Origin of the sequence: Halorhodospira sp. 9621 (genome assembly GCF_022228055.1) — a bacterium.
Lineage (GTDB): Bacteria > Pseudomonadota > Gammaproteobacteria > Nitrococcales > Halorhodospiraceae > Halorhodospira > Halorhodospira halophila_A.
This window is the reverse complement of the sequence record NZ_JAJNRD010000022.1, coordinates 1-41,020: the sequence shown is the minus strand read 5'-3', so window position 1 is coordinate 41,020 and position 41,020 is coordinate 1. Positions and strand designations below refer to the sequence as shown.

Sequence of the window (41,020 nt, the reverse complement as noted above, 5' to 3'; positions counted from 1 at the left end):
GCCAGGCCCGAAGGCCCGATGCGCCCCTACCAGGGGATGGGCTGCCCGTCCCAGGCGAAGAACCCGCCGCTGTCCGAGGCATCGAGGCCATCGATCACCGCCAGCAGCTGGCGCACCGTGCGCTGTGGCGGGAACAGCTGATCGGTCGGCACCCAGGCCTGGAACGGCGCCGAGAGATCCGTGTCCGTCGTCCCCGGGTGCAGCGCCACGCAGCTGACCTGAGGTGCCCGGCGCTCGAACTCCACCGCCAGGGTGCGGATGAACTGGTTCAGCGCCGCCTTCGAGCCCCGGTAGGCGTACCAGCCCCCCTTGCGGTTGTCACCGATCGAGCCCACCCGCGCCGAGATCGCCGCGAAGACCGCCGGATCGCCGTGCTCAAGCCGGGGCAGGAAGTGACGCGCGACCAGCAGCGGGCCGGCGGCGTTGACCTGAAACAGCGCGGAGAGCGCCTCTGGCGTGACCGCCTCCAGCCGCTTCTCCGGCCGGATCCGCCGGGCCCGGTCGTGCAGCAGCCCAGCGGCGTTGACCACCAGATGCAGCCGGCCTTGCGCCGCCGCCACCTCCGCCGCCGCGTCCTGGATGGTCGACTCCTCGGTCACGTCTAGGGTCAGCAGCCGCAGCCGTTGCGGATGGGCCTCGGCCAGCGCCTGCAATGCCTGCGCCCGCGCCGGATCCCGGCAGGAGGCCCAGACCCGCGCGATCCGATCCTGCGCCAGGCACTGCTCGACAAATTGCAGCCCGATGCCGCGGCTGGCCCCCTGGATCAGGACCTCACCGCCTTGCGGGATCCAGTTCAGTGCCATGGGTGTCCTCCTCGGGGCGTTCGTCGCCGCGGTTAGAGCCCGGCGTCGGCGGCCAGGGCCTGGGCGCGGTCGGTGCGCTCCCAGGTGAAGGCCTCGCCGTCGCGGCCAAAGTGCCCGTGGGCGGCGGTCATCTGATAGACCGGGCGCAGCAGCCCGAGGTCGCGGATGATGGCGTAGGGGCGTAGATCGAAGTGGCGGCGGACCAGTTCGGTCAGCCGGGCCCGCGGCAGCACCCCGGTCCCGAAGGTCTCCACCGAGATCGAGACCGGCTCCGCGACCCCGATGGCGTAGGCGACCTGCACCTCGCAGCGGCGGGCGAGACCGGCGGCGACCAGGTTCTTGGCCACGTACCGGCAGGCGTAGGCCGCCGAGCGGTCGACCTTGGACGGATCCTTGCCCGAGAAGCAGCCGCCACCGACGCGGGCGATGCCGCCGTAGGTGTCCACTACCACCTTGCGCCCAGTGAGCCCGGCATCGCCCAGCGGCCCGCCGACGACGAAGCGGCCGGTGGGGTTGATGTAGAAGCGGGTCCGCTCATCCAGCCAGCTCGCTGGCAGGGTGGGGCGCAGGATCTCCTCGATGACCGCCTCGCGCACCGTTTCCAGCTTCGCCGCCTCGCTGTGCTGGGTGGAGAGCACCACCGCGTCGATGGCCACCGGCTCGCCGTCGGCGTAGCGGCAGGTGACCTGACACTTGGCGTCGGGGCGTAGCCACGGCAGGCTGCCGGCGCGGCGGAGCCGGGCGTGACGCTCCATGAGCCGGTGGGCGTGATGGATGGGGGCGGGCATCAGGGCCGGGGTCTCGTCGCAGGCGTAGCCGAACATCAGCCCCTGATCACCGGCTCCCTGGCTCTGCGGGTCGTCGCGGTCGACCCCCCGGGCGATGTCCGGCGACTGCTGGCCCAGGGCGTGGAGAACCGCGCAGGTGTCGGCATCGAAGCCGAGCTGCGAGCCGCTGTAGCCGAGGTCGCGGACGGTCTCGCGAACGACCCGTTCGAAGTCGATGGACGCCGAGGTGGTGAGCTCGCCGAAGAGCAGCACCATGCCGGTCTTGATCGCCGTCTCGCAGGCCACCCGGGCGTGGGGGTCGGTGGCGAGGGCGGCGTCGACCACGGCGTCGGAGATTCGGTCGGCCATCTTGTCCGGATGGGCCTCCGAGACCGACTCCGAGGTGAAGAGGTAGTGATCATCCATGGCAAGCCCCTGACAAATCAGCTATCGCGCCAGCTAATTACCGGCATCCTCAATCTTGATGGCCTGTATCCCCGCAGCGCGGATGGATCGGTTACACTGCCGCGGTCGCCGTTTCGACGCAACGGACGCGGTGCAGGACGGCGGGGGCGCCGGCGAGTACCGCAGCAGATTCAAGATGAAGCGTAATTGAGGGAGGAGGATCCATGACCATCAACGTAGCGATCAACGGTTACGGGCGTATCGGCCGCAATGTCCTGCGCGCGCTCTACGAGAGCGGCCGCACCGACGAGATCCGCATCGTCGCCATCAACGACCTCGGCGACGCCGAGACCAACGCCCATCTGACCCGCTACGACACGGCCCACGGCCGCTTCCCCGGCGATGTGCAGGTGGAAGGCGGTGACCTGGTGGTCAACGGCGACCGCATCAAGGTCTGCGCCGAGCGCAACCCCGCCGACCTGCCGTGGAAGGACCTCGGGGTCGATGTCGTCATGGAGTGCACCGGGCTGTTCACCACCAAGGAGGCTGCCGGTGCCCACATCCAGGCTGGTGCCAAGAAGGTGGTGATCTCTGCTCCCGGCGGCAAGGACGTGGACGGCACCTTCGTCTACGGCGTCAACCATCAGCAGATGACCCCGGAGCTCGAGGTGGTCTCCAACGCCTCCTGCACCACCAACTGCCTGGCGCCCATGGTCAAGGCCATCCAGGACAAGATCGGGGTCGAGGCCGGCCTGATGACCACGGTTCACGCCTACACCAACGACCAGGTGCTGACCGACGTCTTCCACAAGGATCTGCGCCGCGCCCGCAGCGCCACCCATTCGCAGATCCCGACCAAGACCGGTGCCGCCGCGGCGGTGGGTCTGGTGTTGCCCGAGCTCAACGGCAAGCTCGACGGCTTCGCCATCCGCGTGCCGACGATCAACGTCTCGCTGGTGGATCTGACCTTCACCGCCTCCCGCGACACCAGCGTCGAGGAGGTCAATCAGGTGGTGAAGGCGGCCTCCCAGGGTGAGCTCGCCGGCGTGCTCGCCTACAACGAAGACCCGCTGGTCTCCATCGACTTCAACCACAACCCGTCGTCGAGCATCTTCGATGCCACCCTCACCCGCGCCATGGGCGGTCGCCTGATCAAGGCCTGCGCCTGGTACGACAACGAGTGGGGCTTCTCCAACCGCATGCTCGACACCACGGTGGCGCTGATGCGCGCCTGACCAGCTGCGGCATTCGCTGTAGCCACCGCCCCATCCGGCATCGCCGGGTGGGGCGGTTTTGGTTTTGCGATTCAGAAGCGGTTTTGGCGGCGGGCGCCGGGCGGGGGTGGCCCGCCGGGTGGCTAGGTGCTGCGGGCGCTTTCCACGAGCTGGTGGAGTTCGTCGGCGTCGAGCAGGCGCACGTGGCCGCCACGCTCCTCGAAGACCCGCTCGCGCTTCCAGCGCGCCATCACCCGGCTGACCGTCTCTACCCGCAGGCCGAGCAGGTCGCCTAGCTCGCTGCGCGACAGCGGCAGCGGCAGCCACTCGGCCTGGCAGCCGTGCTTGGTCTGCCAATGGAGCAGGAACGAGGCCACGCGCTCCTCGGCCTTGCGCGCACCCAGATCCAGGGCCAAGGTCTCGACCTCGTTGAGGGCGCGTCGCCACCGGTTGAGCAGGGCGTTGGTGAAGGTCGGATCGGCGGTGCGCAGCTGCTCCAGCAGGGTGTTGGGCAGCCGGCACAGGGAGACCGGGGTGAGCGCGATGGCGCTGTGGTGGTGGGCGTCGCCGAACAGCCCCTCGGCACCGAAGAAGTCGCCGCCGACCAGCAGGCGCACGATCTGCTCGCGCCCGCCGGGCTGGTTGCGCACCAGCTTGATGATGCCCTCGCGCAGGGTAAAGGCCGAGTCGGCGCTGCCGCCTTCCTGGTAGAGCACCGTCCCCGCCGGTTCGCGGAACTCCTGGGCCTGATCCTGAAGCTGCGCGACAGTCTGCGGGTCGATCTCGCCGAACAGCGCGACGGAGCGGATGGCGCAGTTCTCGCAGTCGCTTGGCTCCATGGGGATCCACTCCGCGGGGTTGATGCCCTGACGGGGTGACTCTACCACATTCGCGACGTCTGTATTGTGCATGATCAATTCTGCCCCGTGGGTCGGTCCATGGCCGCGGCTCCGCGGACGGCGCCTAGCGGGTGAGCAGGCGCTCGGCCTCGCGGTACTTATCCGCGGTTCTGCGGATCACGTCGTCGCTCAGGTGGGGCGCCGGCGGGCGCTTGTCCCAGCCCAGCGCCTCGAGGTGATCGCGGATGTACTGCTTGTCGAAGGCCGGGGGCGCAGTGCCGGGTTGCCAGGCGTCGGCCGGCCAGAAGCGCGACGAGTCCGGGGTCAGCAGCTCGTCGATGATCACCGGCTCGCCCTCCGGTGTGACGCCGAACTCCAGCTTGGTATCGGCGATGATCAGCCCGCGGGCTTCCGCGTGCTCGGTGGCCAACGCGAAGATCTCCAGGGCGATGGTGCGGATCCGTTCGGCCAGATCGGCGCCGATGAGCTCGACGGTCTGAGCGAACGAGATCGGCTCGTCGTGGTCGCCGACAGCGGCCTTGGTGGTCGGCGTGAAGATTGGTTCGGGCAGTCGGTCCGACTGGCGCAGGCCGCCGGGCAGGGCGACCCCGGAGACGGTGCCGTCCTGCTGGTAGGACTGCCACCCGGAGCCAGCCAGGTAGCCGCGGACGATGGCCTCCACGGGCAGTGCCTGCAGGCGGCGGACCACCACGCCGCGCTCGCGGACCTGATCGGCCTCTTCCGGGGCCACCACCGACTCCGGTGGGGTATCGAGCAGGTGGTTGGCGGCCAAGTGCCCAGTCTTGCGGAACCAGAAGTTCGAGACCCGGGTCAGCACCGCCCCCTTGTCGGGGATCGGGTCCGGAAGGATGACATCGAAGGCCGAGAGCCGATCGGTGGCCACGATCAGCAGCCGTTGGTCGTCCACGGCGTAGATGTCACGGACCTTGCCGCTGTGCAGCAGCGGCAAGCTCTGGATGCGGGTCTGGGAAACGGGCGTACTTGTTGTCATGCACCCTACCCTACCCGAGGGCCTGGAATGCTGCCAGCGCCTCCTTGCGGCTGGTGGCCAGATCGACCAGCGGCTCGGGGTAGTTGTGCCCGAGGCGCAGGCCGCAGCGCGCCCGGGTGTCGGCGGGCGCCGCCCAGGGTTGGTGGATATGGCTCTTGGGCAGGCCGGCGACCTCGGGGACCCACTGCCGGACATACTCGCCATCCGGGTCGAAGCGCTCGCCCTGGCGGACCGGGTTGAAGACGCGGAAATAGGGGGCGGCGTCGGCACCGCAGCCGCTGACCCACTGCCAGCCCATGCTGTTGCTGGCCAGATCCCAGTCCACCAGCGTATCGCGGAAGTGCGCCTCGCCGTGCTGCCAGGGCAGGCGCAGGTTCTTGACCAGGAAGGAGCCGACCACCATGCGCACCCGGTTATGCATCCAGCCGGTGGCCCAGAGCTCGCGCATGCCGGCATCCACCAGGGGTACGCCGGTCGCACCCCGGCGCCAGGCGTCGAGCAGGGCGCCGTCCGGATCCTCGCGCCAGGCGAAGCGGCCGAACCGCTTGTCGATGGGTGTGTCGTGCAGCTGCGGCTGCTGCCAGAGGAGGTGGTAGGCGAACTCCCGCCAGCCCAGTTCGGCAAGGAAGGTGTCCAGGGCCTCGGCCGCCGCCGGCTGCGCCTGCCGCGCGTCGTGTACGGCGTGCCAGAGCGTGCGGATGCTGACCTCGCCGAAGTGCAGGTGCGGCGACAGCCGCGAGGTCCCTGGTCGCGCCGGGTAGTCGCGCTGCTCGGCGTAAGCGGTTGCTGCCGTTTCCAGGAACCGCTCCAGGCGCTGCGTGGCGCCGACGGTACCGGGCTGCCAGGAGGCAGCCAGTTTTTCGTCCCAGCGGATACGCGGCAGCAACCCCAGTGCCTCCAGCGGCTGTGGTTCCGGGATGGCCTCCGGCAAACCGGGCAGTGCCGGGGGCGAAGTCGGACGTGGTGGATCCAGCTGCGCGCGGACACTGCGCCAGAAGGGGGTGAAGGCTCGGTACGGGGTGCCGCTGCGGTTGCGCACAGCGCTCGGGTCGGTGAGCAGGCCGTCGGGGAGGACCTCCAGGCGGGCCCCGATCCCGGCCAGCGCCTCGGCGACGGCAGCCTCCTGCTGTCGGGCCCACGGCTCGGCGATGGCCGTGCAGTAGACCACCGTGGCGTCGCTGATCTGCGCCCAGTGGCACAGCCGCTCGGCGCTCGATCCGCTGTCCAGGCAAAGCCGGCTGCCGGCGGCGGCCAGCTCGGCGTCCAGGGCGGCGAGGCTGTGGTGCAGCCACCACAGGCTGGCTGCGCCGGCGGCGGGTCGGGCTTCCTCCGGGGCGTGGATGTAGACCGGGGCGATGCGCTCCGCAGCCTGTGCGGCGCGGGCCAGGGCCGGCTGATCGGCCAGGCGCAGGTCCCGGCGCAGCCAGACAAGGGCGGTGCTCACGGCTCAGTCTCCCTGTTGCGGTGGGTGGCAGAGGCGGTCGATGACCTGGTGGGGCTCGCCGGCCAGGGCCCGCACCCCGGCCGGCAGGCCATCGGGCTGCTCAGCGGCCGGGCCGGTGACCGCCGTCTGGCCCGGCCAGCCGCCGGCCAGGTTGGCTACTGCCTCGTCCCAGGCTGCCGCCGGATGGGCGCCGCCGTAGAGCAGCAGGTGGTCCGCCGCAGCGCGGCGGGCCCCGGCATCGATGGCCGCCGCCGGCACCGCCTCGCCGAGCAGTACCGGGTGGTGGCCCCGGTTCAGGGCGGTCAGCGCCAGGATGCACAGGGCCACGCCGGTGACGCCGGTGGCGGGTCCCGGCTGCGCCGGTGCGGCCAGCAGCAGGCGCTGCCCCTGGCCCTGCGCCGGCGCCCGATTGGCCAGGTGCCCCAGGCGCCCGCGCAGGTAAGCGGCCAGCAGGTGCCCCTCGGCCACCGCCTCGGCATCGCCGGCCAGGCGCTCGCTGAGCACCGGCAGCAGAACGTGGCTCGCCGCCCGGTCCACCGGGTAGAGGCTGAGCAGCTCGCTCAGGGCGCCGTCCAGAGCGGCGGGCTCGAAACGCGCCAGGGCCCGGGCCAGGTGGCTGCGCCAGGCCGGCCAAGGCTCCTCACCGGCGGCGATCTCCTCGCCGCTCTCCTCGGCGGCGAGCGCTTCGCGGGCCCGGCTGATCAGCACCCCGCGGTCGAGGAGCTGGAGGATCCGCCGGATCCGCGCGATATCGCCCTCCGAGTAGAGGCGGTGGCCCTTGGCGGTGCGGTGTGGACGGATGAGTCCGTAGCGACGCTCCCACGCCCGCAGGGTGACCGGGTTGACGCCGGTGAACTCCGCGACGGTGCGGATCGGATAGACCGGCGTCTCGTCAGGCATGCGGGCGCCGGACCAGGAAACGCTGCAGATCGATGCGCCCGCAACGGAAGCCGCCCTCGCAGTAGCCGAGGTAATAGCGCCACATGCGCCGGAAGCGCTCGTCAAAGCCCTGTGCCCGGACCTGGTCGCTACAGGCGAGGAAACGCTCATGCCACGCCAGCAGCGTGTCGGCGTAATCACCGGCGTGGCTGGTCACCCGCTCGCAGTGCAGCCCGGCGGCGCCGAGGCCCTCGCGGACGTGGTGCTCGGTGGGCAGCATGCCGCCGGGGAAGATGTAGCGCTGGATGAAGTCCGGGCCACCGGTGTAGACCGGCCAGGATGCCTCGTCGATGGTAATGATCTGCAGCAGAGCCCGCCCGCCGGGGCGCAGGCAGCGGTAGACGGTGTCGAAGAAGGCGGGCCAGTGCTCCTGGCCGACGGCCTCGAACATCTCGATGGAGACGATGTGGTCGAACTGCCCGGACACCTCGCGGTAGTCCTGCAGGCGCAGATCGGCCCGGTCGTTCAGGTCCGCCTCGGCCAGCGCCGACTGCGCCCAGGCCAGCTGCTCGCGGGAGAGCGTCAGCCCGGTCACCGCCAACCCGGCACCGGCTGCCTCCCGGGCGAAACCGCCCCAGCCGCAGCCGATCTCCAGCACCCGCTCACCGGGCTGCGCGCCCAGCTCATCGAGGGTGCGCCGGTACTTGTTGCGCTGTGCGTCGGCCAGTGGCTGTTCGGGCTCGGCGAAGAGTGCCGAGGAGTAGGTCATGGTCTCGTCCAGCCACAGGCGGTAGAAGTCGTTGCCCAGGTCGTAGTGGTAGGCGATGTTGCGCCGGCTGCCGCGCAGGGTGTTGGCGCGCAGTCGGTGCAGCAGCCCGAGCAGGGCGCGGGTGTACCAGCGCCCTGCCGGCGTGGCGTTGTAGGCGTGTTCATTGCTGGCCATCACCTGGATCAGCGGCGCCAGCGCCGGGGTGTCCCACTCGCCGGCCATGAAGCTCTCGGCGAAGCCGATGTCGCCGCGGTGCAGGACGCGCGCGACCAGTCGGGCCGGCCGGTGCAGGGTCATCTCGGCAGCTGGGCCATCGATCTCGCCGCCGAACATCAGCGAGCGGCCGTCGGGCAGGTGCAGGCGCAAGGTGCCGGTGCGAAAGCGCGCCAGCCAACGGATCAGCGGCCGCGCTGCCAGCGGCACACCGGGTTGTGTGCGGGCAGATCCGGTTTGGCTGATCTGCGTCATCCAACGAGCTCCTTGGGTGATTCGGGTTTGCTGTGGAATCGGCCACCGCGCAGGTAGATCTTCAGCGCCTGCCAGTGGATGCCGACCAGGGCGCGGATCCCCGGCGGCGGCAGCCGGCCGAGGATGCGCAGCAGCTGACCGTCGGTCAGCGAACGGCGCTCACCGGTCTGCACCGCCGACAGGCGGCGCCCCTCCTCGCCATGGTAGCCGATGGCCACCGCCAGCGACTCGGTCAGCGCCGAGAAGCGGAAGCGGTACTCGCCGTCGACGGGCAGGAACGGCGAGACGTGAAAGACCTTGGTGGCCTGGCTGCGAATGGGGAAAGGCATGGGCGCCCCGTCCTGGTGGAGCAGGTAGCCGTAGACCTCGCCGAAGGTGTTGTGCACCTCGCAGAGCACGGCGCGCGGGCGCTCGTCCCGGTCGAGGCAGAACCACACCGACAGCGGATTGAAGGCGTGGTTGAGCACTCGGGGCACGGTCAGCAGCAGGACGCGGCCGTCCGCCGTGTCCAGGCCGCGCTCGGCCAGCACCGAATCGATCCACGGGCGCAGCGGCGTACCGTCCCGCGGGCCGTAGTCCCGATCGTGAAGGCTGATCGGCCCGCTGCGGTTGTAGGCGAATAGCCGGCACCGCGCATCCAGCGCCGGGAGGTCGTCAACGTCGAAGAGGAACGCGGCGTAGCGGTAGCGGAAATGGTACTGCGGCGCGATGCTGCGCCGGTGGGTGACCCCACCGACGTAGAGCGCAGGGGCTTCGATCATGCCGCCTCCCCCGCCGGCTGTCCGGCGGCCGCGGTGGCGCTGGCCGGGGCGGCCTGCGCCTCGCCGCCCCACGGCGGCGGGCAGCCGAGCTGCTCGGCGACGCGCACCGCCGAGCGCAGACCGTCCTCGTGGAAGCCGAAGCCGGTCCACGCGCCGCAGAACCACAGCCGGTCGCGGCCCTGGATCGCCGGCAGCGCGTCCTGGGCGGCGGCGGCGTCCCCGTCGAGGACCGGGTGCGTGAAGGCCAGCCGCCGCTGCACGTAGGCGTCGTCGATGGCGTCCACTGGGTTGAGGCTGACGAAGATGTTCTGCTCGCTGGGCACCTGCTGCAGGCGGTTCAGCCAGTAGGTGACCGAGACCGGGCGCCGGGATTGCTCGTCGGCGGCGCTGATGTGGTTCCAGCTGGCCCAGATGCGGCGGCGTTGCGGCATGGCCGAGGGGTCGGTGTGCAGCAGCGCCAGGTTGTCCTGGAAGCGGCATTGGCCGAGCAGCCGGGCCTCCTCGTCGGTGGGGGCGTCGAGCATGGCCAGCGTCTGGTCGGCGTGGGCGGCCAGGACTACCTCGTCGAACTCGCCCAGTTCGCCGTCGTCACCGCTCAGCCGCACGCCTCCTGCGTCTAGGCGCTGGACCCGACGCACCGGCGTGCTGGTGTGCACCGCGTGGAGGGCCGGCAGGAGCTGGTCGATATAGCGCCGCGCGCCACCGGGGACGGTGTGCCACTGCGGGCGGTCGGCCAGATCGAGCAGTCCGTGGTTGCGGAAGAAGGCCAGGAAGCGCCGGGCCGGGAAGGCGCGCAGGGTGCTCGGCGAGGCGGACCAGATCGCCGCGGCCATGGGCATCAGGTAGTGGCGGCGGAACCCGGGGCCGTACCCGCCGGCGTCCAGGTACTCGCCCAGTGGCAGGTGGTCGTCCAGGCTGCCGGCCAGATCGCGCTTGGCGCGGCGATTGAAGCGCAGGATGTCGTAGACCATGCGCAGGAAGCCCGGGCGGACCAGGTTGCGCCGTTGGGCGAAAAGCCCGCGCAGGCTCTCGCCGTTATACTCCAGGTCGTCGTCGCGGTCGGCGCAGGCAAAGGACATGTCCGAGGCCTGGGCCTCAATGCCCAGGTGGTCGAACAGGGCGCACAGGTGGGGGTAGTTGCGCGGGTTGAAGACCATGAACCCGGTGTCCACCGGGTGGTGGCCGTCGCTCAGGCGGGCGTCGATGGTGCAGGTGTGGCCACCGACGTAGTCCTCGGCCTCGAAGAGCGTGACCCGATGCCGGCCCGCCAGCAGCCAGGCGGCTCCGGCGCCGGCGATCCCTCCGCCGACGACTGCGACATGCTTGTCCGGCACGATGATTCCCCTTCTTGTTGGCAGCGTCCGTGTCCCCTAAGGGTCACCCGATCGACGAGCATTGTAAAACGCGGCCGGGGATGCAAGCGGGCTGCCCTCGACGCAGCCGCTCGGGTATCCTTGGCCCGCGCTGGAAGGTGAGGTGGATGCAGCAGCCGTACCGCATAGTTCGCCGCTGGTCGGGGCGGATCCTCGCCACCCTCGGCGGCTGGCTCATCGCCGGCTGGAGCGGGGCGGTGGCGGGCTTGGCCGTGGGGGCCCTGATCGATCTGTGGGTGCGCCTGACCCAGGTCGTGGGGCTGGTCTGGAGCGGCTGCGGCCTGGGCCGCACGCAGCGTCTTTTCCTCGGCGCTACGGCCCTGACCATGGGTCATCTGGCCAAGAGCGACGGCCGCGTCAGCGAGCAGGAGATCGCCGCCGCCCGCCGGGTGCTGGGAGAGCTGCCGCTGGACGAGCGTGGCCGCCGGCGGGCGATCACCATCTTCAACCGCGGCAAGGCGCCCGACGCCCCGCTGCGTCCTGTGCTTGGCCTGCTGCGGGTGGTTGGCCGCAACCGTCCCCAGGAGCTGGCCCGCTTTCTGGAGTTCCAGCTGCGCGTGGCGCTGGCTGATGGCGCCCTGGATGCGCCGCGGGAAAGACTGCTGCGCCGCATCTGGCACCAGGTGGGGGTGTCCCGGGCCGACCTCGACGCCCGACTGGCCGAGCTGCGCCGCGGCACGGTCCGCCGCGGCGTGCGCCCGACCCTGGACCACGCCTACCGGCTGCTTGGGCTCAGTCGCGGGGCGAGTAGTGACGAGGTGCGCAGGGCCTACCGGCGCGCGATCAGTCAGAGCCACCCCGACCGACTGATTGCCCGGGGCGTCTCGGAGGAGGAGCTGGAGGCCGCCGGCGAGCGGACCCGCCAGATCCGGGCCGCCTACGAGGCCATCCGTGAGGCCCGCGGCGGCTCCTGACTGCTACCTTCCCGGAAGAGGCCTTGTCACGTTGCCCCGGTGGCCAGCCGGTTGCCGGGCGCCGTTGTCAGGAGGGAGGATGCAGGCACGATTCGCGGATCTCATTGTAGAGACGCGGGTGGGGGACATTGCCGCCCAGGATGATTGCGATGCCGTGGTCAATGCCGCCAATGCCCAGCTGATGCCCGGCGGCGGGGTCGCCGGCGCGTTGCATCGCGCCGCCGGCCCGGAGCTGGCCGAAGCGTGCCGGCCGCTGGCGCCCATCCAGCCGGGGCAGGCGGTGATCACCTCCGGCTTCGCCCTGCCGAACCGGCACGTCATCCACTGCCTCGGGCCGGTCTACGGCGTCGACGAGCCCGGCGAGCAGCTGCTCGCCGCCTGCTACCGCAACGCGCTGCGCCGCGCCGAGGAGCACTGGCTGACCAGCCTGGCCATGCCGGCGTTGTCCACTGGTGCCTTCGGGTTTCCCATGGAGCGCGCCGCCCGCGTCGCCGTGGGCACCCTGCGCAGCACGGCGGCGCAGCTCCGGCACGTACGGCGCGCCTGCTTCGTCCTCGCCGACGAGTCAGCGCGCAGCATCCACGACCAAGTGATTCAAGAGCTGGCGGAGGAACAAGGTGGCTAACGTCCTGGAAACGCAGCGGGTGATCGATACCTGGAACCGGGAGGCCCTGCCGGCCCTGGAGCAGTTCGTGCGCATCCCGGCCCGATCGCCGCACTTCGACCCGGAGTGGGCGGCCAACGGCCACTTGGACCGGGCGCTGGAGCTGGCGGAGGCCTTCTGTCAGCGCCACCTGCCCGGTGCAGAGGTGGGCATCGAGCGGCTCGAGGGGCGGACCCCGCTGCTGTTCGTCGATCTGCCCGGAAGCGACGATTCGGCGGGCACTGCGTTGCTTTACGGTCACCTGGACAAACAGCCGGAGAATACGGGCTGGTCTGATGGCCTCGGTCCCTGGGAGCCGGTGGTGCGCGAGGGCCGGCTCTACGGGCGCGGTGCGGTGGACGACGGCTACGCCGTCTTCTCGGCGGTGGTGGCCATCGCCGAGTTGCAGGCGGCGGGGCTGCGCCATCCCCGCTGCGTGCTGGTCATCGAGGCGTGCGAGGAGAGCGGCAGTTTCGACCTGCCGGCCTACCTCGATGCCCTGGCACCGCGCATCGGCCAGCCGGATCTCATCGTCTGCCCCGACGCCGGGTGCGGGACCTACGACCGACTGTGGAATACCACCTCGCTGCGCGGCATGATCACCGGTACCCTGCGCGTGGATGTGCTCCGTGAGGGGGTGCACTCCGGCGACGCCGGCGGCGTGGTGCCGTCGAGTTTCCGCATCCTGCGCCAGCTCCTCAGCCGCCTTGAGGATCCCGAGACCGGCCGCGTACTGCCGCAGCTCTGCGGCGTCACCATCCCCGGTCTGCGCCGGCAGCAGGCCGAGCACGCCGGCGCCGTGCTCGGCGACCTGACTCGCGACCGCTACCCCTTCCTGCGCGGGGTCGAGGCGCAGTCCGAAGACCCCGCCGAGCGCATCCTCGATCGCACCTGGCGCGCCGCGCTGGAGGTGGTCGGTGCCGAGGGGCTGCCCCCGGTGGAGGCCGCCGGCAACGTGCTGCGCCCGTTCACCGCCACCAAGCTGGCGCTCCGCCTGCCGCCCACCGTCGATGCGGAGGCCGTGGCCGAGGGGCTGGAGACGCTGTTCTGCGAGGATCCGCCGGCCCGGGCGCGGGTGCGCTTCGAGCCCGATGCGGTGGCTTCCGGCTGGGCCGCGCCGGAGCCTGAGCCATGGCTCTCCGGCGCCCTGGAGGAGGCCTCGCAGGGCCACTTCGGAGCGGCACCGGTGCACATGGGCGAGGGCGGGACCATCCCGCTGCTCAACTGGCTGGAGCGGCGTTTCCCCGCGGCGCAGTACCTGGTCACCGGCGTGGCCGGGCCCGGCTCCAACGCCCACGGCCCGGACGAGTTCCTGCACCTCGACGCGGCTCGCCGGCTGACTGCCTGCCTGGGCGAGGTGCTGCATGCCCTCGCCGGTCGGCCGCGCTGAAGCTCAGATCGTCCGCGTAAAGGCGAGGATGGCCAGGATCAGCAGCACCGCCGCGAGGATGAACGCGGTGTTGCTGATCACCTCGGTGCGCTCGCGCACGGCGATGCCGGCGACGATCAGCACCGCCATCCCGAGCAGCATCAAAAGGCCGGGCATGATCAGCCCAGCCCCTGGCGTTCCAGCAGATCGGGCTGCACCACCTCGATCCAGTAGCCGTCCGGATCGCGAATGAAGGCGATGCCCTGCATCCGGCCCTCCTGAGGGCGCTTGACGAAGTCTACCTGCAGCGCCTCGAAGCGCTCGCAGGCGCTGTAGACGTCGGGGACGGTGATGGCGATATGGCCGAAGCCCTTGGGCTCGGTGTTGCCGTCGTGGAAGGCCACCTCCGGGTCGCTCTCGTCGCCCCAGTTGTGGGTCAGCTCCAGCACCCCCTCGCGGCCGAAGTTCCAGGTGGTGCGCGGACCATCCTCGCTGGGGACCTCGGCAGCCTGGCGGTCGTCCAGGAAGGCGAGGAAGTAGAGCGTAAAGCGCATCTCCTCGAAGTCCAGGCGGCGCACCAGGCGCATACCCAGTACCCGGGTGTAGAAGTCCAGGGAGCGCTGCGGATCCTTGATGCGCAGCATGGTGTGGTTGAGCTTGAAACCGTCGGTCTCCGGCTCTGGCTGCTCGCATAGGCCGGCGGCGGCGTCGAAGTGGCGGCTCATCGTCGGCTACTCCCAGAGGGTTCGGGTGTCACGTCAACTATACAACCCGCGGCGGTAGTCGCGCAGCTGCCGCGTGACGCCCACGGCCAGCGTGATCAGCGTCAGGGGCACCACGAAACCGAGCATCACGGCGCTGAAGGGGCCCAGGGCCTGGTGCTGCGCCGCGGCCAGGAACAGGAAGGCGCAGTAGGCGGCGTAATACCCAAGGAACAGCGCCCCCTCCCAGCGGGCGACGGTGTGCCCGGTGAAGAAAACGGGCAGGCAGGCGAAGGCGACGGCGAGCATCACCGGCAGGTCGAAGGCGAGGGCGGCGGCGTTCACCGTCACCCCGCCAGGCGCGGCCAGAGCGGCCAGGCCGAGGACGGCCAGGAGGTTGAAGATATTGCTGCCGACCAGGTTGCCGACCGCCATCTGGCGGTCGCCGAGCCGGTAGGCGCTGACCGTGGTGGCGATCTCCGGCAGTGACGTGCCCACTGCCACCAGGGTCAGGCCGATGACCAGATCGCTGATCCCCAGTGCCGCGGCCAGCGCCGCCGCCGCGTCCACCAGCAGGAAGGCGCCCACGGCCAGCAACGGGATGCCTATCACCAGTCGCAGCAGGGCCCCGGGGAGGCGTGCTGGAGCGCTCGGTTCGGCCTCGGCCGCGATTTGGCCCCGGTCCCGGGCCAGGGTCAGGGCCAGATAGCCGGCCAACCCGGTGAGCAGGATCACGCCGTCCAAACCGGCCAGCGTCCCGTCCCGGGCGAGGAGCAAGGTGAGCAGCGAGGCGGCCAGCATCACTGGCACGTGGATGCGGATCAGCCGCCGCGCGACGACGATCGGCGCGATCAGCGCCGCCAGTCCGAGCACCAGCAGGATGTTGGCGATGTTGCTGCCGACGACGTTGCCCAGTGCCAGATCGGCGGCGTGGTCGGTGAAGGCGGCCCGCAGGGTGATGGCCAGTTCCGGGGCGCTGGTGCCGAAGGCGACCACGGTCAGTCCGATGACCAGCGGAGCGAGGCCCAGCCGCCGGGCCAACTGGCTGGCGCCGCGGACGAGCAGCTCGGCACCGGCAATGACGCCGGCCAGCCCGGCGGCGAAGAGCAGTAGATCGGTCATGTCGGCCCGTTACGCAGGTGCCCCGGAGGGATCAGAGCTGGGTCGGTTCCGGCGCCAGGACTACGCCCGCCAGAACGGCTGCATAGTGACAGCTGGCGGCGGCGAGGACCATCCCGTGCCAGGCGACGTGGTGGTAGGGCAGGCGGTGCCAGAGGTAGAGCAGTACCCCGGCGCTGTACAGGACGCCGCCGAGTACCAGCAGGATTAGCCCGGCCGTGGACAGTGCCGCCACCAGCGGATCGAGGACGACCACCACCGACCAGCCTAGGGTCAGGCACAGGACCACCGAGAACGCCCGGCCCGGCGGCCGGGGCAGCAGGAGCTTGGCGCCGATGCCGATCAGCGCGACCGCCCACACGAAGGCCAGCAGCGCCCAGCCGTGGGGTGGCTCGAGGGCGTTGACGGTGAACGGGGTGTAGGTCGCGGCGATCATAAAGAAGATCGTCGCGTGATCCAGGCGGCGCAGCCGTTCGGCGCGCGTCGAGTGGTGGTCGGTGAGGTCGTGGTTGCACAGCGCCGAGGCTAGAAACAGGGCGACCAGCGCCAGCCCGTAGAGGGTGACGCTGCCGATCAGGGTCGGGTCGCCACGCTGGATGGCCAGGGTGACCAGAACGGCCGCTCCGGCCAGGGCGGCGGCGATGGCCACCCAGTGCAGGATTCGGTCGGCGGCCTGTTCGGCGCGGCTGTAGGTTCGGGCGCTGAGGCTCATACCCCACAGTATAGGAAGATCGCTGCGGCGGGCTCCAAGGGTCGATCCGCTACAGTGGACGGCGCGTGGAGGCGGGGTGGGAAACGCGCGCGACCTGGCCGGTACGCCCAGCCCGATGCCCCGGTCGGCGGAGGCGCCCCCCGGCTTGCCGGATCGGCGAACGCGCCCCGCCTATCGGCGGGGTTCCCTGTGTTGCTCACCCCGGCGGGGCCGCTCGCTAAACTCGCGGCGCTGGCGCGCCGCTCAGACAGAACCTCGCTGATCAGCGCGAACCGGCAAAGCTTCGCGCTGATCCCCCGCCGGGGCTGTGCTGCTCGGCGCGTCCGCAATGATCCGGCAAGCCGGGGGCGCCTCCGCCGACCGGGGCTTCGGCGGGCGCGTGGCTGGAGGGGCCGGGCCCAAGGGCGCGTTCCCCGCCGAGCCTCCATCCGCGGCGCTATCGCCCTGATGCATAAGGCGACCGGCGCGCGATTCGGACCCGGGAGGAATTTCGGTTATACTGGCGGATTGTGCAATGCCGGATCCCAAGCCGAGCAAGGAGTCGATATGTTCTCCCGAGACATGACCATCGCGGGTTACGACCCGGAGCTGGCAGCCGCTATCGAGGACGAGCGCCAGCGCCAAGAGGATCACATCGAGCTGATCGCCTCCGAGAACTACGCCAGTCCCCGCGTGATGGAAGCGCAGGGCAGCGTGCTGACGAACAAGTATGCCGAAGGCTACCCCGGCAAGCGCTACTACGGCGGCTGTGAACACGTCGACGTAGCCGAGCAGCTCGCCATCGACCGTGCCAAGCAGGTCTTCGGCGCCGACTACGCCAACGTCCAGCCCCACTCGGGCTCCCAGGCCAATGCTGCTGTCTTCCATGCCCTGCTCCAGCCCGGCGACACCATCCTGGGCATGAGCCTCGATCACGGCGGCCACCTGACCCACGGTGCCAAGGTCAACTTCTCGGGCAAGCTGTTCAATGCCGTCCAGTACGGCATCAACGACGACGGCCAGATCGACTACGACGAGATCCAGCGCCTGGCTACCGAGCACCAGCCGAAGATGGTCATCGGTGGCTTCTCCGCCTACTCCCAGGTGGTCGATTGGGCGCGCCTGCGCCAGATCGCCGACTCTGTGGGCGCCTACCTGGTCGTGGATATGGCGCACATCGCCGGCCTGGTCGCTGCCGGGGTCTACCCCAGCCCGATCCCCTATGCCGACGCGGTCACCTCCACCACCCACAAGACCCTGCGCGGTCCCCGCGGCGGCATCATCCTCGCCCGCTCCAACCCGGATCTCGAGAAGAAGTTCCAGTCGCTGGTCTTCCCGGGGACTCAGGGCGGCCCGCTGATGCACGCCATCGCCGGCAAGGCCGTGGCCTTCAAGGAGGCCCTCGAGCCCGAGTTTAAGCAGTACCAGGAGCAGGTGGTGGCCAACGCCCGCGCCATGGCCCAGCGCGTCATCGAGCGCGGCTACAACGTCGTCTCCGGCGGCACCGACAACCACCTCTTCCTGATGGATCTGACCCCCAAGAACCTCACCGGCAAGGATGCGGACGCCGCGCTGGGACGGGCCAACATCACGGTGAACAAGAACACCGTCCCCAACGACCCGCAGTCGCCGTTCGTCACCAGCGGCCTGCGCATCGGCACGCCGGCGATCACCACCCGCGGCTTCAAGGAGGCCGAGGCCACGCGCCTGGCCGACTGGATCTGCGACGTCCTCGACAACATGGGCGACGAGTCGGTGGTCGAGCGCGTGCGCGGCGAGGTGCAGCAGATCTGTCGCGAGTTCCCGGTCTACGGCTGATGCCGGACGACGGCTGACCGCCCATGCGCTGCCCCTACTGCCAGAACACCGACACCCGCGTGGTCGACTCCCGCCTGGTCGGTGAGGGGGAGCAGGTGCGGCGGCGGCGCCAGTGCCCGTCCTGCGGCGAGCGCTTCACCACCCACGAGGCCCCCGAACTGGTCTACCCCCGGGTGGTGAAGTCCGACGGGCGGCGCGAGGCGTTCGACGAGGACAAGCTGCGCCTTGGCTTCCGGCGGGCGCTGGAGAAGCGCCCGGTGGCCACTGAGGCCGTCGAGGCGGCGGTGCGCCGCGTCTGCAAGCGGGTCTCCGGTGCCGGAGACCGCGAGGTGGGGGCCAGCACCATTGGCGAGTACGTGATGGAAGAGCTGCGCGAGCTCGACGTGGTCGCCTATGTCCGCTTCGCCTCGGTCTACCGCCGTTTCGAGGATGTCGGCGCCTTCCGCGAGGTCATCGAAGGCCTGGAGCAGCACCGGCGTGACGACGACTGAGAGCCACCGGGACGATGCCCGCTGGATGGCCCGCGCCGTCCGGCGAGCGGCCGCAGTGTTCCCGCCGCCGCACCCCAATCCGCGGGTCGGTTGCGTGCTGGTGCGTGACGGGGCGGTGGTGGCCGAGGCCGCCCATGAGCAGGCCGGTGGGCCGCACGCCGAGGCGGCGGCCCTGCAGGCGGCCGGCGGCGAGGCTGCCGGCGCCACCGCCTATGTCACCCTGGAGCCCTGCGCCCACTACGGGCGCACGCCTCCGTGTGCCCGCGCCCTGATCGAAGCCGGTGTGGCCCGGGTGGTGGTTGGCCACCGCGACCCCAATCCCCGGGTCGCCGGCGGCGGCATCGCGCAGCTCGAGGCCGCCGGAGTAGCGGTCACCGAGGGCGTGCTGGCCACCGATGCCGAGGCGCTCAACCGTGGGTTTCTGCGCCGGATCGCCGGTGGGCGCCCGTGGGTACGCGTCAAGCTGGCGGCGAGTTTGGATGGGCGCACAGCCATGGCCTCCGGCGAGAGCCGCTGGATCACCTCAGCGGCGGCGCGCCGCGATGTCCACCGGGGCCGGGCGCAGGCCGCGGCGGTCCTCACCGGGGTGGGGACCGTGCGGGCGGACGACCCCCGTCTGGATGCCCGCGACGTCGAACCGGCGGTTCCGGCCGAGCGACAGCCGCTGCGCGTGGTCCTCGACCCGCGCCTGACCACGCCGCCGCAGGCAGCGCTGTTCCGGGCGCCGGGGCCGGTGCTCGTCGGTCATGCCGAGTACGTCAACCAGGCCCGGGCGCGGGCGCTGCGCGGCTGTGGGGCTGAGCTGCTGCCCATCCCTCTGCAGGAGGGAGGGCTCCACCTGGGTGCGGTGCTCGACGCCCTGGCCGATCGCGAGATCAACGAGGTCTGGGTGGAGGCCGGGCCGACCCTGGCCGGAGCCTGGGTGCAGGCGGGTCTGGTCGACGAGCTGATCGTCTACACCGCCCCCCACCTGATGGGCGACGCGGCCCGGCCGTTGCTGGTTTTGCCCGGCATCGACGCCATGGCCCAGCGCCGCCCGCTGGCGTTCAGCGATGTGCGCCGGGTGGGGGAGGAAATCCGCATCACCGCGAGGTTGGATTAACGGGATGTTCACCGGGATCGTGGAGACGTGCGGCCGCGTGGCCGCCATCGAGCAAAGCGGCGACGGGCGGATCCTGCGCATCGACGCCCCTGACCTGGGGCTGGCCGAGTGTCGGGTTGGCGACAGCATCGCCGTCGACGGCGTCTGCCTGACCGCCACTGGCATCGAGGATGGGCAGTTCCGTGCCGACGTCTCCGATGAGACCCTGCGCTGCACCACCCTTGGCGGGCTGCGCAGCGGTGCGCGGGTGAATCTGGAGCGCGCGGTCACCCCCACCACGCCGCTGGGCGGCCACCTGGTCACCGGGCACGTCGACGGGGTCGGCGAGGTCGTCGAGCGGGCGCCGGCCGGTGGCTCCGAGCGCTGGCGCTTCCGGGTCCCGGAGGGGCTCGCCCGCTACGTGGCCGTCAAGGGCTCCATCGCCGTGGCCGGTGTCAGCTTGACCATCAACACCGTTGCCGGGCGGGATTTCGAGGTCAACCTGATCCCGCACACCCTGGCCGCCACCAACCTGGGGGAACGCCGCGCCGGCGATCCGGTCAACATCGAGGTGGACCTGGTGGCGCGGTACGTCGAGCGGCTGCTCAGCGCCGGAAGCGACGGGACAGGAGATGGCAGCGGCGGTGGGCTGACCCTTGAGCAGCTACGACAGGCCGGATTCGGGAATGGATGAGGGCATGAGCGAGACGGTGCAGTTCAACAGTATCGAGGAGATCATCGAGGACCTGCGCCAGGGGCGCATGGCGGTCATCCTCGACGACGAGGACCGGGAGAACGAAGGCGACCTGGTGATGCCGGCGAGCCTCATCCGGCCCGAGGACATCAACTTCATGGCCCGCTACGGCCGGGGCCTGATCTGCCTGACTTTGACCCGCGAGCGCTGCGAGCAGCTGCGTCTGCCGCTGATGGTCCATAACAACGATGAGAAGAACACCACCAATTTTACCGTCTCCATCGAGGCGGCGGAGGGTGTGACCACCGGCATCTCGGCCGCCGACCGGGCGCGAACCGTGCAGGCGGCGGTGGCGCCGGGTGCGCGCCCCGAGGACCTGGTCCAGCCCGGGCACATCTTCCCGCTGATGGCCCAGCCCGGCGGCGTGCTCACCCGCGCCGGGCATACCGAGGCCGGCTGCGACCTGGCCCGACTCGCCGGTTTTGCCCCAGCGGCGGTGATCGTCGAGATCCTCAACGAGGACGGCACCATGGCGCGGCGCGACGACCTCATGGCGTTCGCCCGGACCCATGGGCTGAAGATCGGCACCGTGGCCGATCTCATCGCCTACCGGGTGCGCAACGAGCGCTCGGTAGAGCACGTCGGCGCCTGCGAGCTGCCCACCGAGTACGGCACCTTCCGCATGCACACCTACCAGGACAATGTCAGCGGCGCGCTCCACTTCGCCCTGGTCGCCGGGCAGGTGGATGAGGAGACCCCGGCGTTGGTGCGCGTGCACCTGGAGAACCCGCTGGCCGACCTGCTCGGTGCCACCGGGCCGCGCTGCGGCTGGCCGCTGCGTTCGGCGTTGCGCCAGGTGGCCGAAGCCGAGTCGGGCGTGGTGGTGGTGCTGCGCAATGCCGACGCCAACGACGACATCCTCGAGCACATGCGCTGCTACCAGGGCGGCGGCTGCAGCGAGGAGAGCGGCGGCGTGCCACTGGATCTGCGCACCTACGGCATCGGCGCGCAGATCCTCACCGATCTCGGGGTGCGCCGCATGCGCGTGCTCAGCGCCCCGCGTCGCATGCACGCGCTCTCCGGCTTCGGCATGGAGGTGGTGGAGTACGTCACCCCCGAGGGCTGACCGCCGGCGCTTGCGGGGCGCCCGCCGGGCTTGTAGTTTAGCGCCGGAACCCGCGCAAGCGCCGGTCCTACCGAAACTTTCTTCAGGAAACCAGGCATGCAAGTAACCGAAGGACAACTCGTCGCGCTGCAGGACGCGCGGTTCGCCCTCGTGGCGGCGCGCTTCAACGATCTCATCGTCGATCGGCTGATCGACGGCGCCGCCGACACCCTGCGGCGCCACGGCGTCCCGGAGGAGCATCTGGAGCTGATCCGCGTGCCCGGTTCCTTCGAGCTGCCGCTGGCGGTCCAGCGCGTGGCCGACGCCGGTCGCGCTGATGCGGTGATTGCCCTCGGCGCCGTCATTCGCGGCGGCACCGACCACCACCAGTACGTGGCCGCCGAGTGCACCAAGGGCGTTGCCCAGGCCATGATGGGCTCCGGCGTGCCGGTCTCCTACGGGGTTCTCACCGTCGAGACCGTCGAGCAGGCCATTGAGCGCGCCGGGACCAAGGCCGGCAACAAGGGCGCCGAGGCGGCGCTCTCGGCCCTGGAGATGGTCGACCTGATGCGGCAGCTCGAGGCGTAATGGCGGCTTCAGGCGAAGGCAAGCGCCGCTCCCGGGCGCGTTCCAAGCTCGTCCAGGCGCTCTACCAGTACGCGGTCACCGGCGCGTCGGCCGAGGACATCGAGCGGCAGTTCCTCGCCGCCGGCCTCGGTGACATCGACGTGGCCTACTTCCGCGAACTGATCTACGCGATCACGGACCGTGCTGCGGAGCTCGACGAGCAGCTTTCGGCGCTGCTCGACCGGCCCCTGGCGCAGCTCGATCCGGTGGAGCGCTCGATTCTGCGCCTCGGCGCCTACGAGCTATCCGAGCGCCTGGAGGTGCCCTACCGCGTGGTCATCGACGAATCGGTGGAGCTGGCGCGCCGCTTCGGCGCCGACCAGTCGCACCGTTACATCAACGGCGTGCTCGACCGCTTCGGCGCCACCGTGGGGCTGCGCGCCGCCGAGCGGGGCGAGCGCAAACCCGGGCGGGGGAATCGGCAGTGATCGGCGGAGGCGAGGCAGCGCTCATCCAGCGCTATTTCCACGACCTGACCGCGCAGCGTGACGGGGTCGCGCTCGGGGTCGGCGACGACGCGGCCCTGCTGCACACCGACACCGGCCTGCTGGCCGCCTGCTGCGACACCCTGGTCGAGGACATTCACTTTCCCGGGGACATCCCGCCGGAGGCGTTGGGCCACCGGGTGCTGGCGGTCAATCTCAGCGATCTGGCCGCCGTCGGTGCCCGGCCGGCCTGGGCCCTGCTCTCCCTGACCCTGCCCGAGAAGGATCCGCAGTGGCTAGAGCGTTTCAGCGCTGGCTTCAAGGCGCTGGCCGACCGTCACGGGGTGGCCCTGGTCGGGGGTGACACCACCCACGGACCGCTGTCGGTGTCGGTCACCGCCCTCGGCTCGGTCGCCGGCGAGCACGGCCTGCGTCGCGGCGGTGCCCGGCCCGGTGACGGCATCTGGGTCACCGGCACCCTGGGGGATGCGGCCCTCGGCCTGGAGCTGTGGCTCGAGCGCGAGGAGGCGACGCCCCTGGCCGGCGACCCCGCCTACCTGGCTGGGCGGCTGTTCCGGCCCGAGCCGCGGGTGGCGGCCGGGACGGCCCTGCTCGGCCGGGCGAGTGCGGCCATCGACGTCTCCGACGGGCTGGCTGCCGACCTGTCGCGGGTGCTCGACGAGAGCGGTGTTGGGGGCACTCTGGAGCTGGAGGCGCTGCCCCGCTCCCAGGCCTTCATCGACGAGCGCGGGGATCTGCGCCACCTGCTCCACGGCGGCGATGACTACGAGCTCTGCTTCACCTTGCCGGTGGAGCGCGAGGATGAGATGGCTTGCCTGCGCGAGCATGCCGCCACCCCGGTGACGCGCATCGGCACGGTCGAGGAGACGCCCGGGCTGCGCGGCGTGGACGCCGGCGGGGTGGTCTGCGCCCTGGATCCCGGCGGCTACGACCACTTCGCGGAGGGCTCTTGAACACACCGTTCCGTCTGCGTAGACCCCTGCACTGGCTCGCTACCGCCGGCGGACTTGGCTTGGCACCGCGGGCGCCAGGGACGTTCGGCACGCTGGCGGCGCTGCCGCTGTTCGCGCTGCTCTATGTCGCACCGCTGAGCCTCTATCTGCTGGTCACCCTGGCGGTGATCGTCGTCGGCGTCTGGATCTGCGGCCGGGCGGCCGAGGAGGCCGGGGTCCACGACCACCCGGCCATTGTCTGGGACGAGGTGGGGGGCTACCTGGTGGCCGCATTGCCGCTGGTCACCGGCTTCGGGGTGTTTTCCGTGTGGGTGGACGCCGCGCTGCTGTTCGTGCTCTTCCGACTCTTCGACGCCCTCAAACCCGGCCCCATCCGCTGGCTCGACCGGCGCCTGCACGGCGGGCTGGGGATCATGGCCGACGACGTCGCCGCCGGCGCCGCCGCGGCGGCCCTGTGGTACGCCAGCGTGGCGCTGTTCGCGCCACTTGCCGGATGACCGTCGGGGTCGTTGGGCGTGCCGCATGGCCAAAGCTAGAATGTCGGGAAACGAATTCCGTGAAGCGAGAGCAAACCGCGAGGTGGCGCAGACGGTGAGCGAGCGCGTCTATGTAGAGACTCAGGGCTGCCAGATGAACGACTACGACGCCGAGCGTCTGGTCGACGTGCTGGTCAGCCAGGCCGGCGCCCACCGGGTCGAGCGCCCCGAAGAGGCCGACCTGCTGCTGCTCAATACCTGCTCGGTGCGCGAGAAGGCTCAAGAGAAAGTCTTCTCGCAGCTCGGCCGCTGGCGGCGCTACAAGCAGGAAAACCCCTCGGTGCTGATCGGCGTCGGCGGCTGTGTGGCCAGCCAGGAGGGGGCCGAGATCCTGCGCCGCGCACCCTTCGTCGACCTGGTCTTCGGGCCGCAGACCCTGCACCGGCTGCCGCAGATGCTGGCGCGCCGGCGCGCCGGCGGGGGCGCACAGGTCGACACGGACTTCCCCGAGATCGAGAAGTTCGACCACCTGCCGCAGCCGCGGGCCGAGGGGCCTACCGCGTATGTCTCGGTGATGGAGGGGTGCAGCAAGTATTGCTCCTTCTGTGTGGTGCCTTACACCCGGGGCGACGAGATCAGTCGGCCGGTGGCCGACGTCCTCGCCGAGGTGCGCAGCCTCGCCGGGCAGGGGGTGCGCGAGGTCAACCTGCTCGGGCAGAACGTCAACGCCTACGCCGGCGCCCTCGACGACGGCGACCCGGCCGATCTGGGCCTGCTCATCGAGGCGGTGGCGCGGATCCCGGGAATCGACCGCATCCGGTTCACCACCTCGCACCCGGCGGAGTTCCATAGCGGGCTCATCGACGCCTACCGCGAGGTACCCGAGCTGGCCGATTTTCTCCACCTGCCGGTGCAGAGCGGCTCAGACCTCATCCTCAAGCTCATGAAGCGCGGCCACGATGCTGCCGCCTACGAGGCACTGATCGAGGAGATCCGCGCCGTCCGTCCCGGGCTGGTGCTCGCCACCGACCTGATCGTCGGCTTCCCCGGTGAGACCGAGGCCGAGTTCGAAGAGACCCTGGCCCTGGTCGATCGCGTCGGTTTCGACGGCGGCGCTTTTAGCTTTGTCTACAGCCCGCGGCCGGGGACGCCGGCTGCGGAGCTCCACGACGGGGTCCCCGAGGCCGACAAGCGCGCCTGGCTGCAGCGCCTGCAGGCTCGCCTGCACGACCAGCAGAGTGCCGCCGCCCGTGCACTGCTCGGCACCAAGCAGTCGGTGCTGATCGACGGTCCGTCCCGGCGTGACCCGAGCGAGCTCTGTGGCCGCACCTCGGGCAACCGGGTGGTGAACTTCCCGGGTGATCCGTCGTGGATCGGCCGCTTTGCCGAAGTTGAGATCACCGACGCGCGCACCCACTCACTGCGGGGGCGCGTCGTCTCTGTGGAGGAACAAGCCATGCACGCAGCAGTCGGCGCAGGCGGGTGACGGCGTGAGCGACCGGCCGCAAGCTATCGACCTCGAGCTGACCCCGGCCGACAACGAACGACTGGCACGGCTGTGCGGGCAGTTCGACGAGAACCTCCGCCAGCTCGAACGGCGCCTGGCGGTCGAGATCCAGAACCAGGGGCATCGCTTCCGTGTCATCGGCGAGGACACGGCGGTGCGCGTCACCCGGCAGGTGCTTGAGGAACTCTACGAGGCCGCTGCCGCGCAGCACCTCGAGCCGGAGGACGTGCACCTCTATCTGCAGCAGGCGCGGCTGCAGGAGCTCCACGAAGAGGCCGGGCAGCCGGACGAGGAGGCCGATGGGGAGGCCAATAGCGAAGCCAGCGCGCCGGCGCAGCGGCGGCGCGACGAGCGCGACGAAGAGGCGGCGGCGATCCGCACCCGCAAGACCGTCGTGCGCGGTCGCGGCCCCGGGCAGCGGGCCTACGTGCAGCGCATCCGCGACAACGACCTGAGCTTCGGCATCGGTCCCGCCGGCACCGGCAAGACCTTCCTCGCGGTGGCGTGCGCCGTCGAGGCCCTGGAGGCCGAGGAAGTGCGCCGGGTGGTCCTGGTGCGCCCGGCGGTGGAGGCCGGTGAGCGCCTCGGCTTCCTGCCCGGTGACATGGCGCAGAAGGTCGATCCGTACCTGCGGCCGCTTTACGACGCCCTGTTCGAGATGCTCGGCTTCGAACGGGTCAGCCGGCTGATCGAGCGCAACGTCATCGAGGTTGCGCCCCTGGCGTTCATGCGCGGGCGCACCCTGAATCACGCCTTCGTGATCCTCGACGAGGCGCAGAATGCCACCGTCGAGCAGATGAAGATGTTCCTCACGCGCATCGGCTTCGGCTCCACAGCCGTGGTCACCGGCGATGTCACCCAGATCGACCTGCCGCCGGATAAGCCCTCCGGGCTGCGCGATGCGGTCGAGGTGCTCCACGAGGTGGATGGCGTCAGCTTCACCTTCTTCGCCGCCTCGGATGTCGTCCGCCACCCGCTGGTGCAGCGCATCGTCGAGGCGTACGATTCGCGGAGTCGCCAGATCGGCGGTCAGGGTACGGGCAAGGGACGCAAGTGAGCGAGTTCGAGCTGGCCTTCCAGCACGTCGCCGGGACGCCGGCGCCGGACACCGCGCAGGTGCAGCGCTGGCTTGCGCCGGTGCTCGATGCGCATGGTCGCGGCGGCGAACTCACCGTGCGCATCGTCGACGAGGACGAGTCCCGGGCGCTCAACCACGCGTATCGCGGGCGCGACAAGCCCACCAACGTGCTTTCCTTCCCCTGCGAGCTACCGCCGGGCCTGCCTCCCGAAGCGGCAGAGATCCTCGGCGATCTGGTCCTCTGCGCCCCGGTGGTGGCCCAAGAGGCCCGCGAACAGGGCAAACCGGAGGCGGACCACTGGGCGCACATGGTGGTCCACGGGGCCCTGCATCTGCTGGGCTACGATCACGAGGAGCCGGCGCAGGCCGAGCGGATGGAGGCCGAGGAGCGGCGCCTCCTCGCCGCGCTTGGGGTGCCGGACCCCTATTTAGAGCGTTGAAAGAGGTCATGCCCGACGGAGAAGCGAACAGTAGCAGCGGCGCTGGCGAGAGCGTCTCGTGGCGCGATCGCCTGCGCCGGCTGGTGACCCAGCCCGAACCTCGCTCGCGGGACGAGCTGGTCGAGCACCTGCGCCGCAGCCAGTCGCTCGGTCTGCTCGACGCCGACGCCCTGTCCATGATCGAGGGCGTGCTCCATGTTTCCGAGCTCCAGGCCCGCGATATCATGATCCCCCGCTCCCAGGTCACCACTGTGGCCCGGGATACCGAGCCGCGCGACCTGCTGCCGACCATCGTGCGCACCGGCTACTCGCGTTTCCCGGTCACCGGCGAGAGCAAGGACGACGTCATCGGGATCCTCCTGGCCAAGGACCTGCTGCGCCTCTTCCACGAGGAGGGGCACAACGGCTTCCGGCTGCGCGAGGTCCTGCGCCCGGTGCTGTTCATCCCCGAGAGCAAGCGGCTCGATGCGCTGCTCAAGCAGTTCCGCGAGAGCCGCAACCACATGTCCGTGGTGGTCGACGAGTATGGCGGTCTGGCCGGGATCGTCACCATCGAGGACGTGATCGAGCAGATTGTCGGCGAGATCGACGACGAGCACGACTTCGATGAGGATGCCCCCATCCTGGCCCGTGACGACGGCAGCTGGATCGTCAAGGCGGTCACGCCCATCGAGGCGTTCAACGAGGCCCTCTCCGCCGGACTCAAGGAGGACGACCTCGACACCGTCGGCGGCCTGGTGGCGCAGCGCTTCGGACACGTGCCGTGCCGCGGCGAGCGCATCGTCTTCGCCGGTTTCGAGTTCCGCGTCCTGCGCGCCGATCAGCGCCGCATCCACCTGCTGCGGGTCATGCCCGTGGGGAGCGAGGGCGATGACGACGGCTGAGCGTCTCGCTGCCGGGCGCGCCGGGGTGTTCGCCGCTGGCCTGGCCGGAGCCGGGCTGCCGCTGGCCTTCGCGCCGCTGGACTGGGCGCTGCTGGCGGTGCTCGCCCCGGCGGTGCTCTTTGCCGTGGCCGCGCTGGCACCGCGTCGGCGCGCCCTGCAGGCCGGCTACGCCTTCGGTCTGGGGCAGTTCGGCGTCGGTGTCTCCTGGGTGTTCGTCAGCATCAATGACTACGGCGGTGCCGGTCCGGCGCTCTCGGGGCTGGTCACCGTGGTGTTCGTCGCCTTTATGGCGCTGTTCCCCATGCTGGCGGTGGCCCTCGGGCGCGGTTTGGGGCGCGGTTTGGGGCGCGGCCCCGGGCTGCGCCTGCTGGTCACCCTGCCGGCGGCGTGGGTGGCGGTGGAGTGGCTGCGTACCTGGCTGTTCACCGGGTTCCCGTGGCTGTTCGTCGGCTACGCCGCCCTGGACACGCCGCTGGCCGGGCTGGCGCCGGTGATCGGTGTGCTCGGGCTGAGCGCCCTGCTGGTGTTGCTCGCCGGCGCCGCGGCGTGGCTGGTGACGGCCCCCGGGTGGCGGCGCGGGGCGAGCGTGGCGGCGCTGGCTGTGGCGGCGGTCGCCGCCGGGTTGGCAGCGGACCGGCCGTGGACCGAGGCCCAAGGCGAGCCGGTGCGCGCGGCGCTGATCCAGGGCAACTTCAGTCAGGACATCAAGTGGGATCCGGTGCAGCTCGAGCGCATCCAGAGCCGCTACGCTGAGCTGACCGCCGAGCACGCCGGGGCGGACCTGGTGGTCTGGCCGGAGACCGCCATACCGCGTCGCTTCGATACGGTACAGCCGTACCTGGAGCAGGTCGCCGAGCGGGTCCGCGAGGCCGGGGGGACGCTGGTGCTCGGCATCCCCTACCGGGAGTGGGCTCCGGACGGCGGGCAGTTGCACAACAGCGTGGTGGTCCTCGGCGAGCAGCGCGATGTCTACCACAAGCGCCACTTGGTCCCCTACGGCGAGTATGTCCCGTTCCGCGATCTCTTTGGTCGCAGCCTCGACTTCCTCGGCGCCCCGATGGCCGACTACAGCCCCGGGCCGCGCCCGGAGCCGCTGGCCGTCGATGATCGCCTGCGCCTGGGCGCCACGGTCTGCTATGAGGTGGCCTACCCCGTCGCCGTGCGGCGCACGGCGGGCGCGGTGGATCTGCTGGTGAACGTCAGCAACGACGCTTGGTTTGGCGATTCGTTGGCGCCCCATCAGCACCTGCAGAAGGCGCGCATGCGCGCGGCCGAGGCCGGGCGCTGGATGCTGCGCGCCACCAACACCGGGATCACCGCGGTGATCGGTCCCGACGGTGGGGTGGTGGAGCGACGGGCGCAGTTCGAGGTGGCCACCCTGGTTACCGAGGTGGAGCGGCGCAGCGGCGTCACCCCCTACGCCCGCATCGGCGATGGACCGCTGCTCGGGCTGCTCGCCGCCGCGCTGGTGCTGCCCGGTGGGCTGCGCTGGTACGCCCGGCGCCGGCGGGCCTCAGCCGCCGACTGACGCCAACCAAGGCAGGGCCACCGGCAGCAGGAAGGCGGTCACCAGTCCGGCCAGCCCCAGGCCCAAGCCGGCGAAGGCCCCGGCCGCGGCGCTGCTGCTGAACGCCTGCACCGTGCCGAAGCCGTGGGCGGACAGGCCCAGCGCCAGGCCGCGTGCCGCCTCATCGTGGATGCGCAGCAGGCGGAAGATCAGTGGTGCCATCAGACAGCCCAGCGCGCCGGTGATCAGCACCAGACCGGCGGTCAGTGACGGCAGCCCGCCCAGCCGCTCGGCAATGCCCATGGCGATTGGCGAGGTGACCGACTTGGGCGCCAGCGACAGCAGGGTCTCCCGCGAGGCGCCCAGTGCCGCCCCCACCCACACCGCCGACAGCGCCGCGGCCAGGCTGCCGGCCACCACCGAGACGGTGATCGGCAGCAGCAGTTCCCGGATGCGCGGCAGCTGATCGAACAGCGGCACGGCTAGGGCCACGGTGGCCGGGCCGAGCAGGAAGTGGATGAACTGAGCCCCTTCGAAATAGGTGTCGTAGTCGGTGCCGGTGAGCAGCAGGAAGGGGATGAGCAGGGCGGTGGCGATCAGTACCGGGTGGGCCAGCGGGGCGTTGCCCAGCCGTCGCCAGAGCGCCTGCCCGATCAGGAACGCCACCAAGGTGACCGTGAGCCCCAGCAGCGGGCTCTCGGCCAGGAAGGCCCAGATGTCCTGGAAATCCTCAGTCACCGTCGTCCTCCGCCCGACCAGCGCGCCCGCGGCGCAGCCAGCGCCACTGGAACAGCGCCGCGGTCACGGCCAGCGCCACCCCGGTGCTGACCACCAGCGCCGCGGTAATGGCCACGGCGTCCGTCTGCAGCCGCGGCAGGTGCAGGAGGATGCCCACCCCCGCTGGGATGAGCAGCAGCGCCAGGTAGCGCAGCAGCCCCTCGGCAGCGGTGCGCAGCCCCGTGGGGACGCGGCCCACGGCGATTAGCGTGGCGAACAGCAGGGCCAGGCCGATCACCGGGCCGGGCAGCGGCAAGCCGAAGAGCCGGGCGATGACCTCGCCGAGCAGCTGGAACCCGAGCAGCAGGGTCAGGCCGAGCAGCACTCGGGCGTCTCCGTCTGGCGCAGGGTCAGCACGGGCCAGCCGTTGCGCCGGGCCTCGCTGCGTAGGGTCTCGTCCGGATCCACGGCCACCGGGTGCTCGACATGACGCAGCAGCGGGAGGTCGTTGAGCGAATCGCTGTAGAACCACTTCTCGGCCCGCTCCAGCCCGCGCTCGCGCAGCCATGCGTCGACCACCCGGATTTTGCCCTCGCGGAAGGTCGGGGTGCCGGTGTGGCGGCCGGTGTAGCGGCCGTCGCGGCGCTCCGGCTCGGTGGCCAGCAGTGTGGGAACCCCCAGACGCTCGGCGATGGGCGCGGTGACGAAGCGGTTGGTGGCGGTGACGATGGCCAGGCGGTGCCCGGCGCGGCGGTGCTCGTCGAGCAAGGCCTCGGCGGCGGGCAGCACCAGCGGCTCGATCCACTCGCGGACGAAGTCGGCACGCCAGGCGTTCAGTTGCTCCTCCGGGTGCTCGGCCAGGGGGCTGAGGGCGAAGGCGAGGAAGGCGTCGATATCCAGTCGCCCCTCGATATAGTCCTGGTGGAAGCGCCGGTGGGTCTCGGCGAAGGCCTCGCTGTCCACGGCTCCGCGGGCTACCAGGTACTCGCCCCACAGGCTGTCGCTGTCACCGGCGATCAAAGTGTTATCCAGGTCGAACAGGGCGACGGACACTGCACCTCCTCCGGTTATCGGGTGGGTGGGGAGCGGGGATCAGGCGGGCCCGGCCCTGCGGCAACGTTGCCCGGGTTGCACCCCCTGTGAAAGAATAACATCGGCAATTTCCGCGTAGGGAGGCGTCTCCGGGTGGTCGATTCTGACGGCTTTCGGCCCAATGTCGGCATCATCGTCGCCAACGACGACGGCCAGGTGCTATGGGCTCGGCGGGCCGGAGAAGACGCCTGGCAGTTCCCGCAGGGCGGGGTCGAGGCCAACGAGACCCCGCTGGAGGCGCTCTACCGCGAACTGCGCGAGGAGATCGGCCTGACGCCTTCGGACGTGGCCGTGCTCGGTGCGACGCGCCGCTGGCTCCGTTACCGCCTGCCCCGCCGCATGATCCGGCGCCGTGGCAGCCGGTGTATCGGGCAGAAACAGATCTGGTTCCTGCTGCGCCTGCTCGCCGACGAGCAGCGGGTGCGCGTCGACCGGGTGCCGCGTCCCGAGTTTGACCGCTGGCGTTGGGTCGACTACTGGTATCCGGTCGACGAGGTCATCTTCTTCAAGCGCCAGGTCTACCGCCAGGCGCTGCAGGAACTTTCCGGCTGCCTGCAGGCCGGTGACTGGGCCGGAACCGGTACCGAGGGTGGCACCCCTGCAGCCATCCCGCCGGCGGCGCGGCGACGATTGCGATAGGGCGGGGCCCCATGCTGGAAATCCTCCACCGCGTCTCCCGGGAAGTGAACGCAGCGCCCAACCTGCGCCAGGGGCTGCGAATCATCGTCGAGCGGGTGGCCGACGCCATGGCGGTGGATGTCTGCTCGGTCTACCTCCTCGATGCCGCCCAGGGCGACTTCGTGCTCATGGACACCCGCGGACTCAACAGCGAGTCCGTGGGCCGTGTGCGGCTGACCTCCGCCGAGGGGCTGGTCGGCCTGGTCGCTGAGCGCGAGGAGCCGATCAACCTCAAGAACGCCCCGGCGCACTCGCGTTTTCGTTACTTCCCCGAGACCGGCGAGGAGCGCTACTCCTCTTTTCTCGGCGTGCCCATCATCCACTACCGTTCGGTGCTCGGCGTGCTCGTCGTCCAGCAGACGGAGCAGCGCCGCTTCGAGGAGAGCGAGGTCGCCTTCCTCGTCACCCTCGCCGCGCAGCTCGCGGGGGCCATCGCCCATGCTCGGGCCAGCGGCGGCATCCACGGTATTGGCGACGAGCCGGTGGCCGAGGACAGCCGCGCGCTGCGCGGACTGCCCGGGGCGCCCGGGGTGGCCATCGGTACGGCGGTGGTGCCCTACGCGCAGTCGGATCTCAATGCCATCCCCGACCGCGTCGCCACCGACCCGGAAGCCGAGGTGGCGGCCTTCGAGCAGGCGGTGGCGGAGGTCACGGCGGAGCTTCGCCAGCTCGGTCAGCAGATCTCCGCCTCGGTCACCGCCGACGAGCAGATGCTCTTCGACGTCTACCTGCGCATGCTCGAGGGCGACAGCCTGGTCAACGAGACCGTCGAGCGCATCCGCGCCGGCAACTGGGCGCCCGGGGCGCTGCGCCAGGTCATCGGTGAGCACGTGCAGGTCTTCGAGAACATGGACGACCCTTACCTGCGCGAGCGCTCGAGCGACATCCGCGATCTTGGCCGGCGGATCCTCGGGCGGCTGCGCGACGAGGGTGGCCGGGTCGAGGCCCTGCCCGATCAGGCCGTGCTGGTGGGCCACGAGGTGAGCGCCTCGCAGCTCGCCGAGATCCCCCACGACCATCTCGTCGGCGTCGTCTCGGCCACCGGCTCGCGCAACTCCCATGTGGCCATCCTCGCCCGGGCGCTGGGCATCCCCGCGGTGATGGGCGTCGACGACCTGCGCACCCGGCAGATGGACGGTCGGCCGGTGGTAGTGGATGGCTACGCCGGGCGCTTCTACGTCGACCCGACCGAGACCGTCGAGCATGAGTACCAGCGCCTGATCCGCGACGAGGCGGAGTTCACCGAGGGGCTTGAGGCGGTGCGTGACGAGCCGGCCACCAGCCCCGACGGGCGCACGATCGCCCTCTACGCCAATACGGGCCTGATCTCGGACATCAACCTGTCGCTGGCCGCCGGCTGTGACGGCATTGGACTGCACCGCACCGAGTTCCCGTTCCTGATCCGCGATCGCTTTCCCGGCGAGGAGGAGCAGGCCGATCTCTACCGCCGGGTGTTGGAGCAGTTCGCGCCGCAGCCGGTAACCCTGCGCACGCTGGACGTCGGCGGCGACAAGTCGCTGGCCTACTTCCCGATCGAGGAAGAGAACCCCTTCCTGGGCTGGCGCGGCATCCGCCTGACCCTGGACCACCCGGAGATCTTCCTTACGCAGCTGCGCGCCATGCTGCGCGCTGACGTGGGGCTGGGGAACCTGCAGATCCTGCTGCCGATGGTCAGCCGGCTCGAGGAGATCGCCGATGTGCGCCGGCTGCTGCTGCGTGCCCGCCAGGAGCTGGCCGAGGAGGGCATCCAGGCGCGCATCCCTCCGCTGGGCGTGATGATCGAGGTGCCGGCCACCATCTACCAGATCGATCGCTACTGCGATCAGGCCGACTTCCTCTCCCTCGGCTCCAATGACCTGACCCAGTATCTGCTGGCGGTGGACCGCAACAACAGTCGGGTTGCCGGGCTCTACGACGAGCTCCATCCGGCCGTGCTCGGGGCCGTGCGCCATGTGGCACAGGCGGCGCGGCGTCACGGCAAGCGCCTGACCGTCTGCGGCGGCATGGCCGGCGATCCGGCGGGGGCGATCCTGCTGGTCGGCTTCGGCATCGAGGGGCTGTCGATGAGCGTCTCGAGCCTGCTGCGCATCAAGTGGGTGGTGCGCCGGGTGCCGGTCGCCCGCGCTGCCGAGCTGGCCAACCGCGCCGTCGAGATGGACTCCCCCGAGGAGGTCCGGCGTATGCTGCGCCGCACGCTGGAGGAATACGAACTCGGCGGACTGATGCGCGCGGGCAAGTAAATCCTCGCAATTGACAATCACTCGCGTTCAAGGTGTGATGGTCCCTTGTCGGAGTGATCGGGGGCCTGCCATGTACGTCTGTATCTGCAACGCCGTAACCGAGCGGCAGATCCGCGAGGCAGTGGCCTGCGGGTGCGCCTCCATGCGCGAGCTGCGCACACGGCTGGGGGTGGCCGGTTGCTGCGGCAAATGCGGCCCCGAGGCGCGGCAGCTGCTCGGCGAGTGCGCCGACTGCCCGCTGGAGCGGCGTGCTGCCGGTTCGACCGGGCCGGAACCGGTGACAGTGGAGCCGCCTGCCCCCCGGGCGGCCGCCGGATCGACAGACGCTGCGCCCGGGCCTTGATAGAATCAACCACGGTTACATTCAGGAACGCGTTCACAAGGGGGCGCCATGGCAAGTGACAAGAAGGTCATCGAATACCTCAACGGCGGGCTCAAGAAAGAGCTCACGGCGATTAACCAGTACTTCCTCCACTCCCGCCTGGCGTACGACTGGGGCTTCGACAAGCTCGGCGCCAAGGAGTACGAGGAGTCCATCGAGGAGATGCAGCACGCCGACCAGTTCATGCAGCGTATCCTCTTCCTCGGTGGCCTGCCCAACCTCCAGGAGCTGGAGAAGCTCAAGGTCGGCGAGAACGTGCGTGAGATGCTCGAGGCGGACCTGGCCGGTGAGCACGACAGCCTGGCCTACTACCGCGAGGCGGCGGCGTATTGCGAGTCGGTGCAGGACTACGCCTCGCGCGACCTGTTCACCAGCCTGATCGCCGACGAGGAGGGCCACGCCGACTGGCTCGAGACGCAGATCAAGCTCATGGACCAGCTCGGCGAGGCCAGCTATCTGCAGATGCAGATGGTTGCGGCTAACGAAGGCGAGGGCGAAGGCGAGGGCTGAGCCCGCCGCCTAGCGGATCGCTGCTGCACGGGACCCCGTCGGCGACGCCGGCGGGGTCCCGTGCGCTTGGGGGTGTCTAGAAGGGCTTGACCACGGCGAGGACGACCACCGAGATCAGGATCAGTACGGGCAACTCGTTGAAGACCCGGTACCAGACATGGCTGCGCTCGTTGCGGTCGTCGGCGAAGGCCTGCAGGAGCTGGCCACAGTACAGGTGGTAGGCGATCAGCAGGGTGACCAGGGCCAGCTTGGTCAGCATCCACCCCTCGTTGAGCAGCTGCGGGAACAAGACCAGCATCCAGATGCCCAGGCCCACGGCGACAATCGCGCTCGGGTTCATGATCCCGCGGTAGAGCTTGCGCTCCATGACCTTGAAACGCTCGTTGCTGATCTCGTCCTCGGCCATGGCGTGGTAGACGAACAGCCGGGGCAGGTAGAACAGGGCCGCGAACCAGGTCACGATCGCGATAACGTGGAAGGCTTGGATCCAGATGTACAGCACGACGGGTCCTCCTGACGTTTGGATAGGGGCGGCGTCTCGCTCGGCGCCGGCTCCGCGCGTATTGTAGGCCCTGCCCGCGTGGCGGCGGGAGCCCATGCGGCTATCAGTAACCGGAAACCAGGGGGAGAGGAAAGACCCATGATCGAAGTAGGCATTGTCGGCGGTACCGGCTATACCGGCATGGAGCTGCTGCGCCTGGTCGCGCGCCACCCCGGGCTGCGGCTGGCGGAGATCACCTCGCGGGCCGAGGCCGGTACCCGGGTGGACGAGCTTATGCCGGCGCTCGAGGGGGTGGTCGACAATGTCTTCACCGCGCCCGACACCGAGCGTCTGAGCCGCTGCGATGTGGTCTTCTTCGCAACGCCCAACGGGATTGCCATGGAGTCGGCGCCGGCGCTGCTCGAGGCCGGCTGCCGGGTGATCGACCTAGGGGCCGACTTCCGGCTGCGCGACCCGGCGGTCTGGAACGAGTGGTACGGCATGGCCCACAGCTGTCCCGAGCTGCTTGAAGAGGCCGTTTACGGCTTGCCCGAGCGCTACCGCGACGCCCTGCCGGCGGCGCGGCTGGTGGCCAATCCGGGCTGCTACCCCACGGCCGTGGCCCTGGGGCTGCTGCCGCTGCTCGAGGTCGGTGCGCTCGGTGATGGACCGGTGGTCGCCGACTGCAAGTCCGGTGTCTCCGGTGCCGGCCGGGCGGCCAAGGTGGCCACCCTCTTCTGCGAGGCCAACGAGGGCTTCAAGGCTTACGGCGCCAGCGGCCACCGCCACCTGCCGGAGATCGAGCAGACCCTGGCGCAGACCGCCGGGGCACCGGTGGATGTGACCTTCGTCCCCCATCTGGTGCCGATGACCCGTGGCATGCAGGCCACCCTGCACGTGGCCGTGGATCGTCCGCTGGACGAGCTCGAGGCCCTTTACCGGCAGCGCTACGCCGAAGAGCCCTTCGTCCGCCTCGTCGGCCGCGGCGCCCATCCGGAGACGCGCTGGGTCCGGGGCACCAACGACTGTCGCATCGGCCTGCACCAGCCGCCGGGGCGCAGCGACCGGGCGGTGATCCTCTCGGTGATCGACAATCTCACCAAGGGGGCGGCCGGGCAGGCGGTCCAGAACCTCAATCTGATGTTCGGCCTCGACGAGACCGCCGGGCTGGAGGGGTTGGCCTACGTGCCCTAGGGGCCGGTTTGACCTGGCGGGTAGGCGCCTACAAAATGCATGTTATCCGCTAGGGGCCTGTCGGCCCCGGCGTCCACCTGCGGAGGGACCACCCATGAGCGATATCGCCGAGCCCGAGACCCACGCCCCGGCCGACGATCAGCTGCTGATCTTCACCGATGCCGCCGCGGACAAGGTCCGCGAGCTGCTCCAGGATGAGCAGGGCGGTGACGTGAAGCTGCGCGTGTTCATCACCGGCGGCGGCTGTTCCGGCTTCCAGTACGGTTTTACCTTCGACGAGACCGTCGAGGAGGGCGATACCATCATCGAGAAGCGCGGGGTGCAGATCGTCGTTGACCCGGTCAGCGGCATCTATCTGCAGGGCGCGGAGGTCGATTTCTCCAGTGGCCTTGAGGGCGAGCAGTTCATCATCCGCAACCCCAACGCCACCACCACCTGTGGTTGCGGCTCCTCGTTCTCCATCTGAGCCGCGCCGCCGGGGTCACGGTGCGTAGACGCCGCCCAGAACGGCGGGGCGCCGTGCTCCGGTGACCGACGGCAGGTTGCCGGGGTGGCCGTGGAGGCGGGCCCAGGCCAGCCAGGCGAAGGCGGCCGCCTCCACGTAGTCCGGGTCCATACCCAGCACTGCCGTGCTGGCCACGTCCGCCCCCGGGCAGTGCGCCTGTAGCCGTCTCATCAGGTGCTCGTTGCGGGCCCCGCCGCCGCAGACCCGTACCCGGCGCGGGGTGCCCCCTCCCGCGTGCAGCGCATCGGCCACGGTGCTGGCTGTCAGCTCCGCCAGGGTGGCCTGGACGTCCACCGGCTCCTCGGTGCCCTGGCAGTGCTTCAGCAGCCAGGCCGCGTTGAAGTACTCGCGGCCGGTGCTCTTCGGAGCCGGCCGGGCGAAGTAGGGGTCGCTGCGCAGCCGCGCCAGGAGCGCGGCATCCACGCGGCCGCTGGCCGCCCAGGTGCCGTCGGCGTCGAAGGGCGCGCCCAGGTGGCGGCGCGCCCAAGCGTCGAGCAGCGTGTTGGCCGGCCCGCTGTCGAAGCCGATCACCGGGCCGCCGTCGGCCGGTAGCAGGGTCAGGTTGGCGATCCCGCCCAGGTTGACCACCGCGACCGCCTCATCCTGCTGCCCCCAACAATGCGCATGGAAGGTGGGCGCCAGCGGTGCGCCGTGCCCGCCTTCGGCAATATCCCGGCGGCGGAAGTCAGCCACCACCGGTAGCCCGGTGCGGCTGGCGATACGGTTCGGGTCGCCGAGTTGCAGGCTGTGTCCCGGCTCCCCGGTGGTGGGGTCCGGCCCCTGGTGCCAGACGGTCTGGCCGTGGCAGCCGACGGCGTGCACCGGCAGCTCGGCGGGAGCCTGCTGCCGCAGCGCCGCCGCGGCTGCGGCGAAGGCTTCTGCCAGGCGCCGGTCCAGCTCGCAGAGCCGGTGCAGCGGCGTCTCTGCGCCGACCTCGTGGACCGCAGCGGCGAGGGCGTCGTTCAGCGGGCTCCAGGCGCTGGCGACAATATCGCCCACCGCGCCGTCGGCACCCAGGCGGAGCAGCGCGGCGTCGATGCCGTCGACACTGGTACCCGACATCAGGCCGATGTAGCCTCCCTCGGCGCCACGTTCGCTCAACGGCGCTCCTCACCGCTGGCCAGCTGGATGTCCGCCGACGACTCGCCGCGCAGGCTCGCCAGCAGCGGCGCGGCGTGCTCGCGGAAGGCGCTGCGATGCTCGTCGGGCAGCGGCTCGGCGCGGGGCAGGTCCACGGTTACCGGGTTGCGGTGGCGGCCGTTGTCGATGAACTCGTAGTGCAGGTGCGGGCCAGTGGCCTGCCCGGTGGCCCCCACGTAGCCGATGACCTCGCCGCGCTGGACGCGGTCGCCCACGCTCAGGCCCGAGGCGTAGCGCGACAGGTGGGCGTACAGGGTCTGGTAGCGTTCGCCGTGGCGCAGGGTGATCACCCGGCCGTAGCCCCCGTTGCGGCGGCGCTCCACCACGCGCCCGTCGGCGGCGGCGCGCACCGGTGTGCCGGTGGGCGCAGCCAGATCCACGCCCAGGTGGGGCCGGCGCACGCCGAGGATCGGGTGGCGGCGATTGCGATCGAAGTGGGAGCTGATTCGCTCGAAATCCAGGGGGTAGCGGGTGAAGGTCCGCGCCAGGCTGGTGCCGTCCGGGGTGTAGAAGCTCACCCGGCCGTCCGGGTCCTCGAAGCGCAGCGCCTCCAGCGTCTTGCGGGCGCCTTCCAGGCGCATCGCCTTGAGGCGCTTGCGCAGCGTCTGCCCATCGGGGCCAAGGGTGCGCTCGTAGAGCACGGAGAAGGTGTCGCCGCTACGCAGGTCCCGCCCCAGGTCGATGTCGCCATCGAGAACCCGGGCGAGCTGCATGATCATCCGATCGTCCAAGCCGGAACGGCGGGCGGAGAGAAACAGCGAGCCCTCAATCGTCCCCTCGACCTGGCGCAGTTCGCGCTCCAATTCCCGGGGCACGGTCTTCGCCTCGAAGCCGTCATCGCCGCGGCGGACGAGCAGCTTCTGCTCGGGGGCCATGGCGAAACGCACCCCGGCCAACGTCCCCTCGTCGTCGCGCAGCAGGGTCAGGGTCTGTCCCGGGCGCAGGCGCGTGAGCGCGGACTCGGCGGGCTCGCCGGCGTTGAGGATGCGCTGCACGTCACCGGCGGTGTGCCCGGCCCGGGAGAGGATGCGAGCAAAACTGTCGCCGGAGCGGACCGTGACCTCGTGTTCCTCCAGCTCTGGGCGTACGTCGGCCCGCGCCGCCTCGTCTTCCCTTTCGGTCGAGGCCGGCAGCGGATCGCTTTCGTCGGCTGCAGGGGCGAGCGCCAGGGTGGTCAGTCGGCCGGCCGGCGCCTCCTCAAGGCCGTTGGCGTTGTCCGTGCGCGTGCCTGCGGTGGCCGGTGCGGCCTCGGCGGGGGGCAGCACCAGTTCGGAGTCGGCTGGGGACCCTTGCGGGGACGGTGAGCCATCCATCCAGAGCCAGATCAGGACGGCGGCGGCGCTCGCGCTGCCGGTGATGGCAGCGATGCGCAGCACGGGGCGGCGGTGCCGGCGGCGTCGGCCCGTCGCGGGCCGGCGGCCCTTGAAATCGAGCTCGGTCAGTCGGGTCTGCACGGGGCTAGGCTCCAGTCGGCGCTTCGCGGGATCGGTCCCGGGCGAGCGTGCGCGGCAGCCACTGACGCGGCGCCGGGCTCGGCCACAATCCGGGGGTTACGGTACAATACGCGATTTTACATAGTGATGGGCAGGGGGCGAGGCATGACGAAGGAAGATGCACGGGCGCTGATCCGGCGCGGGGTCGAGGAGATCATCCCGGAGGCGGAGCTCGAAGAGCGCCTGGAGTCGGGCAAGCGGCTGCGCATTAAGGCCGGCTTCGATCCCACCGCGCCGGATCTTCACCTCGGCCACACGGTGCTGATCAACAAGCTTCGGCAGTTTCAGGACCTCGGTCACGAGGTCTTGTTCCTGATCGGCGATTTCACCGCCACCATCGGGGATCCGAGCGGCAAGAGCGCCACCCGGCCGGCGCTGACCCCGGAGGAGGTGCGAGAAAACGCGCGTACCTACGAGGAGCAGATCTACGCCATCCTCGATCCGGAGCGCACGCGGCTGGTGTTCAACTCCGATTGGATGGGCACCATGCAGGCTGGGGATCTGATCCAGCTCGCCTCCCGCTACACCGTCGCGCGCATGCTCGAGCGCGACGACTTCCACCAGCGCTACCAGGCCGGTTCGGCGATTGCGATCCACGAGTTCCTCTACCCCCTGATCCAGGGCTACGACTCGGTGGCGCTGGAGGCCGATTTCGAACTGGGAGGCACGGATCAGCGCTTCAATCTGCTCGTCGGCCGCGAGCTCCAGCGTCAGTTCGGGCAGAAGCCGCAGACGGTGATGACCATGCCCCTGCTCGTCGGTCTCGATGGTCACAAGAAGATGTCCAAGTCGCTGGGCAACTACGTGGGTGTGAAGGAGTCCGCGGAGGACATCTACGCCAAGCTGATGTCCATCTCGGATGAGCTCATGTGGCGTTATTTCGAGCTCCTTAGCCTGCGCCCCTGGGATGAGGTCGAGGCGATGCAGCGCCGCATTAGCGAGGAGGGGATGAACCCGCGGGATGCCAAGGACGCCCTGGCCTTCGAGCTGGCCGAGCGCTTCCGCGGGCGGGCGGAGGCCGAGCGGGCGCGTGAGGCCTTCGTCGCGCGGTTCCGGCACGGCGCCGTCCCGGAGGATGTGCCGCACGTCACCCTGTCCTATGATGAGCAGGGCGGGATCGGCATCGCCACGGCGCTCAAGGAGGCGGGGTTGGTCGGCTCGACCTCCGAAGGGCTGCGCATGGTCCGACAAGGGGCGGTGCGGGTCGACGGTGAGCGCGTGGAGGATCCCAAGGCGCGCCTGGAGGCCGGCGTCGGGTGCCTCTTGCAGGTGGGCAAGCGTCGGTTTGCGCGGGTCAGTGAAAAAGGGGC

At 70.5% G+C, this 41,020-nt stretch carries 44 protein-coding genes; 25 read left to right on the top strand and 19 right to left on the bottom strand.

Annotated elements, in window-relative coordinates; translation table 11 throughout:
* Positions 1-26: 26 nt before the first annotated feature.
* Positions 27-803, bottom strand: coding sequence for an SDR family oxidoreductase (locus LRF89_RS10260; RefSeq protein ID WP_201169504.1), 777 nt, complete (start codon positions 801-803; stop codon positions 27-29).
* A 32-nt stretch (positions 804-835) separates the two neighbouring features.
* On the bottom strand, positions 836-1,996 hold the full coding sequence (gene metK, locus LRF89_RS10255) for a methionine adenosyltransferase (RefSeq protein WP_201243061.1): 1,161 nt from the start codon (positions 1,994-1,996) through the stop codon (positions 836-838).
* 203 nt (positions 1,997-2,199) lie between these two features.
* On the opposite strand from metK, the gene gap reads away from it, so the two are divergent.
* A complete protein-coding gene (gene gap, locus LRF89_RS10250) occupies positions 2,200-3,210 on the top strand; it encodes a type I glyceraldehyde-3-phosphate dehydrogenase (protein ID WP_201169501.1) in 1,011 nt (336 codons plus the stop codon).
* Between the two features lie 122 nt (positions 3,211-3,332).
* On the opposite strand, the gene LRF89_RS10245 is transcribed toward gap, so the two are convergent.
* The 7 genes from LRF89_RS10245 to LRF89_RS10215 form a co-directional block, all read right to left on the bottom strand.
* Complete coding sequence (locus LRF89_RS10245) at positions 3,333-4,028, bottom strand: Crp/Fnr family transcriptional regulator (RefSeq protein ID WP_201169498.1); 696 nt, start codon at positions 4,026-4,028, stop codon at positions 3,333-3,335.
* Positions 4,029-4,152: 124 nt separating this feature from the next.
* On the bottom strand, positions 4,153-5,040 hold the full coding sequence (locus LRF89_RS10240; RefSeq protein WP_201169495.1) for a phosphoribosylaminoimidazolesuccinocarboxamide synthase: 888 nt from the start codon (positions 5,038-5,040) through the stop codon (positions 4,153-4,155).
* A 10-nt stretch (positions 5,041-5,050) separates the two neighbouring features.
* On the bottom strand, positions 5,051-6,484 hold the full coding sequence (locus LRF89_RS10235; RefSeq protein WP_201169492.1) for an FAD-binding domain-containing protein: 1,434 nt from the start codon (positions 6,482-6,484) through the stop codon (positions 5,051-5,053).
* A 3-nt stretch (positions 6,485-6,487) separates the two neighbouring features.
* A complete protein-coding gene (locus LRF89_RS10230; protein WP_201169489.1) occupies positions 6,488-7,384 on the bottom strand; it encodes a MerR family transcriptional regulator in 897 nt (298 codons plus the stop codon).
* Positions 7,377-8,600, bottom strand: a complete 1,224-nt coding sequence (locus LRF89_RS10225; protein WP_201169486.1) for an SAM-dependent methyltransferase — start codon at positions 8,598-8,600, stop codon at positions 7,377-7,379. The genes LRF89_RS10230 and LRF89_RS10225 overlap by 8 nt, the downstream gene beginning before the upstream one ends.
* Positions 8,597-9,361, bottom strand: a complete 765-nt coding sequence (locus LRF89_RS10220; protein WP_201169484.1) for a DUF1365 domain-containing protein — start codon at positions 9,359-9,361, stop codon at positions 8,597-8,599. The genes LRF89_RS10225 and LRF89_RS10220 overlap by 4 nt, the downstream gene beginning before the upstream one ends.
* On the bottom strand, positions 9,358-10,695 hold the full coding sequence (locus LRF89_RS10215; RefSeq protein WP_201169481.1) for an FAD-dependent oxidoreductase: 1,338 nt from the start codon (positions 10,693-10,695) through the stop codon (positions 9,358-9,360). Before LRF89_RS10215 ends, LRF89_RS10220 begins: the two co-directional genes overlap by 4 nt.
* A gap of 146 nt (positions 10,696-10,841) precedes the next feature.
* Here LRF89_RS10215 and djlA point away from each other — a divergent pair, with 146 nt between their 5' ends.
* The 3 genes from djlA to LRF89_RS10200 all read left to right on the top strand — a co-directional run bounded on the left by djlA (position 10,842) and on the right by LRF89_RS10200 (position 13,681).
* Positions 10,842-11,648 carry a co-chaperone DjlA gene (gene djlA / locus LRF89_RS10210; protein WP_201169478.1) on the top strand — a complete coding sequence of 269 codons (807 nt, stop codon included), beginning with the start codon at positions 10,842-10,844 and terminating at the stop codon, positions 11,646-11,648.
* A 79-nt stretch (positions 11,649-11,727) separates the two neighbouring features.
* Complete coding sequence (locus LRF89_RS10205) at positions 11,728-12,273, top strand: macro domain-containing protein (protein ID WP_201169475.1); 546 nt, start codon at positions 11,728-11,730, stop codon at positions 12,271-12,273.
* Complete coding sequence (locus LRF89_RS10200) at positions 12,266-13,681, top strand: M20/M25/M40 family metallo-hydrolase (protein ID WP_201241478.1); 1,416 nt, start codon at positions 12,266-12,268, stop codon at positions 13,679-13,681. The genes LRF89_RS10205 and LRF89_RS10200 overlap by 8 nt, the downstream gene beginning before the upstream one ends.
* A 3-nt stretch (positions 13,682-13,684) precedes the next feature.
* Here LRF89_RS10200 and LRF89_RS10195 read toward each other — a convergent pair whose 3' ends face one another.
* From LRF89_RS10195 to trhA, 4 genes are read right to left on the bottom strand one after another with little or no spacing between them, the layout of a single operon-like run.
* Complete coding sequence (locus tag LRF89_RS10195; RefSeq protein WP_201169471.1) at positions 13,685-13,837, bottom strand: hypothetical protein; 153 nt, start codon at positions 13,835-13,837, stop codon at positions 13,685-13,687.
* Positions 13,838-13,839: 2 nt separating this feature from the next.
* Positions 13,840-14,385: a lactoylglutathione lyase gene (gene gloA / locus LRF89_RS10190; protein WP_238633366.1), complete on the bottom strand. Its 546-nt coding sequence runs from the start codon at positions 14,383-14,385 to the stop codon at positions 13,840-13,842.
* Between the two features lie 33 nt (positions 14,386-14,418).
* Positions 14,419-15,483, bottom strand: coding sequence for a calcium/sodium antiporter (locus LRF89_RS10185; RefSeq protein ID WP_201169467.1), 1,065 nt, complete (start codon positions 15,481-15,483; stop codon positions 14,419-14,421).
* A gap of 31 nt (positions 15,484-15,514) precedes the next feature.
* Positions 15,515-16,192: a PAQR family membrane homeostasis protein TrhA gene (trhA, locus tag LRF89_RS10180; RefSeq protein ID WP_201169466.1), complete on the bottom strand. Its 678-nt coding sequence runs from the start codon at positions 16,190-16,192 to the stop codon at positions 15,515-15,517.
* 546 nt (positions 16,193-16,738) lie between these two features.
* Between trhA and glyA the strand changes: the two genes are divergently transcribed.
* From glyA to lnt, 14 genes are all read left to right on the top strand, one after another.
* Positions 16,739-17,989, top strand: coding sequence for a serine hydroxymethyltransferase (gene glyA, locus LRF89_RS10175; RefSeq protein ID WP_238637018.1), 1,251 nt, complete (start codon positions 16,739-16,741; stop codon positions 17,987-17,989).
* A 23-nt stretch (positions 17,990-18,012) separates the two neighbouring features.
* Complete coding sequence (gene nrdR / locus LRF89_RS10170; RefSeq protein WP_201169462.1) at positions 18,013-18,480, top strand: transcriptional regulator NrdR; 468 nt, start codon at positions 18,013-18,015, stop codon at positions 18,478-18,480.
* Positions 18,467-19,582 carry a bifunctional diaminohydroxyphosphoribosylaminopyrimidine deaminase/5-amino-6-(5-phosphoribosylamino)uracil reductase RibD gene (gene ribD, locus LRF89_RS10165; protein WP_238637017.1) on the top strand — a complete coding sequence of 372 codons (1,116 nt, stop codon included), beginning with the start codon at positions 18,467-18,469 and terminating at the stop codon, positions 19,580-19,582. The genes nrdR and ribD overlap by 14 nt, the downstream gene beginning before the upstream one ends.
* A gap of 4 nt (positions 19,583-19,586) precedes the next feature.
* Positions 19,587-20,255 (top strand): riboflavin synthase, encoded by a 669-nt coding sequence (locus LRF89_RS10160; protein ID WP_238634044.1) that lies wholly within the window; start codon positions 19,587-19,589, stop codon positions 20,253-20,255.
* A 4-nt stretch (positions 20,256-20,259) separates the two neighbouring features.
* Complete coding sequence (gene ribBA / locus LRF89_RS10155) at positions 20,260-21,381, top strand: bifunctional 3,4-dihydroxy-2-butanone-4-phosphate synthase/GTP cyclohydrolase II (protein ID WP_238634782.1); 1,122 nt, start codon at positions 20,260-20,262, stop codon at positions 21,379-21,381.
* Between the two features lie 96 nt (positions 21,382-21,477).
* On the top strand, positions 21,478-21,948 hold the full coding sequence (ribH, locus tag LRF89_RS10150) for a 6,7-dimethyl-8-ribityllumazine synthase (RefSeq protein ID WP_011813696.1): 471 nt from the start codon (positions 21,478-21,480) through the stop codon (positions 21,946-21,948).
* Positions 21,948-22,415, top strand: coding sequence for a transcription antitermination factor NusB (nusB, locus tag LRF89_RS10145; protein WP_201169456.1), 468 nt, complete (start codon positions 21,948-21,950; stop codon positions 22,413-22,415). The genes ribH and nusB overlap by 1 nt, the downstream gene beginning before the upstream one ends.
* Positions 22,412-23,386 (top strand): thiamine-phosphate kinase, encoded by a 975-nt coding sequence (thiL, locus tag LRF89_RS10140; RefSeq protein WP_338018462.1) that lies wholly within the window; start codon positions 22,412-22,414, stop codon positions 23,384-23,386. Before nusB ends, thiL begins: the two co-directional genes overlap by 4 nt.
* Positions 23,383-23,883 (top strand): phosphatidylglycerophosphatase A family protein, encoded by a 501-nt coding sequence (locus LRF89_RS10135; RefSeq protein WP_201169454.1) that lies wholly within the window; start codon positions 23,383-23,385, stop codon positions 23,881-23,883. Before thiL ends, LRF89_RS10135 begins: the two co-directional genes overlap by 4 nt.
* Before the next feature lie 94 nt (positions 23,884-23,977).
* Positions 23,978-25,348 carry a tRNA (N6-isopentenyl adenosine(37)-C2)-methylthiotransferase MiaB gene (gene miaB / locus LRF89_RS10130; protein WP_238637016.1) on the top strand — a complete coding sequence of 457 codons (1,371 nt, stop codon included), beginning with the start codon at positions 23,978-23,980 and terminating at the stop codon, positions 25,346-25,348.
* 4 nt (positions 25,349-25,352) lie between these two features.
* Positions 25,353-26,426 carry a PhoH family protein gene (locus LRF89_RS10125; RefSeq protein ID WP_201169452.1) on the top strand — a complete coding sequence of 358 codons (1,074 nt, stop codon included), beginning with the start codon at positions 25,353-25,355 and terminating at the stop codon, positions 26,424-26,426.
* Positions 26,423-26,887, top strand: a complete 465-nt coding sequence (ybeY, locus tag LRF89_RS10120; RefSeq protein ID WP_201169450.1) for an rRNA maturation RNase YbeY — start codon at positions 26,423-26,425, stop codon at positions 26,885-26,887. The genes LRF89_RS10125 and ybeY overlap by 4 nt, the downstream gene beginning before the upstream one ends.
* 8 nt (positions 26,888-26,895) lie before the next feature.
* On the top strand, positions 26,896-27,771 hold the full coding sequence (locus LRF89_RS10115) for an HlyC/CorC family transporter (protein WP_201241484.1): 876 nt from the start codon (positions 26,896-26,898) through the stop codon (positions 27,769-27,771).
* Positions 27,758-29,299, top strand: coding sequence for an apolipoprotein N-acyltransferase (gene lnt, locus LRF89_RS10110; RefSeq protein ID WP_238634783.1), 1,542 nt, complete (start codon positions 27,758-27,760; stop codon positions 29,297-29,299). Before LRF89_RS10115 ends, lnt begins: the two co-directional genes overlap by 14 nt.
* Here the strand turns inward: lnt and LRF89_RS10105 are convergent.
* Genes LRF89_RS10105 through LRF89_RS10095 form a run of 3 tightly spaced genes read right to left on the bottom strand, consistent with a single transcriptional unit; the run spans position 29,285 to position 31,048 of the window.
* On the bottom strand, positions 29,285-30,016 hold the full coding sequence (locus LRF89_RS10105; protein ID WP_201169434.1) for an LrgB family protein: 732 nt from the start codon (positions 30,014-30,016) through the stop codon (positions 29,285-29,287). The genes lnt and LRF89_RS10105 overlap by 15 nt on opposite strands.
* Positions 30,009-30,380 (bottom strand): CidA/LrgA family protein, encoded by a 372-nt coding sequence (locus tag LRF89_RS10100; RefSeq protein WP_201169431.1) that lies wholly within the window; start codon positions 30,378-30,380, stop codon positions 30,009-30,011. Before LRF89_RS10100 ends, LRF89_RS10105 begins: the two co-directional genes overlap by 8 nt.
* Entirely contained in the window at positions 30,365-31,048 is a 684-nt protein-coding gene (locus LRF89_RS10095; RefSeq protein ID WP_201169429.1) for an HAD-IB family hydrolase, read from the bottom strand. Before LRF89_RS10095 ends, LRF89_RS10100 begins: the two co-directional genes overlap by 16 nt.
* Before the next feature lie 132 nt (positions 31,049-31,180).
* Here LRF89_RS10095 and LRF89_RS10090 point away from each other — a divergent pair, with 132 nt between their 5' ends.
* The 4 genes from LRF89_RS10090 (at position 31,181) to bfr (ending at position 34,897) form a co-directional block, all read left to right on the top strand.
* A complete protein-coding gene (locus tag LRF89_RS10090; protein WP_201169426.1) occupies positions 31,181-31,726 on the top strand; it encodes an RNA pyrophosphohydrolase in 546 nt (181 codons plus the stop codon).
* 11 nt (positions 31,727-31,737) lie between these two features.
* Positions 31,738-34,005 (top strand): phosphoenolpyruvate--protein phosphotransferase, encoded by a 2,268-nt coding sequence (ptsP, locus tag LRF89_RS10085; RefSeq protein ID WP_201169423.1) that lies wholly within the window; start codon positions 31,738-31,740, stop codon positions 34,003-34,005.
* A gap of 70 nt (positions 34,006-34,075) precedes the next feature.
* The gene (locus tag LRF89_RS10080) at positions 34,076-34,348 is read left to right on the top strand and encodes a bacterioferritin-associated ferredoxin (RefSeq protein ID WP_201169420.1); all 273 of its coding nucleotides are present in this window, start codon (positions 34,076-34,078) and stop codon (positions 34,346-34,348) included.
* Positions 34,349-34,396: 48 nt separating this feature from the next.
* The gene (gene bfr / locus LRF89_RS10075) at positions 34,397-34,897 is read left to right on the top strand and encodes a bacterioferritin (protein ID WP_201169418.1); all 501 of its coding nucleotides are present in this window, start codon (positions 34,397-34,399) and stop codon (positions 34,895-34,897) included.
* 76 nt (positions 34,898-34,973) lie between these two features.
* Here the strand turns inward: bfr and hemJ are convergent, their stop codons facing one another.
* Positions 34,974-35,399, bottom strand: a complete 426-nt coding sequence (gene hemJ / locus LRF89_RS10070) for a protoporphyrinogen oxidase HemJ (RefSeq protein ID WP_201169417.1) — start codon at positions 35,397-35,399, stop codon at positions 34,974-34,976.
* Positions 35,400-35,537: 138 nt separating this feature from the next.
* Here hemJ and argC point away from each other — a divergent pair, with 138 nt between their 5' ends.
* Both argC and erpA read left to right on the top strand, forming a co-directional pair.
* The gene (gene argC, locus LRF89_RS10065; RefSeq protein ID WP_201169415.1) at positions 35,538-36,572 is read left to right on the top strand and encodes an N-acetyl-gamma-glutamyl-phosphate reductase; all 1,035 of its coding nucleotides are present in this window, start codon (positions 35,538-35,540) and stop codon (positions 36,570-36,572) included.
* A gap of 94 nt (positions 36,573-36,666) precedes the next feature.
* Positions 36,667-37,038, top strand: coding sequence for an iron-sulfur cluster insertion protein ErpA (gene erpA / locus LRF89_RS10060; RefSeq protein ID WP_201169413.1), 372 nt, complete (start codon positions 36,667-36,669; stop codon positions 37,036-37,038).
* Positions 37,039-37,053: 15 nt separating this feature from the next.
* Here the strand turns inward: erpA and LRF89_RS10055 are convergent, their stop codons facing one another.
* Together LRF89_RS10055 and LRF89_RS13605 are read right to left on the bottom strand one after the other, a co-directional pair.
* On the bottom strand, positions 37,054-38,178 hold the full coding sequence (locus LRF89_RS10055; protein WP_255772042.1) for an anhydro-N-acetylmuramic acid kinase: 1,125 nt from the start codon (positions 38,176-38,178) through the stop codon (positions 37,054-37,056).
* Positions 38,175-39,671 carry a peptidoglycan DD-metalloendopeptidase family protein gene (locus LRF89_RS13605; RefSeq protein ID WP_238637015.1) on the bottom strand — a complete coding sequence of 499 codons (1,497 nt, stop codon included), beginning with the start codon at positions 39,669-39,671 and terminating at the stop codon, positions 38,175-38,177. The genes LRF89_RS10055 and LRF89_RS13605 overlap by 4 nt, the downstream gene beginning before the upstream one ends.
* Positions 39,672-39,815: 144 nt before the next feature.
* Here LRF89_RS13605 and tyrS point away from each other — a divergent pair.
* Positions 39,816-41,020, top strand: a 1,205-nt coding sequence (gene tyrS / locus LRF89_RS10045; protein ID WP_201169410.1) for a tyrosine--tRNA ligase, incomplete at its 3' end; no start/stop codon positions are given.

Excerpts from the sequence above, each read along its gene's own strand:
- argC (WP_201169415.1), top strand. The coding sequence starts at position 35,538 with ATGATCGAAGTAGGCATTGTCGGCGGTACCGGCTATACCGGCATGGAG.
- ribBA (WP_238634782.1), top strand. The coding sequence starts at position 20,260 with ATGAGCGAGACGGTGCAGTTCAACAGTATCGAGGAGATCATCGAGGAC.
- LRF89_RS10225 (WP_201169486.1), bottom strand. The coding sequence starts at position 8,600 with ATGACGCAGATCAGCCAAACCGGATCTGCCCGCACACAACCCGGTGTG.
- LRF89_RS10160 (WP_238634044.1), top strand. The coding sequence starts at position 19,587 with ATGTTCACCGGGATCGTGGAGACGTGCGGCCGCGTGGCCGCCATCGAG.
- LRF89_RS10195 (WP_201169471.1), bottom strand. The coding sequence starts at position 13,837 with ATGCCCGGCCTTTTGATGCTGCTCGGGATGGCGGTGCTGATCGTCGCC.
- djlA (WP_201169478.1), top strand. The coding sequence starts at position 10,842 with ATGCAGCAGCCGTACCGCATAGTTCGCCGCTGGTCGGGGCGGATCCTC.
- LRF89_RS10240 (WP_201169495.1), bottom strand. The coding sequence starts at position 5,040 with ATGACAACAAGTACGCCCGTTTCCCAGACCCGCATCCAGAGCTTGCCG.
- LRF89_RS10230 (WP_201169489.1), bottom strand. The coding sequence starts at position 7,384 with ATGCCTGACGAGACGCCGGTCTATCCGATCCGCACCGTCGCGGAGTTC.
- LRF89_RS10185 (WP_201169467.1), bottom strand. The coding sequence starts at position 15,483 with ATGACCGATCTACTGCTCTTCGCCGCCGGGCTGGCCGGCGTCATTGCC.
- gap (WP_201169501.1), top strand. The coding sequence starts at position 2,200 with ATGACCATCAACGTAGCGATCAACGGTTACGGGCGTATCGGCCGCAAT.
- LRF89_RS10260 (WP_201169504.1), bottom strand. The coding sequence starts at position 803 with ATGGCACTGAACTGGATCCCGCAAGGCGGTGAGGTCCTGATCCAGGGG.
- glyA (WP_238637018.1), top strand. The coding sequence starts at position 16,739 with ATGTTCTCCCGAGACATGACCATCGCGGGTTACGACCCGGAGCTGGCA.
- LRF89_RS10080 (WP_201169420.1), top strand. The coding sequence starts at position 34,076 with ATGTACGTCTGTATCTGCAACGCCGTAACCGAGCGGCAGATCCGCGAG.
- gloA (WP_238633366.1), bottom strand. The coding sequence starts at position 14,385 with ATGAGCCGCCACTTCGACGCCGCCGCCGGCCTATGCGAGCAGCCAGAG.
- trhA (WP_201169466.1), bottom strand. The coding sequence starts at position 16,192 with ATGAGCCTCAGCGCCCGAACCTACAGCCGCGCCGAACAGGCCGCCGAC.
- metK (WP_201243061.1), bottom strand. The coding sequence starts at position 1,996 with ATGGATGATCACTACCTCTTCACCTCGGAGTCGGTCTCGGAGGCCCAT.
- LRF89_RS10205 (WP_201169475.1), top strand. The coding sequence starts at position 11,728 with ATGCAGGCACGATTCGCGGATCTCATTGTAGAGACGCGGGTGGGGGAC.
- LRF89_RS10115 (WP_201241484.1), top strand. The coding sequence starts at position 26,896 with ATGCCCGACGGAGAAGCGAACAGTAGCAGCGGCGCTGGCGAGAGCGTC.
- bfr (WP_201169418.1), top strand. The coding sequence starts at position 34,397 with ATGGCAAGTGACAAGAAGGTCATCGAATACCTCAACGGCGGGCTCAAG.
- LRF89_RS10245 (WP_201169498.1), bottom strand. The coding sequence starts at position 4,028 with ATGGAGCCAAGCGACTGCGAGAACTGCGCCATCCGCTCCGTCGCGCTG.
- ribH (WP_011813696.1), top strand. The coding sequence starts at position 21,478 with ATGCAAGTAACCGAAGGACAACTCGTCGCGCTGCAGGACGCGCGGTTC.
- LRF89_RS10220 (WP_201169484.1), bottom strand. The coding sequence starts at position 9,361 with ATGATCGAAGCCCCTGCGCTCTACGTCGGTGGGGTCACCCACCGGCGC.
- nusB (WP_201169456.1), top strand. The coding sequence starts at position 21,948 with ATGGCGGCTTCAGGCGAAGGCAAGCGCCGCTCCCGGGCGCGTTCCAAG.
- ptsP (WP_201169423.1), top strand. The coding sequence starts at position 31,738 with ATGCTGGAAATCCTCCACCGCGTCTCCCGGGAAGTGAACGCAGCGCCC.
- nrdR (WP_201169462.1), top strand. The coding sequence starts at position 18,013 with ATGCGCTGCCCCTACTGCCAGAACACCGACACCCGCGTGGTCGACTCC.
- erpA (WP_201169413.1), top strand. The coding sequence starts at position 36,667 with ATGAGCGATATCGCCGAGCCCGAGACCCACGCCCCGGCCGACGATCAG.
- lnt (WP_238634783.1), top strand. The coding sequence starts at position 27,758 with ATGACGACGGCTGAGCGTCTCGCTGCCGGGCGCGCCGGGGTGTTCGCC.